The sequence below is a fragment of the Acidocella sp. genome (assembly GCF_050253495.1).
Lineage (GTDB): Bacteria > Pseudomonadota > Alphaproteobacteria > Acetobacterales > Acetobacteraceae > Acidocella.
On sequence record NZ_JBFWIX010000004.1, the window covers coordinates 111010 to 165680 of the forward strand.

General features: G+C 64.6%; 56 protein-coding genes and 2 tRNA genes (2 of these 58 only partly in view). 27 read left to right on the forward strand and 31 right to left on the reverse strand.

Annotation, left to right across the window (positions count from 1 at the left end; all coding sequences use genetic code 11):
- On the forward strand, window positions 1–237 hold the 3' end of the coding sequence (gene ureC, locus AB7D48_RS05115) for an urease subunit alpha (RefSeq protein WP_427976251.1). It extends 1476 nt beyond the left edge of the window; the window shows 237 of its 1713 coding nt (coding positions 1477–1713); the start codon falls outside the window, past its left edge; it ends in the stop codon at window positions 235–237.
- Between the two features lie 16 nt (window positions 238–253).
- Window positions 254–1057, forward strand: coding sequence for an urease accessory protein UreD (locus AB7D48_RS05120; protein WP_427976252.1), 804 nt, complete (start codon window positions 254–256; stop codon window positions 1055–1057).
- A 179-nt stretch (window positions 1058–1236) separates the two neighbouring features.
- Here the strand turns inward: AB7D48_RS05120 and AB7D48_RS05125 are convergent.
- Window positions 1237–1322 (reverse strand) — tRNA-Tyr (locus AB7D48_RS05125).
- 67 nt (window positions 1323–1389) lie between these two features.
- On the opposite strand from AB7D48_RS05125, the gene AB7D48_RS05130 reads away from it, so the two are divergent.
- The 5 genes from AB7D48_RS05130 to AB7D48_RS05150 all read left to right on the forward strand — a co-directional run bounded on the left by AB7D48_RS05130 (window position 1390) and on the right by AB7D48_RS05150 (window position 6373).
- Window positions 1390–2256, forward strand: a complete 867-nt coding sequence (locus AB7D48_RS05130; RefSeq protein WP_427976253.1) for a TrmH family RNA methyltransferase — start codon at window positions 1390–1392, stop codon at window positions 2254–2256.
- A gap of 84 nt (window positions 2257–2340) precedes the next feature.
- Window positions 2341–2727: a response regulator gene (locus tag AB7D48_RS05135; RefSeq protein WP_427976254.1), complete on the forward strand. Its 387-nt coding sequence runs from the start codon at window positions 2341–2343 to the stop codon at window positions 2725–2727.
- A gap of 73 nt (window positions 2728–2800) precedes the next feature.
- Window positions 2801–4204 carry an ethanolamine ammonia-lyase subunit EutB gene (locus AB7D48_RS05140; protein ID WP_427976255.1) on the forward strand — a complete coding sequence of 468 codons (1404 nt, stop codon included), beginning with the start codon at window positions 2801–2803 and terminating at the stop codon, window positions 4202–4204.
- Window positions 4194–4949: an ethanolamine ammonia-lyase subunit EutC gene (eutC, locus tag AB7D48_RS05145; protein WP_427976256.1), complete on the forward strand. Its 756-nt coding sequence runs from the start codon at window positions 4194–4196 to the stop codon at window positions 4947–4949. The genes AB7D48_RS05140 and eutC overlap by 11 nt, the downstream gene beginning before the upstream one ends.
- Before the next feature lie 62 nt (window positions 4950–5011).
- Window positions 5012–6373 carry a tetratricopeptide repeat protein gene (locus tag AB7D48_RS05150; RefSeq protein ID WP_427976257.1) on the forward strand — a complete coding sequence of 454 codons (1362 nt, stop codon included), beginning with the start codon at window positions 5012–5014 and terminating at the stop codon, window positions 6371–6373.
- Here AB7D48_RS05150 and AB7D48_RS05155 read toward each other — a convergent pair.
- On the reverse strand, window positions 6307–7623 hold the full coding sequence (locus tag AB7D48_RS05155; RefSeq protein ID WP_427976258.1) for a chloride channel protein: 1317 nt from the start codon (window positions 7621–7623) through the stop codon (window positions 6307–6309). The genes AB7D48_RS05150 and AB7D48_RS05155 overlap by 67 nt on opposite strands.
- Window positions 7624–7718: 95 nt before the next feature.
- On the opposite strand from AB7D48_RS05155, the gene AB7D48_RS05160 reads away from it, so the two are divergent.
- Window positions 7719–8582, forward strand: coding sequence for a LysR family transcriptional regulator (locus AB7D48_RS05160; RefSeq protein WP_427976259.1), 864 nt, complete (start codon window positions 7719–7721; stop codon window positions 8580–8582).
- A 140-nt stretch (window positions 8583–8722) separates the two neighbouring features.
- A complete protein-coding gene (locus AB7D48_RS05165; protein ID WP_427976260.1) occupies window positions 8723–9436 on the forward strand; it encodes a hypothetical protein in 714 nt (237 codons plus the stop codon).
- Here AB7D48_RS05165 and AB7D48_RS05170 read toward each other — a convergent pair.
- The 8 genes from AB7D48_RS05170 to AB7D48_RS05205 form a co-directional block, all read right to left on the reverse strand.
- Window positions 9414–9578 carry a hypothetical protein gene (locus AB7D48_RS05170; RefSeq protein ID WP_427976261.1) on the reverse strand — a complete coding sequence of 55 codons (165 nt, stop codon included), beginning with the start codon at window positions 9576–9578 and terminating at the stop codon, window positions 9414–9416. The two genes, AB7D48_RS05165 and AB7D48_RS05170, sit on opposite strands and share 23 nt — an antisense overlap.
- 514 nt (window positions 9579–10092) lie before the next feature.
- Window positions 10093–10836, reverse strand: coding sequence for a hypothetical protein (locus AB7D48_RS05175; RefSeq protein ID WP_427976262.1), 744 nt, complete (start codon window positions 10834–10836; stop codon window positions 10093–10095).
- 28 nt (window positions 10837–10864) lie between these two features.
- A complete protein-coding gene (locus AB7D48_RS05180; protein ID WP_427976263.1) occupies window positions 10865–11140 on the reverse strand; it encodes a hypothetical protein in 276 nt (91 codons plus the stop codon).
- A 334-nt stretch (window positions 11141–11474) separates the two neighbouring features.
- On the reverse strand, window positions 11475–12368 hold the full coding sequence (locus tag AB7D48_RS05185) for a hypothetical protein (RefSeq protein WP_427976264.1): 894 nt from the start codon (window positions 12366–12368) through the stop codon (window positions 11475–11477).
- Between the two features lie 52 nt (window positions 12369–12420).
- Window positions 12421–12496, reverse strand: a tRNA-Thr gene (locus tag AB7D48_RS05190).
- 116 nt (window positions 12497–12612) lie between these two features.
- Window positions 12613–14793: an RNA degradosome polyphosphate kinase gene (locus AB7D48_RS05195; protein ID WP_427976265.1), complete on the reverse strand. Its 2181-nt coding sequence runs from the start codon at window positions 14791–14793 to the stop codon at window positions 12613–12615.
- A gap of 54 nt (window positions 14794–14847) precedes the next feature.
- Window positions 14848–15507, reverse strand: a complete 660-nt coding sequence (locus AB7D48_RS05200) for a hypothetical protein (protein WP_427976266.1) — start codon at window positions 15505–15507, stop codon at window positions 14848–14850.
- Entirely contained in the window at window positions 15504–16604 is a 1101-nt protein-coding gene (locus tag AB7D48_RS05205; protein ID WP_427976267.1) for an AI-2E family transporter, read from the reverse strand. The genes AB7D48_RS05200 and AB7D48_RS05205 overlap by 4 nt, the downstream gene beginning before the upstream one ends.
- A 112-nt stretch (window positions 16605–16716) precedes the next feature.
- Between AB7D48_RS05205 and purM the strand changes: the two genes are divergently transcribed.
- The 3 genes from purM to AB7D48_RS05220 all read left to right on the forward strand — a co-directional run bounded on the left by purM (window position 16717) and on the right by AB7D48_RS05220 (window position 18589).
- Window positions 16717–17748 (forward strand): phosphoribosylformylglycinamidine cyclo-ligase, encoded by a 1032-nt coding sequence (purM, locus tag AB7D48_RS05210; protein WP_427976268.1) that lies wholly within the window; start codon window positions 16717–16719, stop codon window positions 17746–17748.
- Complete coding sequence (purN, locus tag AB7D48_RS05215) at window positions 17745–18344, forward strand: phosphoribosylglycinamide formyltransferase (RefSeq protein WP_427976269.1); 600 nt, start codon at window positions 17745–17747, stop codon at window positions 18342–18344. The genes purM and purN overlap by 4 nt, the downstream gene beginning before the upstream one ends.
- A gap of 80 nt (window positions 18345–18424) precedes the next feature.
- A complete protein-coding gene (locus AB7D48_RS05220; RefSeq protein WP_427976270.1) occupies window positions 18425–18589 on the forward strand; it encodes a hypothetical protein in 165 nt (54 codons plus the stop codon).
- A 69-nt stretch (window positions 18590–18658) separates the two neighbouring features.
- On the opposite strand, the gene AB7D48_RS05225 is transcribed toward AB7D48_RS05220, so the two are convergent.
- The 7 genes from AB7D48_RS05225 to AB7D48_RS05255 form a co-directional block, all read right to left on the reverse strand.
- Window positions 18659–19123, reverse strand: coding sequence for a GNAT family N-acetyltransferase (locus tag AB7D48_RS05225; RefSeq protein ID WP_427976271.1), 465 nt, complete (start codon window positions 19121–19123; stop codon window positions 18659–18661).
- A 5-nt stretch (window positions 19124–19128) separates the two neighbouring features.
- Window positions 19129–19920 (reverse strand): S49 family peptidase, encoded by a 792-nt coding sequence (locus AB7D48_RS05230; RefSeq protein WP_427976272.1) that lies wholly within the window; start codon window positions 19918–19920, stop codon window positions 19129–19131.
- A gap of 16 nt (window positions 19921–19936) precedes the next feature.
- Window positions 19937–21181, reverse strand: coding sequence for a class I SAM-dependent methyltransferase (locus AB7D48_RS05235; protein ID WP_427976273.1), 1245 nt, complete (start codon window positions 21179–21181; stop codon window positions 19937–19939).
- 125 nt (window positions 21182–21306) lie between these two features.
- Window positions 21307–21867: a 50S ribosomal protein L9 gene (rplI, locus tag AB7D48_RS05240; RefSeq protein WP_427976274.1), complete on the reverse strand. Its 561-nt coding sequence runs from the start codon at window positions 21865–21867 to the stop codon at window positions 21307–21309.
- A gap of 13 nt (window positions 21868–21880) precedes the next feature.
- Window positions 21881–22156: a 30S ribosomal protein S18 gene (gene rpsR / locus AB7D48_RS05245; RefSeq protein WP_427976275.1), complete on the reverse strand. Its 276-nt coding sequence runs from the start codon at window positions 22154–22156 to the stop codon at window positions 21881–21883.
- Entirely contained in the window at window positions 22156–22629 is a 474-nt protein-coding gene (gene rpsF, locus AB7D48_RS05250; protein WP_427976276.1) for a 30S ribosomal protein S6, read from the reverse strand. Before rpsF ends, rpsR begins: the two co-directional genes overlap by 1 nt.
- Before the next feature lie 182 nt (window positions 22630–22811).
- Entirely contained in the window at window positions 22812–25370 is a 2559-nt protein-coding gene (locus AB7D48_RS05255; protein ID WP_427976277.1) for a GNAT family N-acetyltransferase, read from the reverse strand.
- A gap of 105 nt (window positions 25371–25475) precedes the next feature.
- Here AB7D48_RS05255 and AB7D48_RS05260 point away from each other — a divergent pair, with 105 nt between their 5' ends.
- From AB7D48_RS05260 to AB7D48_RS05275, 4 genes are read left to right on the forward strand one after another with little or no spacing between them, the layout of a single operon-like run.
- Window positions 25476–26960 (forward strand): replicative DNA helicase, encoded by a 1485-nt coding sequence (locus AB7D48_RS05260; protein ID WP_427976338.1) that lies wholly within the window; start codon window positions 25476–25478, stop codon window positions 26958–26960.
- A 9-nt stretch (window positions 26961–26969) separates the two neighbouring features.
- Window positions 26970–28040 carry an alanine racemase gene (gene alr, locus AB7D48_RS05265; RefSeq protein WP_427976278.1) on the forward strand — a complete coding sequence of 357 codons (1071 nt, stop codon included), beginning with the start codon at window positions 26970–26972 and terminating at the stop codon, window positions 28038–28040.
- Window positions 28037–28822 (forward strand): MlaE family ABC transporter permease, encoded by a 786-nt coding sequence (locus tag AB7D48_RS05270; protein ID WP_427976279.1) that lies wholly within the window; start codon window positions 28037–28039, stop codon window positions 28820–28822. Before alr ends, AB7D48_RS05270 begins: the two co-directional genes overlap by 4 nt.
- Window positions 28819–29589, forward strand: coding sequence for an ABC transporter ATP-binding protein (locus AB7D48_RS05275; protein WP_427976280.1), 771 nt, complete (start codon window positions 28819–28821; stop codon window positions 29587–29589). Before AB7D48_RS05270 ends, AB7D48_RS05275 begins: the two co-directional genes overlap by 4 nt.
- Window positions 29590–29603: 14 nt before the next feature.
- On the opposite strand, the gene AB7D48_RS05280 is transcribed toward AB7D48_RS05275, so the two are convergent.
- Genes AB7D48_RS05280 through AB7D48_RS05295 form a run of 4 tightly spaced genes read right to left on the reverse strand, consistent with a single transcriptional unit; the run spans window position 29604 to window position 34846 of the window.
- Entirely contained in the window at window positions 29604–31049 is a 1446-nt protein-coding gene (locus AB7D48_RS05280) for an NAD(P)/FAD-dependent oxidoreductase (RefSeq protein ID WP_427976281.1), read from the reverse strand.
- A gap of 59 nt (window positions 31050–31108) precedes the next feature.
- A complete protein-coding gene (locus AB7D48_RS05285) occupies window positions 31109–31687 on the reverse strand; it encodes an SCO family protein (protein WP_427976282.1) in 579 nt (192 codons plus the stop codon).
- 59 nt (window positions 31688–31746) lie between these two features.
- Window positions 31747–33420, reverse strand: a complete 1674-nt coding sequence (locus AB7D48_RS05290) for a M3 family oligoendopeptidase (protein WP_427976283.1) — start codon at window positions 33418–33420, stop codon at window positions 31747–31749.
- Between the two features lie 31 nt (window positions 33421–33451).
- Window positions 33452–34846 (reverse strand): DNA recombination protein RmuC, encoded by a 1395-nt coding sequence (locus AB7D48_RS05295; protein ID WP_427976284.1) that lies wholly within the window; start codon window positions 34844–34846, stop codon window positions 33452–33454.
- Between the two features lie 77 nt (window positions 34847–34923).
- On the opposite strand from AB7D48_RS05295, the gene AB7D48_RS05300 reads away from it, so the two are divergent.
- Window positions 34924–35814 (forward strand): SPFH domain-containing protein, encoded by an 891-nt coding sequence (locus AB7D48_RS05300; protein ID WP_427976285.1) that lies wholly within the window; start codon window positions 34924–34926, stop codon window positions 35812–35814.
- Window positions 35815–35974: 160 nt separating this feature from the next.
- Here the strand turns inward: AB7D48_RS05300 and ilvN are convergent, their stop codons facing one another.
- From ilvN to miaA, 3 genes are all read right to left on the reverse strand, one after another.
- The gene (ilvN, locus tag AB7D48_RS05305) at window positions 35975–36484 is read right to left on the reverse strand and encodes an acetolactate synthase small subunit (protein ID WP_427976286.1); all 510 of its coding nucleotides are present in this window, start codon (window positions 36482–36484) and stop codon (window positions 35975–35977) included.
- Window positions 36484–38277, reverse strand: coding sequence for an acetolactate synthase 3 large subunit (locus tag AB7D48_RS05310; protein WP_427976287.1), 1794 nt, complete (start codon window positions 38275–38277; stop codon window positions 36484–36486). Before AB7D48_RS05310 ends, ilvN begins: the two co-directional genes overlap by 1 nt.
- 87 nt (window positions 38278–38364) lie before the next feature.
- Window positions 38365–39306, reverse strand: coding sequence for a tRNA (adenosine(37)-N6)-dimethylallyltransferase MiaA (gene miaA / locus AB7D48_RS05315; protein ID WP_427976288.1), 942 nt, complete (start codon window positions 39304–39306; stop codon window positions 38365–38367).
- On the opposite strand from miaA, the gene serB reads away from it, so the two are divergent.
- The 3 genes from serB (at window position 39305) to AB7D48_RS05330 (ending at window position 42100) form a co-directional block, all read left to right on the forward strand.
- The gene (gene serB, locus AB7D48_RS05320) at window positions 39305–40198 is read left to right on the forward strand and encodes a phosphoserine phosphatase SerB (RefSeq protein WP_427976289.1); all 894 of its coding nucleotides are present in this window, start codon (window positions 39305–39307) and stop codon (window positions 40196–40198) included. The two genes, miaA and serB, sit on opposite strands and share 2 nt — an antisense overlap.
- Window positions 40195–41304, forward strand: a complete 1110-nt coding sequence (locus tag AB7D48_RS05325) for an S-(hydroxymethyl)glutathione dehydrogenase/class III alcohol dehydrogenase (RefSeq protein WP_427976290.1) — start codon at window positions 40195–40197, stop codon at window positions 41302–41304. The genes serB and AB7D48_RS05325 overlap by 4 nt, the downstream gene beginning before the upstream one ends.
- 193 nt (window positions 41305–41497) lie before the next feature.
- Window positions 41498–42100 (forward strand): Spy/CpxP family protein refolding chaperone, encoded by a 603-nt coding sequence (locus AB7D48_RS05330; RefSeq protein WP_427976291.1) that lies wholly within the window; start codon window positions 41498–41500, stop codon window positions 42098–42100.
- Window positions 42101–42249: 149 nt separating this feature from the next.
- Here AB7D48_RS05330 and AB7D48_RS05335 read toward each other — a convergent pair whose 3' ends face one another.
- From AB7D48_RS05335 to AB7D48_RS05355, 5 genes are read right to left on the reverse strand one after another with little or no spacing between them, the layout of a single operon-like run.
- Complete coding sequence (locus AB7D48_RS05335; RefSeq protein WP_427976292.1) at window positions 42250–43032, reverse strand: lipid-binding SYLF domain-containing protein; 783 nt, start codon at window positions 43030–43032, stop codon at window positions 42250–42252.
- Entirely contained in the window at window positions 43029–43727 is a 699-nt protein-coding gene (locus AB7D48_RS05340; protein ID WP_427976293.1) for a histidine phosphatase family protein, read from the reverse strand. The genes AB7D48_RS05335 and AB7D48_RS05340 overlap by 4 nt, the downstream gene beginning before the upstream one ends.
- Window positions 43724–44527, reverse strand: coding sequence for an ABC transporter permease (locus tag AB7D48_RS05345; RefSeq protein WP_427976294.1), 804 nt, complete (start codon window positions 44525–44527; stop codon window positions 43724–43726). Before AB7D48_RS05345 ends, AB7D48_RS05340 begins: the two co-directional genes overlap by 4 nt.
- Window positions 44524–45291 carry an ABC transporter ATP-binding protein gene (locus tag AB7D48_RS05350; RefSeq protein WP_427976295.1) on the reverse strand — a complete coding sequence of 256 codons (768 nt, stop codon included), beginning with the start codon at window positions 45289–45291 and terminating at the stop codon, window positions 44524–44526. Before AB7D48_RS05350 ends, AB7D48_RS05345 begins: the two co-directional genes overlap by 4 nt.
- Window positions 45292–45313: 22 nt before the next feature.
- Complete coding sequence (locus AB7D48_RS05355) at window positions 45314–45667, reverse strand: carboxymuconolactone decarboxylase family protein (protein ID WP_427976296.1); 354 nt, start codon at window positions 45665–45667, stop codon at window positions 45314–45316.
- Window positions 45668–45877: 210 nt separating this feature from the next.
- On the opposite strand from AB7D48_RS05355, the gene hemW reads away from it, so the two are divergent.
- From hemW to AB7D48_RS05375, 4 genes are read left to right on the forward strand one after another with little or no spacing between them, the layout of a single operon-like run.
- Window positions 45878–47026, forward strand: coding sequence for a radical SAM family heme chaperone HemW (gene hemW / locus AB7D48_RS05360; RefSeq protein ID WP_427976339.1), 1149 nt, complete (start codon window positions 45878–45880; stop codon window positions 47024–47026).
- Window positions 47027–47055: 29 nt separating this feature from the next.
- The gene (gene thrC / locus AB7D48_RS05365) at window positions 47056–48459 is read left to right on the forward strand and encodes a threonine synthase (RefSeq protein WP_427976297.1); all 1404 of its coding nucleotides are present in this window, start codon (window positions 47056–47058) and stop codon (window positions 48457–48459) included.
- Window positions 48452–49717 (forward strand): M16 family metallopeptidase, encoded by a 1266-nt coding sequence (locus AB7D48_RS05370; RefSeq protein WP_427976298.1) that lies wholly within the window; start codon window positions 48452–48454, stop codon window positions 49715–49717. The genes thrC and AB7D48_RS05370 overlap by 8 nt, the downstream gene beginning before the upstream one ends.
- Window positions 49714–51018 (forward strand): TldD/PmbA family protein, encoded by a 1305-nt coding sequence (locus tag AB7D48_RS05375; RefSeq protein ID WP_427976299.1) that lies wholly within the window; start codon window positions 49714–49716, stop codon window positions 51016–51018. The genes AB7D48_RS05370 and AB7D48_RS05375 overlap by 4 nt, the downstream gene beginning before the upstream one ends.
- A gap of 202 nt (window positions 51019–51220) precedes the next feature.
- On the opposite strand, the gene AB7D48_RS05380 is transcribed toward AB7D48_RS05375, so the two are convergent.
- Window positions 51221–51469: a hypothetical protein gene (locus AB7D48_RS05380; RefSeq protein ID WP_427976300.1), complete on the reverse strand. Its 249-nt coding sequence runs from the start codon at window positions 51467–51469 to the stop codon at window positions 51221–51223.
- Window positions 51470–51826: 357 nt separating this feature from the next.
- On the opposite strand from AB7D48_RS05380, the gene mscL reads away from it, so the two are divergent.
- Both mscL and AB7D48_RS05390 read left to right on the forward strand, forming a co-directional pair.
- Window positions 51827–52279, forward strand: coding sequence for a large conductance mechanosensitive channel protein MscL (mscL, locus tag AB7D48_RS05385; protein ID WP_427976301.1), 453 nt, complete (start codon window positions 51827–51829; stop codon window positions 52277–52279).
- 76 nt (window positions 52280–52355) lie between these two features.
- The gene (locus tag AB7D48_RS05390) at window positions 52356–53312 is read left to right on the forward strand and encodes an acetyl-CoA carboxylase carboxyltransferase subunit alpha (protein WP_427976302.1); all 957 of its coding nucleotides are present in this window, start codon (window positions 52356–52358) and stop codon (window positions 53310–53312) included.
- A gap of 32 nt (window positions 53313–53344) precedes the next feature.
- On the opposite strand, the gene AB7D48_RS05395 is transcribed toward AB7D48_RS05390, so the two are convergent.
- Entirely contained in the window at window positions 53345–53734 is a 390-nt protein-coding gene (locus AB7D48_RS05395) for a hypothetical protein (RefSeq protein ID WP_427976303.1), read from the reverse strand.
- A 73-nt stretch (window positions 53735–53807) separates the two neighbouring features.
- On the opposite strand from AB7D48_RS05395, the gene AB7D48_RS05400 reads away from it, so the two are divergent.
- A protein-coding gene (locus AB7D48_RS05400; protein WP_427976304.1) for a glycine--tRNA ligase subunit alpha crosses the window boundary here: on the forward strand, window positions 53808–54671 show its 5' portion. It continues 9 nt past the right edge of the window; the window shows 864 of its 873 coding nt (coding positions 1–864); its start codon is at window positions 53808–53810; its stop codon lies beyond the right edge, outside the window.

Genomic DNA, 54671 nt, shown 5'->3' on the forward strand with positions numbered 1-54671 from the left:
TGTTTCGTGCATCCTTACGCGCTTCAGGATGGGCTGGCCGGAAAACTCGGGCTGAACAAAATGCAATTGCCCGCGCGCGGCACGCGCAACCTCACCAAGGCGGACATGCTGCACAACACGGCCCTGCCGGATATCCGTGTGGATGCGGAGACATTCGATGTGTTTGTCGATGGAGAGCTGGCCAGCTGCGAACCATTGACGGAAGTTCCCTTGGGGCGAAGATATATGTTGCGATAAGGCGCCGGTCGGCCGCATGAGTCTCGCCCATCTGGAATTTGCCCGGTTGCAGGGCGTCACGCGCCTGCAAAGGCAACATGTCGCTTATCCCTTCCATCTCACCCGTCCCTTCTATCTGGACCGGGAGCGGCCGGATTTTGCCACGCTCTATCTGCAATCTTCCTCAGGCGGCCTGTACCGGGGGGAGGATCTGAGGCTCGATCTGACGTTGGGGCGAAACGCGGCGGTGGAAGTCACCACCCAGGCGGCCACATTGGTGCGCGATGCGCGTGGCGGCGCGGCCAGAACGGAAACCCGCTTGCGCCTCGCGCCGGGCAGCACGGGGCTTTACACGCCAGATCCCTTCATTCTGTTTCCCAACGCCAATATCAGCACCAGGCTGCATGTGACGTTGCCAGAGGATGCGCGCGCCTTGTGCATGGATGGTGCGATTCTCACCACCCAGGCGGGCGCAACATTTTGGAAGGGGCGCTACGGCACCGAATTGCTGGTGGAAACCGCCACCGGCAGGCCCCTGGTCCGGGAACGCGGCGTGGTGAGGCTGGAGGATGAGATGGACGCCATGGCATCGCCGCTGGGGCGTTTCAGGGCCTTCGGCACCGCCTATCTGCTGAACGGCGAACTTGGCGAGAGCGCGCTTCGCCATGCGGTCGAGGCTACGGGCTGTCGCGCGGGGCTGTCTCCCTTGCCCAACCGCGCGGGCATGGTGCTGCGCGTGCTGGCGGAAGATGGCGGCAGGCTGGCGCGGGGGCTGGCCGTGGCGCGCGCCATATTATTCGAGGCCCTGACAGGCTTTGCCTCAGCGCCGCGGCGTAAATAGCCGGTTAAATCGTTGCGGCTTTCCATCGTTGGCCAGGTCAAGCGCATGAAAATGCCGGCAGCGGAAACGCGGGGGCTTTTGGACCCGCCGGAATGCAAGAGACAGGCGGCCTCATTTGCCGGCTGGTTGTGACAAACAGCCGCGCAACAATTTGAAAACATTGGAAGTTTTTGCGGGGATGGTGGAAGGGGTTGGATTCGAACCAACGTAGGCGCACGCCAACGGATTTACAGTCCGTCCCCTTTAGCCACTCGGGCACCCTTCCGCGTGGGGCCTCATGCAACGGGTGGGGGTCGGTTGTCAACGCGCGAGCTCGGAGATAGTTGAGGGGCATGAGTCAAAATCGCCCGCATCACGGTAAAAACGGTTCAAGGCAGCGTCCTCGCGGCGCGGACCGGTCGGCGCCTTCCGGCGGCGGGCGTCCCGTGCGCGCCGGTGAGCGTCAGGACCGCCGCGGCCCCAGCGCCCCGGCGGGCTCGGTATGGCTTTATGGCACCCATGCGGTGGCGGCGGCGCTGAAGAATCCGGCCCGCCTGTTCCGCAGGCTGGTCCTCACCGAGGAGGCGCAGGCCGCGCTGGCGGCGGAATGCCCGTCGCCCTGGCCGATCCATCCGGAAATCGTCCCGCGCGAGACGATCGACCAAATTCTCGGCGCGCGCCCCGGCTCGGGCATCGTGCATCAGGGCATCGCCCTGCTGGCCGACCAGCTTTCCGCCCCGGCCCTGCTGGACGCGCTGCAACGCCCAGGCCCCATCCTGGTGCTGGACCAGATTTTCGATCCCCGCAATGTCGGCGCGCTGATGCGCACGGCCCAGGCCTTCGGCGCCTGCGCCGTCATCGCGCAGGACCGCAACGCGCCGGAGGAAACCGGCGCGCTCGCCAAGGCCGCCTCCGGCGCGCTGGAGACGATCCCGCTGCTGCGCATCACCAACATCTCCCGCGCGATGATCGTGCTGAAATCCGCCGACATCTGGGTGGTGGGGCTGGATGGCCAGGCGCCGTCGCGGCTGCGCGGCGAGGCTTTTTCCGGGCGGCGTGTCGCCCTGGTGCTGGGCAGCGAGGGGGAGGGCATGCGCCGCCTGACGCGCGAAACCTGCGATGAAATCTGTGCCCTCTCCATGCCCGGCGGCATGGAGAGCCTGAATGTCTCCGCCGCCGGCGCGGTGGCGCTCTACGAACTCACCAGGCCCGCTTCATGAGCGCGCGGCCATTTGGCGAGGCGGTGCTTGAAGTGCCGCGTCATGACGGGATAGGTTGCGTTTAGGCAACGATAAGGGGGCGGCATGGGACAGTCATGGGTATCGCAGCCAAGGGGCAAAACCGTTCTGGTGGTCGATGACGAGCCGGTCATCCGCATGCTCGTCGCGGAAACCCTGGAAGAGCAGGGCTATGACATCATCGAGGCGGAGGATGCCGCCGCCGCCGCGCTGATTCTGAACTCTCCGGCCCGGGTCGACCTGCTGGTGACGGACATCACCCTGCCCGGCCAGAGCGGGCGCGAACTGGCCGGGGCCGCGAAACGCCTGCGCCCGGAACTGAAGATATTGTTCATGACCGGTTATGCCCATTATATCGAAGCCAATGGCAAGGATCTCGGCACGGAGATCATCACCAAGCCGTTCTCGCTGGACGGGCTGGCGAAAAAGATCCACGGCATGATGGCGGGCTGATGCCCGCTCTTAAAACATCTTCCGGGTGCTAATTTATATTGCGTGGCAATAAAATCGGGTGTTTCCATGTGGCATGGGGAATTACACGCATGCCTTCCGGGGTGAGACCTACCGTTTCGCCGATCTGAAAACCGTGCTGGCCCGCGCCTCCGCCCGCCGTTCGGGCGATGAACTGGCCGGGCTCGCCGCCGCCTCCGATGCCGAGCGCGTGGCCGCGCGGGCGGTGCTGGCGGATCTGCCCCTGAAACTCTTCCTGGAAGAGCCGTTGATCCCTTATGAGACGGACGAAGTCACGCGGCTGATCCTCGACCGGCACGATCAGGAGGCTTTCCGTCCGGTCGCGCACATGACCGTCGGGCAGTTCCGGGACTGGCTGCTCTCCTACGAGGTGGACAGCGCCACGCTCGCCGCCTTGGCGCAGGGTCTTACGCCGGAGATGGCCGCCGCCGCCTCCAAGCTGATGCGCAACCAGGATCTCATCGCCGTCGCGCGAAAATGCCGGGTCGTCAAGGCATTCCGCAATACCATCGGGCTGCCGGGCCGGCTCTCCTCGCGCTTGCAGCCCAACCACCCGACGGACGATCTGAAGGGCATCGCCGCCTCCACGCTGGATGGGCTGCTGTACGGCACGGGCGATGCGGTGATCGGCATCAACCCGGCCACCGACAGCGTGCAGAACTGCCTGTCCCTGCTTTCCATGCTGGACGATCTGCGCGCCCGCTACGAAATCCCGACCCAGACCTGCGTGCTCACCCATGTCACCAACGCCATCGAAGTGATGAATGCGCGCGGCGCGGTGGATCTGGTGTTTCAGTCCATCGCCGGGTCGCAGGCCGCGAATGAGGGGTTTGGCATCAATCTCGGCATATTGCGCGAGGCATATGAGGCCTCTCAGGCGCTCAAGCGCGGCACCGTCGGGCAGGATACGATGTATTTTGAAACCGGCCAGGGGGCGGCGCTTTCCGCGGGCGCGCATTTTGGCGTGGACCAGCAGACCATCGAGGCGCGGGCCTATGCGGTGGCGCGGGAATTCTCGCCGCTGCTGGTGAACACGGTGGTGGGCTTCATCGGCCCGGAATATCTCTATGACGGCAAGCAGATCATCCGCGCCGGGCTTGAGGATCATTTCTGCGCCAAGCTGCTCGGCGTCTCCATGGGCTGCGATGTCTGCTATACCAACCATGCCGAGGCCGATCAGGACGACATGGACACGCTGATGACGCTGCTCACCGCCGCCGGGGTGTCCTTCATCATCGCCGTGCCGGGGGCGGACGATGTGATGCTGAATTACCAGAGCCTCTCTTATCACGACGTGCTCTATCTGCGCTCCACCTTCAATGCCCGCCCGGCGCCGGAATTCGAGGATTGGCTGGAAAAGATGGAGATGCTCGACGCCAAGGGCCGCATGCGCCTGCCTGGGCCGCAGAACAAGGCGCAAACGCGCCTGCTGGTGGCGGAGACGCGCGATGCCGCCTGAGGATGCCGCCAAGGATCCCTGGGCGCGGCTGCGCCAGGCCACGCGCGCGCGCATCGGGCTGGGCCGCGCCGGCGATGCGATGAGGATTGGCGATGTGCTGGATTTCCAGTTCGCCCATGCCATGGCCCGGGACGCCGTGCATACACGGCTGGACGTGGCCACGCTGCGCGCCGCCCTGCCCGGCGCCCTGGAGGTGCATAGCGAGGCGCGCGACCGTGAAACCTATCTGCGCCGCCCGGATCTGGGCCGCCGCCTGGCGCCGGATTGCCTGCCCGTGCTGCCCAAGGGGGATTACGATGCGGCGCTGGTGATCGCGGATGGGTTGTCCGCCACGGCGGTGATGCAGAATGCCGTGCCGATGCTGGAAACCGTGACGGAGCGGCTGCAAGGCTTCAAGCTGGCCCCGCCCATCATTGCCACCCAGGCGCGGGTGGCGCTGGGCGACGATATTGGCGAGGCGCTGGGGGTGAAGCTGGTGGCGGTGCTGATCGGCGAGCGGCCCGGGCTGACGGTGTCCGACAGCCTGGGCATCTATCTCACCTTCAACCCGAAGCGCGGCACGCTGGATTCCGCGCGCAACTGCATCTCCAACGTGCATGCGCATGGGGGGCTGTCTTACGGCGCCGCCGCCGACATGCTGGCCTGGCTGATGCGCGAGGCGCTGCGCCGGGGGTTGACCGGCGTGGGGCTGAAGGAGGCCAGCGGCCTGACCCACGAGGGCGCCATGCCATTGGCGGCGGGGTAGCGGCCTATCCGGCGTGGCGCGTACGGCCCGGCCGCGGTTGTTTTCATATCCAGGGGGAATCGATGCGGACTGATTGGCTGGGAAATGGCTTGAGCGTCGGCGAGGCCGGGACTGTCGCGGGGATCGATGATTTCATCGAGGGGTTTCTCGGTTACGAGACAAAGGCCGCCAATATCCTCAAGGCCGTCGAGGCGGAGCCCGAGGCCTGCCTGCCCAATGCCTATGCCGCCTTGTTCTATATGTTTCTGGAAAGCCAGGAGGCGCCGAATCTGGCCCGCCCGTTCCTGGAAGCGGCGGAACGCGCCGCGCCGGGAGCCAGCGAGCGTGAGCGCATGACGGTCGCGGCGACGCGCGCCTGGGTCGATAATGATATTCCCAGGGCGGTGAAGATCGCGGACATGATCGCACAGGCCTATCCGCGCGATCTGGCGATGGTGAAGACCGCGCAATATCATCATTTCAACCTGGGCAATGCCGCGGGGATGCTGGCCATCGCCGAAACGGTCGAGGAGAGCAATCTCGACATTCCCTACATGCACGGTTTGGTCGCCTTCGGGTATGAGCAATGCCATTTGCTGCCCGAAGCCGAAAAGGCGGCCTGGCGGGCCATCGAGCTGAAGCGCAAGGAGCCTTGGGCGCAGCACGCCCTGGCGCATGTGTTCCTGACCACGGGGCGCATCGAGGCCGGGGTGGCGTTTCTGGAGGAAGCCTCCACCAACTGGACCGACCTGAATTCCTTCATGTCCACGCATAATTGGTGGCATCTGGCGCTCAATTACATCTCGCTCGGCCGCTATGAGGATACGCTGGCGCTTTACGACCGGCATGTCTGGGGCATCTGGAAGGAATATTCGCAGGATCAGATCGGCGCGGTCTCGTTGCTGCTGCGCTTGGAGCTGGCCGGCGTGGATGTCGGGGAGCGCTGGCGGGATGTCGCCGAGCATATGAAGGGGCGGACCAACGATTTCGTGCAGCCGTTTATCACGATGCAGTATGTCTATGGGCTGGCCCGCGCCGGATATGCCGAGGCGGATGAGCTCATGGACAATCTCCATGCCTTCGCCCGGACGGCGCCGCTTTTTGTGCGAAGCATTTGGGAAGATGTCGCCGTTCCGGCGTGCGAGGGGCTGGTGGCCCATGCCCGCGGGGCGCATGAGCAGGTGGTCGCCCGGATGGGGGCGGCGATTTCACGGATCATGGAAGCGGGCGGCAGCCACGCCCAGCGCGATTTGTTCGAGCAGGTGCTGCTGGATTCGATGATCCGCTCGGGCCGTTATTCGACCGCGCAGCAAATGCTGGAGATCCGGCGTGGCTACCATCCCGACTCAGTGCCCGCCAACACCGCCCTGGCCTTGGTTTATGGGGAGCTGGGCCTGCCCAGGGAAGCAGCGCGCGCCCGCGCGCGGCTGCGCCCGCGCGCATAGGCCGCGCCGAGCACGGGAACCGCCCGCCCCGTGGCGCTGGCGATGGCGGTGGTGAGGATCAACGGCACCAGGAAAGTCTGCCCGACATGGGTGAAGCCGAACATCAGCGCCACGGCGGTGAAGGGCATTTCCATCGAAACCCCCAGAAACGCCGCCGCTCCCGCCAGCACAAAGGCGCCGGGCGGAATGGCGGGCAAGATGGCGTTCCAGCCCAGCACCAGCAGGGTGGATAGCAATGTGCCGACGGTGAGGCCCGGCGTGAGCACGCCGCCCTCCGCTCCGGCCCAGAGCGCGCCGCCGATGGCCGCCACCTTCAACGCCAGCAAGGCCAGCCCCAGATGCAGCGGGATCGCGCTGTCCAAGCCGAGCTGGATGGGCCCCTTGCCGTTGCCGGGCAGTTGAGGAAACGCCATGGCCGCCAGCCCGATGAGCGTGAACACCGCCAGGCAGCGCCAGATGAGCCAGCCATCCGTGCGCATGTTTTTGCGCATGGCGGCGGTGAAGCGGTTGAAGCCATGCCCGGCCAAACCGATGAACGGGGCGCTGAGCACGCACAGCATCATCAGCGGCACGGAGAGGCTGAAGGCGGGAATGTGATATTGCGGCTCATTCCCCAGCACGGACCAGGCGAGGACCGCCGCGATGCAGGAGGTGGAGAGCGCCATCAGGATCGATTTCGCATCCATGCGCAGGATCAGCACTTCCAGCGCGAACACGGCGCCGCCCAGAGGCACGTTATACACAGCCGCCAGCCCCGCCCCCGCGCCGCAGCCGAGCAGGGTTTTGGCGTCTTCCCCGGAAATACCGGCCCAGCCGGTCAGTTTCTGGGTGAGGATGGCGGCGATCTCGCGGGGGGCCACCTCCCGCCCCAAGGGCGACCCCATGGCGACGGTGACGATCTGCAACACCGCATGGGCGGTGGTGCTGCCATAGGGCATGGGCTTGCCGGCGGCGGCGGCGGTTTTGATGCTGACCAGCTTGGCCCCGCGATTATAGACCGCCCACCAGCTCAGCCCCGCCACCAGCCCGGCGGCGGTGAGGGCCAGCAGCCGGTGCAAGGGCGATACGGTGCTGACGCCGCGCAGAAAACTCTCCGGCCCCACCAGATCCTCCAGGCTGTACCCATAGACGATGTGCTGGACCAGATGCAGCAGCAATGCCATGCCGCCCCCGCCAATGCCGCCCGCGACGCCCACCAGCAGCGTGACCGCCGCCAATTTCAGGGCATGCCGTGTTGTTTCGCCATCCATCGCGCAGCACTCCTTACGCCGGGAGCGGTTTTTGCGCTTTCGCAGGTGAAATAACAGCGATATTTGTTATTCGATTTCATGATAGGCACAACAGAATGGATGCTTTGCTCGACCCCTCCTTGCTGCGCAGCTTCGTGGCGGTGGTGGAGGCGGGAGGATTTTCCGCGGCGGCCCGGCAACTGGGGGTGAGCCAGTCCACCGTCAGCCAGCATATGGCCCGGCTGGAGGCGCAAACAGGGCGCAGGCTGCTGGCGCGAGACACGCACAGCGTGACCACCACGCCGGATGGCGATGCGGTGCTGCCTTTCGCCAAACGGGCTTTGGAGGCGAATGCGGGGATCAGGCGGTATCTTCAGGGCGGGGCGCTGCGCGGGCGGGTGAGGTTTGGCGCGTCCGAGGATTTCGTGTTTTCGGCGCTGCCGGAGGTGCTGGCGGACTTCACCGCGCGCCACGCGGAGGTGGATCTGGAATTGACCGTGGGTTTAAGCGAGGTGCTGTACGACCGCTTCGATGCCGGGCAACTGGATCTGATTCTGGCCAAGCGGCGCGAGGGAGATATGCGCGGGCGCAGGGCGTGGGTGGATGATTTGCGTTGGGTGGGGCGGCTAGGGGTTGTGCCGGATGCCGAAGCGCCGCTACCGCTGGTGATCTACCCGCCGCCGAGCATGACGCGCCAGCGCGCCCTGGCGGTGCTGGATGGGGTGGGGCGGCGCTGGCGGGTGGCTTGCACCAGCGGTAGCCTGAGCGGGCTGCGCGCGGCGGCGATGGCCGGGCTGGGGGTGGTGCCGCTGGCGGCGCAACTGATCCCGCCGGGGTTGGCCGAACTGCCGCCTTGCGGGCTGCCGACGCTGGGGCCGGTCGAGTTCATGGTGTTGGGCGGCAGCTATGGCGGGCGGGATGCCGTGACGACGCTTGGGGACGTGTTGCTGGCAAGCGCGGGGCGGTTGCGCGGAGGGTAGGGAGCCGGGTGCCGATATGGTTGCGTGCTCGGCCGGCCAACCCGTTGAGGCATGGTTGCCGAAATTGTTTTCTTGATGATATGATTCGCTCTGTGCATGACGGCAATGGTCATGATGAAAACCGAGGGGGGAGTCGGGTTATGTCTGGTATTATTGGAACCTCTCGTGTTTCCGTAAGAAATCTAGCCTATAAATATTATGCCAGGAATCCGAAATATCAGCTGCTCTCAAGCAAGCAGAAAGACGCGGTTCTGGATGCGTATATAGGCTCTTATTTCTCGCCGCTGGATTTTCTTGTGCTCGGCGATAGCAAGTCGGTTTGGACGCCCTCGATGCTGTATAATTTCCGTCCAGCGGGGAAAAATCTGTTCGCGAAACTTCCGCCGAGTTCGGAGTGGGTCGATCAGAGATGGAAAACGGACCCATCCGAAAGCCAGGCCGCTCACGCGCTTAACGATTATGTTAGAGATATATTGCAAAATAACATGATCTCGGAGGGAAGCGTGCTTTATGAAATGGCATGGAGCTTGTTATGCAATGATGCGTTTGTCAGGGGAGCGATAGATACGGGCAAAGAGGTTCATGTTGCTCAGCAGGGAACATCTGTCAGCGACATACCGATGGAAAAGCTCTTTGATGAGAAGAATCTACGCCCCCGTGTTCTGGGCAGGGAGCTTTTGTCCCTTGGGCATAATGGTTACGACTGTGTCGACCATGATTATCCAAATCTGGGTGTTGTCTTCATTCCGCGGAAAACACGTGTCATGGACGATATGGCATTGGATTCGATCTACGATCAAATTAATACAAAAGGCGATATGTTGGCGGCTCTTAAAGAAAGCTTTCGCGCCTGAAGAGCCGCCTGTGGGTGCAATATGCGCCGGGGCGCCAAGCGCTATGGCGGGTGTGGTCCAGCAGAAAGACGATGCGCTCCATCGCATCGGCGTATTCTTCCTCGATGCCAGGGCCGATGATGTCGGGGGCGATGGGAATCATGAGAAGTCTACAATTTTTCTGTCTCGATAAGATTTTTGGCTATATTGATTGAATCGTTTATCAGTGAATCAACTTCTGGATAGTCTCTCCAATTCATATCGTCATATAAATATTTCGGCATTTGAACTATTGACATTAGATAGCCAAATCTTAGTTCTCTCTTAGCCTCATCTGAGAGTGAGGATACTCTTTTGATTTGAAGGTCTATGAACTCAACCTGGCTGAAAATGTTCTGGTAAGGCTTAGTAAAGTCTACAGAACGGAGCATAGCATCCTTTAGATATTTCAATTTATTTTGCAGATCGGAATATGTAGGCATTTTAAGGTCCAGTATTCCATGGTGTAGCCAAAACAGCTGATGGAGACGCAGAACCGGCAGGAATCCAGATTTGTGTGCCTTGCCCAGGTAACACATTGACGCCATCGCTGGATATTTGAGGTGCCGCCTGACCAATCCAGCCTTTTAGTCCCGCAGTGGAAGAAGTCACATAACCACCATCGCCATTCCAATTATTTAGCACTGCCGCTTCTGCTCGCCACTCTTCTTCTGTCGAAGGCGGCACACCCGGCGCCCAGAATTCTTCATTTGGATTGCTTTCTGCACCGATAACCCGTGAAATAGTCCCCGTATCGTCTCCGCTCCATGGAGTCGCCGAGCTAGAGAACGTCCTAGATACATCCTCGGGAAGGGCATGAATCTCTCAGTGTTAATTAAAGCAAGACGCAGAGGATGAATGCCTTTTGGCACGGTCAACGGAGGAATGATTTGGCCGGATCGAATTCCCTTGGCGACCTCTTCCAGATCGGTGACAAGTTGCGTTTCCTCCGATGTCAGCGGATCTCCAAAGAGATGAATATCCGCCACCAGATCGTCGATCTGCGCCGCGATGACTGGAAAATGCCGGGGCTTGAGCAGGCCGGGCCCTTGTAGGATCACTGTGAGTTCACCCAACGCTTTGGCGATTTCCTTGGTGTCGTCCACCTCGCAGGAACCGACGACATAGCAAAGCGTGCCGATCCAGCTCTTATGCACGGGGACAGGCAAGCGCTGCGCGTCGATCTCCTGCTTGAGCCAGCGAAGTTGATACACCACGCGGCCATGCGCGGTGTCGTTCGAGGCGGGATAGTCCTTGAAGGCGTCCAGCAGAAAGACGATGCGCTCCATCGCATCGGCGTATTCTTCCTCAATGCCAGGGCCGATGACTTCTGGTCCTCTCAAAGCCATCAAAGAGATGTGTTTTTCTTTGGAATGGGCCATAAATTTTCTGCTTTGATAATGCCTTCTGCTATTTTTTTATATCCGTGATCGCGGTATCCACTTTCGGATAGTTATACCAATCAACGGTATCATATAGACCACGCGCCATTTGAACGATGCTCATCAAGGCCCCAAATCTAACCTTTGGTTCAGAAGATTCGTCCAGGTTTTTTAACTTGTTCTCAATGACATCAAGGTATTCCACGCAGTTCGTAACCGGCTTATACGGTTGCTCGAAATCAACTGTGGCAAGCATGAGTTTTTTAAGATTTTCGATTTTTATACAAAGCTCTTGATATTGCATTTTTTAGTTTCCACCGCCATTCCAAGGCGTTGGGATCGGACTTGACGGAGAAGCCGAATCCCTCGGTATCCATATTTGTTGCCCATTGCCAAGCAAGACACTCGATTCGTCACTTGACATTTGTGGCGCTGCCGGTCCTATCCATCCTCTCAAACCTTTAGTCGGCGATGTCACATATCCCCCATCGCCATTCCAGTCGTTCCTGACTGCAAAATCTGAACGCCATTCAGCCTCGGTGTTGGGAACGTCATTACCTTCTGCCCAATAAGACCCATTGGCCGTATCTTCATCACCAATAACTCGATGAATAGTATCATACCCGTTTTCTGGATCATCACCATTCCAAGGAACGGCCTCCGAGAAGGTCTGAGAAACGTTGGCGGGCAAGTCTGGATAGCCGGGCGCGGACATAGCTCCTCTTGCATTCGCGGCATCCATTTGTGTTTGCAATTCGGGCGTCCATGACACGGCTCCCGGCTCGGTCGTGCCTATTTTTTGGCAAAAACGGGTTCGGTTTTGTGGATTCTGGCACCGATGGCTTTGGGGCCGGTTTCTTCAACGGCTCGGTCCTGGCCGGTTTCGCGGGTTCTTTCCCGCTATCGACCTTTATTTTTTCAACCAATTTCGCCAGAAACACCGTGCCGCCCAGCACCACCAACGCATTAGCCGCTTTCTGTGCCGCTTGGTCGATCTCGGCCTGGCTGTCCGCCTGTCCGGCTTGAATCACCGCCTTGGTGAATTCATACCCGGCCACCAGCCCGGCCCAGCCATACATGGCATAGGCCAAGCCGGCGATGATCGCATCGGCCACCGCGTCCGCGCCGGGAAGTGCTTGGACGGCTAACCCGGCCGCCAGAAATCCAACCATAATGGTGAGATTCCGTGGCGTGAGAAAGGCTTCGAACTGTGCCCGCACCGCCGGGCCCAGATGGCCTGGAATGGCCTCGAACATCGCTTCGATCTTGTGCTTGACGGTCCATTGCGCCACGGGCAGCGCCGCCGGTGGCGGGGAGAGCGAAGCCGCCGGGGCCGTGACTGCCCCGCCCAGCATCCATTCATCCTGAAGCCAGAAAGCCGCGAGCGCGGCGCTTTGCACCTCGCTGCGCAGCCAGTCCAGGAGTTGCCGATCGGTCAGGCGGTTGGCGCCGCCGCCAAGCAAGCTCTTGTGGAAATCCCTGATCTGAGCGGTGATCTGCCAATCGAGTTTGCGGAGATTTATCCAGATCATGTCCGGAATTATCCCGAAGGAACAAACAATCTATTGAGATGTCTGATAAAACTGGTGCCGTCCGCCGGAATCGAACCGGCGACCTACTGATTACGAATCAGTTGCTCTACCAACTGAGCTAGGACGGCTTGGCTTTTTCAGGCCGAGGCGGCGTATGGCACAGGGGCAAGTAAAAATCCAGCCTCGCGTGATCTGCCCGGGTGGATTTCGCCGCCAGGGCGCCAAGCGGGGGAGGCGCCGTTCGCTAATCCACCCGGCGCTTATATTTCGGCCTGTTCCGCTCCACCGGCAGGCCGCCATGCAAGGCCGAGCCCCGGCCGGAGAGGGAGGGGTTCGTCATGAAATACTCATGCGCCGAGGCTGGCGGGTCGCCGGGGGTCACGCGCGTCCAGCCGCCATCCTCGTGCAGTTCGGAGCTTTGCGCGTCGTCGCGCAGATTCACCACCATGATCTGGTCCAGGATCTGCGCATGCACGGTGGGGTTATGGATGGGCACGAAGGTTTCCACCCGGTAATCCATGTTCCGCTCCATCCAATCGGCGCTGGAGATGAACACCTTGTTCTGGCGCGCCGGCATCGGGTGCCCGTCGGCGAACACGCAGATGCGCGCATGCTCCAGAAACCGCCCGACGATGGATTTCACCTTGATCGTTTCCGAAAGACCGGGCACCCCGGGCCGCAGGCAGCAAATGCCGCGCACCACGGCCTGGATGGGCACGCCGGCCTGGCTGGCTTCATAGAGATGGTCGATCAGCTTGGCATCCACCAGCGAGTTCATCTTCAGCCAGATCCCCGCCGGCTTGCCCGCCTTGGCGTTGGCGATTTCGGTGTCGATCAGCGTGCCGATGGTCTTGCGCGTGGTCAGGGGCGAGAAGGCGAGCTGTTCCATCGTCTCCGGCCGCGCATAGCCGGTCATGTAGTTGAACAGCCGCGCGGCATCGCGCGTCAGCGCCGGGTCGCAGGTGAAGAAGGAGAGGTCGGTATAAATCCGGGCGGTGATCGGGTGGTAATTGCCGGTGCCGAAATGCGCGTAGGCGCGCAGGGAGCCGCCCTCGCGCCGCACCACGTAGGAGAGCTTGGCGTGGGTCTTCAAGCCGACAAAGCCGAAGACCACCTGCACGCCGGCGGCCTCCAGCGCGCGGGACAGGCGGATATTCGCTTCCTCGTCGAAACGCGCCTTCAGCTCCACCATCGCGGTGACGGATTTTCCGGCTTCGGCCGCCTCGATCAAGGCCTTGACGATGGGGCTGTCCCGGCTGGTGCGGTAGAGTGTCTGCTTGATCGCCACCACCGCCGGGTCGATCGCCGCCTGGCGGAGGAATTGCACCACCACGTCGAAACTCTCGAAGGGGTGATGCACCAGAATATCCTTGGCCCGGATGGCGGCGAAACAATCCCCCGCGAAATCGCGGATGCGTTCGGGAAACCGGGGCGTATAGGGCGAGAAGAGCAGGTCCGGCCGGTCATCGACGATCAACTGCTTGACATCGACCAGCCCGATCAATCCTGATTCGGCGTAAACCTCTTCCGCGGGCACCTCCACCGCGTCGATCACCAGCTCGCGCAGATCCTCGGGCATGTCCGCCTGGATGGTGAGCTGGATGGCCACCCCCCGGCGGCGGCGCTTCAGAGCGCTTTCATAGGAACGGACCAGATCCTCGGCCTCCTCCTCGAATTCCACATCCGTGTCGCGGATCAGCCGGAACAGGCCGGTGCCCTGCACCGAGAAGCCGGGAAAAAGCCGCCCCATGTTCATCGCCACCAGTTCTTCGAGCAGAATGAAGCGGATCGGCCCTTCTGGAGACGGCAGGCGGATGAAGCGCTCGATCTGGCCGGGCAGCGGGATGAGGGCGGACATCTGGCCGCGGTCATCGTCGCGCGCCAGGGAAAGCGCCATCACGAGCCCCATGTTCGGGATGAAGGGGAAGGGATGTGCTGGGTCCACCGCCAGCGGGGTGAGCACGGGAAAGACGCGTTCCATGAAGTAGGAGTCCAGGAAGGTGGCGTCGTCCGAGGTCAGCTCGGCGGCGCCGAGCACCACCAGCCCGGCCGTGGCCAGCAATGCCCGTAGCTCGGTGAAGGCGGATTGCTGGGCGTTGATCAGTTCGCGCGAACGGCTCTTGATGGCGTGCAATTGCTGCGCGGGGGTCAGGCCGTCGGCGGAGCGCTCCAGCACGCCCGCGCGCGCCTGGCCGATCAGCCCGGCCACGCGCACGGAGTAGAATTCGTCGAGATTGGAGGCGCTGATGGAAACGAAGCGCAGCCTTTCCAGCAGCGGATGGCGCGGATTGCGGGCCTCGCCCACCACGCGGAAATTGAAATCCAGCCAGGACAGTTCCCGGTTGATGAAGCGGGCCGGGTCGTGCGGACCGATGGCCGGCGCGGCCGGATGCTCGGTGGGGTGGGGGTGGGTCTGCTGGTCCATGATCTCGGTTATAGCGGGCTCTTGGGCGTTGGCATGTTATCGTTAGATAAAATGTTACTCTTCCGCGTCCATATCCGCCAGAACTTCCATCGCCATGGCGCGGGTGATGCGCGCGCCCCGGTCCATCGCCAGCCGGTCCAGCCGCGCCACGGCCTCGCGGTAATGGCCCGGGGCGCGGGGGAGATGCAGCAGCAGCAGGTTGCGCGCGGGCAGCGGCAGGCTGAGCTGGCGGGCCGCCGCCAGGCGGGTGAGCAGGGCTTCCAGCAGCTCATCCTCCGGGGCGCGGATCTCGATGCTGGCGGAAGCGCGCAACCGGCTGGTCAGGTCCGCCAACTTATAGCCCATGCGGATCGGCGGCTGGCGCGAGGCGAGCAGTGCTGGCGCCCCGGCCTCGGCGGCGGCGTTGAGCAGATGCAGCAGCGCCGTGGGCTCGGGGACCAGATCGGCGTCGTCCACCGCCACGGGGCCTTCCGGGCGGACCAGCCCGCGCAGACCCGTGCCCTCGAGGATGCGCGCCCCATGCGCCCGCGCCCAGACATGCAGCAAATGTGTCTTGCCGCACCCGGCTTCGCCCCAGAGCACCAGCCGGCCATTGCTCCAGGCTTCCGGCCGGGCCAGCCATTCCCGCGCCGCCGCGTTGGACGGGGCGGGACAGAAATCGTCTTCGGTGTAGAGCTGGGTCAGCTCCAGAAAGGGAAGGGTGAGTTGCCTCATTCGGGCGGCGCGTCGAGATAAAGCGGGGATTGCATATAGCGGCGCAGCCAGAAGCGTGAGATCACGCCCAAGGTGGCGGTGACCGGAACGGCCAGCATGATGCCCAGAAACCCGAACGCCGCCCCGCCCGCGAACAGGGCGAAAATGACCCATACGGCGGAAAGCCCCACCCTGTCGCCCAGGAAACGCGGCTGGATGATGTAATCATTGAGCCCTTGGCCGATGGAAAAGACGATCAGCACCGCGATCACGCCATGCCAGCCCTGATCCTGGCTGAGCGAGAGCAGAATGGCCGCCACCCCGCCCAGTACCGTGCCGACATAGGGGATGAAGGACAGGATGCCGGCGGTGAGCCCCACGATCAGCCCGAGATCCAGCCCGATGATGGTGAGGCCGATGGCGTAGATGGCCGCCAGCGCCAGGCAGCAAATGGCCTGGCCGCGAATCCAGGCGGAAAGGATTTTGTTGACCTCCACCGCCTGGGCGCGGATCAGCCCCTCATAAGGCCGGGGCAGCCAATTATCCACATGGCGGATGATCGTCGGCCAGTCCCGCAGGAAATAGAAGGTCACGATCGGCGTCACCACCAGCAGGGTCAGGACGTTCACCACCGCGAAACCGCTGCCGATGATGTTTGACGCCGCCTTGCCGGCATAGGAGACCAGCGTGCCCGCCTGGTTGGAGGCCAGGTCCTGAAGCTTGATGCGCAGGCTATAGGGCAGGCGGTGCTGCACATCCTGCATCATCTTGGCGAAATCCGCCTGGATGGTCTGGATATAGGTGGGCAGATTGGTGATGAAGGCCGCCGCCTGTGCCGCGATCACCGGATAGAGCAGCAGGATGAACAGGATCACCGCCACCCCGAAGGCCAGCAGCACCAGCAGCGTGCCAAAGGTGCGGCGGATGCCCATCCGTTCCATCCGCACCACCATCGGGTCCAGGAAATAGGCCAGCCCCGCCGCGACCACGAAGGGCATCAGGATGGAGGAGAAAAGCCGGAAGCTGAGCCAGAGCAACAGCAGCACGGCGGCCAGCAGGGCCAGGCGTTGCCATTGCACACGCAGATACCGCCGCATATCGGCGTTGTTTTCGCCCATCAGCCCCTCTCGGAAGATTGCGCGGCCCGCCTGCCTGTGTTGAAAGGCGGCGGGATTTCGCGGGAAATTTGAAGCAGCGCCATGGCGCTGGCTTAGCGCATCGGAGGCTGACATGACTAGCGTGACATACCGGGATGCCGGGGTGGATATTGAGGCGGGTGACGCGCTGGTGGACGCCATCAAGCCGCTGGCCAAGGCCACGAACCGCGCCGGGGTCATGGGCGGGCTGGGCGGTTTTGGCGCCTTGTTCGATCTGAAGGCGGCGGGCTTTGCCGATCCGGTGCTGGTTTCCACCACCGATGGCGTGGGCACCAAGCTGAAAATCGCCATCGAAACCGGCATCCACGACTATGTCGGCATCGATCTGGTGGCGATGTGCGTGAACGATCTGGTGGTGCAGGGGGCCGCGCCGCTCTTCTTCCTGGATTATTTCGCCACCGGCGCGCTGGATGTCGAATCCGCCAAGCGGATCATCGCCGGCATCGCCGAAGGCTGCAAACAGGCCGATTGCGCGCTGGTGGGCGGCGAGACGGCGGAAATGCCCGGCATGTACGCGCATGGCGACTACGACCTCGCGGGCTTTTCCGTGGGGGCCGCCGAGCGCGGCGCCCTGTTGCCCGCCAATGTGCGGCCGGGCGATGCGATTCTGGCGCTGCCCTCCTCGGGGGTGCATTCCAACGGTTTCTCGCTGGTCCGGCGGATCTTCAAGGATGCCGGGCTGGACTGGGACTCGCGGATTCTCGGCGGCCGCGCCGCCGATCTCCTCACCACCCCCACCCGCATCTATGTGAAGCCGATGCTGGCCCTGCACAAAGCCGGGCTGCTCAAGGGGGCGGCGCACATCACCGGCGGCGGGTTGCCCGGCAATCTGCCCCGCGCCCTGCCGCCAGGCTGCGGCGCCAGGCTGAACGGTCCCTGGGCGATGCCGGAGATCTTCCCCTTCCTGGCCCGCACCGCGCATGTGGCGGCGGAGGAGATGCTGCGCGTGTTCAATTGTGGTGTTGGCATGACGTTGATCGTCACCGACGCGGACAAGGCCGCCGAGGTGCTGCGCGCGGCGGGCGAGCAGCCCTTCCCGCTGGGCCAGGTCACGGCGCAAGAGGGGCTCGTGGTCGAGGGTCAGGACAAGCTCTTCGCCCAATGAAAACGCGGGTCGCGATTCTCATTTCCGGCCGGGGCTCCAATATGGAGGCGCTGGTGCGGGCCGCCCAGGCGCCGGATTACCCGGCGGAGGTGGTGCTGGTGCTCTCCAACAAGCCGGATGCGGTGGGGCTGGAGATCGCGCGCGGGCTGGGGGTCGAGGCCATCGCCGTGCCGGCCAAGCCGTTCGGCAAGGACCGCGAGGCGCATGAGCGCGCCATCGACGCGGCGCTGCGCGCGCGGAATGTGCAAATCGTTTGTCTCGCCGGCTATTTGCGCCTGCTGACCCCTTGGCTGGTCGGGGGCTGGGCTGGGCGGATGCTCAACATCCATCCCAGCCTGCTGCCGAAATTTCCGGGGCTGGACACGCATGAGCGCGCCCTTCGGGCGGGCGAGGCCGAGCATGGCTGCACCGTGCATCTGGTGACGGAAGGCATGGATGAGGGCCCTGTTCTCGGCCAGGCCCGCGTGCCGGTGCTGCCCAACGACACGGAGGAGATGCTGGCCGCCCGTGTGCTGGAACAGGAGCATAAGCTCTATCCCGCCATGCTGGCCGTGCTCGCGCTCCGGCTGCAAGGCGGCGGCGCGGCCGTGGGCTGAGCCGGCGGGCCGGCAAAATCCACTTGCCCACCCGCCTGGGCTGGTTTTAGCGTCGGGCATAAGAGGACGGGGGAACCACCATGCAAACCCAGCCGGACCGTGCCGCGCCGCAGGCGGATTTCACGATCGATTTCGACGCTCCGGCCAGGAAAGGCTGGGGGGCGTTCACCAAATTCCTGTTCTGGAACGTGGCGGCGGCGATTTTCATCCTGCTGTCGATCGCCTGCCTGACCGTCTGGCGCTGAACCGGCATCCGCTCACGGCTCTGGCGCGCGTTTGCGCGGGGCGGCGAGCCGTTGGTCCGAAGCCGCCGCTTACTCCTCCGCGATCACTTGGCGCAGCAGGCGGCGCTTGGTGTCCTCGAACCCCATTTTCAAATAAAGATGATAGGCCCGTTCATTCGGGGCCTCCACCTCCAGCAGCAGGGCACGGATTCCAACCTCCCGCGCGGCTTCGATGGCGAGCTGCACCGCCTTGTGCCCCAGCCCCTGGCCGCGCAGGGGCGGCAGCAGATAAATATCGTCTATGAACCCGTCCGTGCCGCCATTTTCCACGCTGTAGCCCAGCGTCAGCAGGAAAAACCCGGCCGGCGCGCCGCCATATTCCAGCAGGAAGGCCGGCGCCAGCGGCTCGCCCCGGCAGACATGGGCGATGGTGGCCTCTCCCGCCTCGTCCAGCGGGGAGCCGTCCTCGATATGAAAATCCCGGCACATTTGCAGGAACAAGGGCGCGTCGGCGGGCAGGGCGCGGCGCGCCGTGAGCATTTTGGTTTCAGGCATGCGATTTATCTCAATATTGGAGTCGCGGCGCGTTCCTCGGCCACATCCAGGGCGGCTTCCACGGTATTGCGCAGGATCAGCCGCATCAGCCCGCGCGGCGGGCGGGGGCGCAGCCAGACCGGCTTCGCCTTTTCACCGCCCAACTCCCTCACCACCTGTTCGACATCGGCGAACCCGTCGATCAGCCCCAGCGTTTTGGCGCGTTCGCCCAGCATGAAGCCGCCATCGAATATCTGCGATTCATCCTGGGTCAGCTTCGCGCCGCGCCGCGCGCGCACCCAATCCTTGAACATCTCATGGACCTCATCCAGCAAATCCTGGGTGAAGGCCGTGTCCTCGGGCTGGCGGGGGGCGAACATGTCGTTCCGGCGTTTATGTGCGCCCGCGGTGAGGGTGCGCCGCTCGATACCGTGCCGGGCGATGAACTCGCTGAAGCCGAACCCTTCCGTCACCACCCCGATGGAGCCGACGATGGACAGGCGGCTGGCATAGATGCGATCCGCCGCGCAGGCCAGCCAGTAGCCGCCTGAAGCGCCGAGATCGCCGATCACGGCGGTGACTTCGATCTTTTCGGCTTCCGCCTTGCGGCGAATCCGCTGGCCGATCAGGTCCGATTGCGTGGCCGAACCGCCGGGGCTTTCAATGGCCAGAACCAGCTTGCGGCTCTTTTTGGCCAGGGCGAAGCCGCGCGCCAGGGCCGGGGCGCAGCCTTCCAGATTCAGCATGCCCGGCCGCGCGGCGATGATGCCGCGCAGCTGGACAACCGGGATTTTGGGCCGCGCGAAGGGGAGCTTCATGATCCCCTGTTAGCCGTCATTCCCCGGCGGAGGCAAATTGCGCGGTCCGGCGCTCGGCCTCGAAGATATAATCGCGCGTCAGCGGCAGCGCGTCCTGCTGGCGCACGAGCTGGATCTGAAAGTTCATATGGTCGGAAAGGCGGAAGGCCAGCTCCGAACCGGAGAGATAGAACTCGAACATCCGGCAGAAGCGCTCATCGTAGATGGAGGCGATGGTGTCCCGGTTGGCGTTGAAGCGCCGGCGCCAATGGGCCAGCGTCTTGGCGTAATGCAACCGCAGTACCTCGATGTCGGCGGTGCGCAGCCCGGTCTTCTCCACCGCGGCCAGAACTTCCGACATGGCCGGGGAATAGCCGCCGGGGAAGATATATTTCGTGATCCAGGGATTGGTCGCCCCCGGCCCGTCGAACCGCCCGATGGAGTGAATCAGCGCCACACCGTCCGGCTTCAGGCAGGATTTCACGGTTCTGAAAAAAGTTTCATAATTCGGCGCGCCGACATGCTCGAACATGCCCACCGAAACGATGCGGTCGAACTGCCGGTGCATGGCCCGGTAATCCATCAGCTCGAAATTCACCCGCTCCTCCAGCCCTTCCTCCTTGGCGCGCGCGCGCGCGGCGGCGAGCTGCTCCTCGGACAGGGTGATGCCGGTGACCTTGGCGCCGAACTCCTTGGCCAGGGTCAGTGCCATGCCGCCCCAGCCGCAGCCAATGTCCAGCACCTCCAGGCCGGGCCGGTCCAGCTTCAGCTTGGCCGCGATATGGCGCTTCTTGGCGAGCTGCGCGTCTTCCAGCGTGACATCGTCGGAGGTGAAATAGGCGCAGCTATATTGCCGGTCGCGGTCCAGAAACAGGGAATAAAGCCGCCCGTTCAGGTCGTAATGATGGGCGACATTGCTCTTGGAGCGGATGGCGTTGTTGGCCTGAAGAATCGGGCGAAGCCATTTGCGGCCGGTTTCCGCGATGGTGAGAATGGGGAGGTTAATGTCGTTCTGGTTATCCATCAGCACGCATAACACATCGTGGATGGTCCCGTTCACCGGGGTCAGGGTCTCGTCCATATAGGCTTCGCCGAGGGCGAGGCCGGGGTTGAGCGCCAGTCTTTTAACCGTCGCGTCATCCTTGATGTGGATGCCGCCCTTAAATCCTGGAGGTGTGCCATATTCGCTTTGCGACCCATCGGGCCACAACACCAGGAATGTTCCACGCCGCACTAGCTTGACCAGGCAGCGATCCAGAATCTTTCGATACAGCCAGATCACGTCAGTCTCCTTGTCTTAAGACCGAACATAACTGGTAATTAACCACTGGCAAAAGTAGTCATGCAAGAAAAAAGGCCCCCGCGAATTTCGCGGGAGCCTTGGGTCTTGACGGAGTCGGGTGCCGGTCAGGCCGCCGGCTCTTCCTCTTCCTGGCCGAAAAGCGGCCCGAGTTCGGGCTTTTCGTCCTCTTCCGGGGCGATGGTCTCGCCACGGGCCTGCTTCTCCGCTTCTTCCTGGGAGCGGGCGGCATTCACCTTGATCTCGATATGCACTTCCGGGTGCAGCTCGACGCGCACGGCGGAAATGCCCAGCGTCTTGATCGGGTGAACCAGCAGCACCTGGTTGCGGTCGATGGTCAGGCCACCGGCGGTCGCGGCCTCGGCGATGTCGCGGCTGGAGACGGAACCATAAAGCGCGCCGGCCTCGGAGGCCTGACGGATCAGGGTGACGGTCAGGCCGGCCACGCGCTCGGCCACGCGCTCGGCTTCCTCGCGGCGCTTCAGATTCTGCGCCTCAAGCTGGGAGCGCTCGCGTTCGAAGCGTTCCTTGTTCGCCTTGGTGGCGCGCACGGCCTTGGCCTGCGGCAGCAGGTAGTTGCGGGCATAGCCCGGCTTCACCTTCACCAGCTCGCCCATCTGGCCCAGCTTTTCGACGCGCTGGAGCAGGATCAGTTCAACGTTTGCCATTGTTCCGCTCCTCTCAGTTCAGCACATAGGGGAGCAGCGCCAGGAAGCGGGCGCGCTTGATGGCCTTGGCCAGCTCGCGCTGCTTCTTGCCGGACACGGCGGTGATGCGGGAGGGAACGATCTTGCCGCGCTCGGACAGGAAGCGCGACAGCAGCCGCACGTCCTTGTAGTCGATCGCCGGCGCGCCAGGGCCGGAAAACGGGCAGGATTTCTTCCGGCGGAAGAAAGGACGGCGGGCGCCGACAGCGGGGCGGCGCAGACCGGTGGTGGGTTCGTTGGTCTCGGACATCAGGCATCCTCCTCGGCGCTGTAGTCGTCACGGTCGGCGCGGAACTCATCGCGCGCGCGGAATTCCTCACGCTCATCGAAGCCGCGCTTGCGGCCCGAATCGAAGCGCCCGGCGGGCTTCGGACCACGGAAATTGCGGTCGCGCTCCTCGGACTTGCGGGAGAGGATCGCGGAGGGTTCCTCGTTGATGTCCTCGACGCGCACGGTCATGAAGCGCAGCACGTCCTCATGCAGGGTGAGCTGGCGCTCCATCTCCTGCACGGCGGCGGAGGGCGCATCCAGACCCAGCAGGATATAATGACCCTTGCGGTTCTTCTTGATGCGGTACGCGAGCGGGCGCAGGCCCCAATATTCGCGCTTCTTGACGGCGCCGCCGTCGGTTTCGATGGTGGCGGTGGCGGCGTCGGCGACGGCGTCGGCCTGAGCCTGGGTGATCTCGCTACGCGCGATCATCACGGTTTCATAAAGCGGCATATGTCCCCCCTATGGCTGGATCAGCTCCGGTCCTGGTCTGGACCACCCGGGATTGGGGCGAGCATAGCCGGGCACGATGCCACGCACCCGGCAGGGAAGGCGCGGCTTAAGCACGGTGGGCGGCGGATTTCAAGGGTTCCGTGGGGATTGGCGGTGAATTTCACGCAAGGGAGGGTTGCGGCTCATGGTTCCAGCACCGCCTCCATGATGTCCGGCTCGTCGGCCATGCGGGTCAGGGTGAAGCCCAGCCGCTTGATGAAGGCCAGCATCGGCGCGTTATCGGCCAGAATCTGGCCGGTGATCTCCTTGACCCCTTGCCGCCGGCCCCAATCGATCACGCCATGCATCAACGCCGTGCCGAGACCGAATTTCTTGAAGCCGGGATCCACCGCCACGGCGAACTCGGCGCTGGCGCCATCGGTGTCGTTGCGGACCAGCCGGGCCACGCCCGCTGTCTCGCCCGTGGCTTCATGCACGGCGATGATCGCCATCTCCCGCGTGTAATCCACATCCGCCAGGCGGACGATCTGTTCGCTGGGCAATTGCTTCATCGGCGAGAAGAAGCGGTAGCGCATATCCTCCTGGGTGAAGCGCGACAGCATGGCCGCGTGGGCGTCCGCGTCTTCCGGACGGATGGGGCGCAGCAGAAAATTCTGCCCGCGCGCGGCATAATGGCGGGTCAGCTCGTCCGGATAGGGCGGGATCACCAAGGGGGCGCGCGGGCTGTCTTCCGGGCGCAGCCAGACCCGCGCGCTGGCGGCCGAGACGCCGGTGGCCGAGGCAAAGAGCGGGTCTATGTCCAGGGCCAGGATTTCCGGCGTGTCGATGACGAGCTGGCTCACCCGTACCAGCGTGGCGGCGATGGCGTCCTCGTCCGCCGCCGCCTGGCCGCGATGCGCGGCCAGATACCGGGCGACGCTGGAGCGGTGGATGAGCGCATGGGCCAGGGGCAGGTTCAGCGGCGGCAGCCCGGCGGTGAGCCGGGAGACGTCTTCCGGGTCGCCGCCGCCTTCGCCCAGCCCGATCACCGGCCCCAGCATCGCATCGTCGCTCACCCGGATGCGCAGCATGGTGCCGTGTGGCGCCTGGGCCTGCACCACGAATCCCGCCTTGTCGGGGTCGGCGCCCAATTGCCGGGCCCGGGCCAGGATGTTCCGCGCGGCCCCCAGCACGGAGTCCGGATCCGGCAGGTTCAGCACCACCGAACCGGCGAGCCGATGGGTCGGCACGTCCGGGTGGGAGAGTTTCAGCACGGCCGGAAAGCCGAGCATGGCGGCGGCGGCGGCGGCCTCGGCGGGGGTGGAGACGTGGCGGCTCTCCAGGGTCGGGATATGGTAGGCGCCGATGATGGCCAGCGCCTCGTCCTGCACCAGCCTGTCCCGCCCCTCGGCGCGCGCGGCCTCGATCCGCCCGGCCACGCTGGCGCTGTTGGGTTCCACGCTCAGCACCGCGCTGCTGGGCAGCTCCCGCGCCTGGGCGCGGTTGCGGCGGTTTTCCAGCAGATGGCGAAAGCCGGTGATGGCGGCCTCCGGGCTGTCGAAACAGGCCAGCCTGGCTTGGCTCAGCGTATGGCGGTGGGCGAGGCCGGTCTCTTCGCCCATGGCGGCGATCAGCAGCGGGATCTTCACGGTCTTGGCGCAGGCGGTCAGTGCGGCGATGGCGGCGCCGTCATCGCCGCCGGAGGGGGCGTGGATGACCAGAATTCCGCCGATTTCCGGCGCGGAGGAGAGCAGGGCGGCGATGTCCGCCAGGGCGGTGGAGCTGCGCTTTCCCGCGAAAATCGGTCCGGTTTGCGGCGGGGGCTTGTCGGCGGTCAGGCTGAGCACCTGCGCGGTTTCTGCGGAGAGCGTGGCCAGTTGCAGCCCGGCGCGCAGCACCTCGTCCGCGGCCATGCGCCCCAGTGAGACGGAGTTGGTGACGATGGCCAGACGCTCATTGCGCGCGGGCTTGACGCGGGTGAGGGTCTCCGCGGCGGCCAGGAACTCGCTGACCGAGGCGGTGAGCAGCACGCCCGAGCGGGCGAGGGCCGCCTCCATGGCCGCATAGGCGCCGCCGGACGGATCGCGCAGGCGCAGCCCTGGCGCGATGGCCACCACCGGGCGCAAGCGCGCCGCCATGCGCGCGGCGGAGAAAAAGGCGCGCGGGTCGCGCAGCCGGTCGATCTCCACCATGATCGCCGCCGTGCCCGGGTCGCGCCCCAGATGGTCCAGCACCAGCCCGAAGCCGATGGTGGCGTCGTTGCCGCCAATGCCGATGAGATGGCTGAACCCGACCCCGTTGGGGGCCGCCCAGTCGATGACCGTGCGGGCGATGGAGGAGGACTGCCCCACCAGCGCCACGCGGCCCTTGCCCGGGCTCAGGGGAAAGGGGCTGGCATTGAGCCCGATGCCCGGCAGCACCATGCCGAAACTATGCGGCCCCAGCACGCGGATGCCCGCCGCCTGCGCGGCCTCGCGCAGGCCTGGCCCCTGCATGTAGGAGAGCACCATGGCCCCGCGCGCCCCGCGCGCCGCGTGGGCGGCCAGCGCGGCGGGAATGTCCGGCGCATCGTCCGCCACCAGGGCGAGGTCGGCATTCTCCACCGGGGCGTGTTCGGCCGTGCCGATGGCGCCGCCAAACCCGGCCGCGCGCAGATGGGTCAGCACCTTATGGCCGAGCGGCGTCAGGCTGCCGCTCAGGCAGATCGAGGCCGGGTGGAACATGCGCGCCGGATCGAATCGCCGCTTTGCCGCCGTGGTCATGATGCTGTCTCTCCTGATTTTCCCCGATATACACCGCTCCGCATGCCGGTATCCATGATCCATGCCCTGGCAGCGGGGGCGGAAATTGGGGTAAGAAGCGGCGGCATGGACTCCATAGACCCACCGGGCCAGGGTTTTTCCCAGCGGCTTCCCCCCAGCAACACCCAGGCCGAGCAGGCGCTTCTGGGCGCGCTGCTCGCCAATAACAAGGCCTATGAGCGGGTTTCCGACTTTCTGGAGGCCGAGCATTTCGCCGATCCCATCCATGGCCGCATCTATCAGGCCATCGCCCGGCGGTGCGAGCAGAACCAGGTGGCCGACCCCATCACGCTGCGCGCCGAGCTTGAGCATTCCGGCGTGCTGGAGGAGGTGGGCGGCACCGCCTATCTGGCGCAGCTTCTCTCCGCCATGGTCGGCATCATCAATGCCGGGGATTATGGCCGGCTGATCCACGATGCCTGGCTGCGCCGCCAGCTCATCGACATCGGCGAGGTGATGGTCAACGACGCCTATGGCGGGGAAGCCGGGGTGGATGGCGGCGCGCAGATCGAAAAATCCGAGCAGGCGCTGTTCAATCTCGCCACCAAGGGCGGCAGCGAGGGCAAGGGAATTTCCTTTCACGACGCGCTGATCGTCGCGATCGACATGGCCGAGAAGGCGTTTCGCAACCAGGGCTCGGTTTCCGGCCTGGATACGGGGCTGCGCGACCTCAATAAACGCACCGGCGGCCTGCATAAATCGGACCTCGTGATTCTCGCCGGGCGTCCGGGCATGGGCAAGACGGCCCTGGCCACCAAGGTCGCCTTCGGCGCGGCCAAGGCGATGCTGGCCAATGCGCGGGTGGAAAACCCCAACGCCATGGCCAAGGAATGCGTCGCCATCTTTTCCCTGGAAATGAGCGCGGACCAGCTCGCCACCCGTCTTCTGGCCGAGGAGGCGCGCGTTTCAGGAGACAAGATCCGCCGCGGTGAGATCTCCACCAGGGATTTCGACACCTTCGTGCGGGTGAGCCGTGAGATCGCGGATATTCCGCTGGTGATCGACGATACGCCCGCCATCACCCTCTCCGCCCTGCGCACGCGCTGCCGCCGCTTGCAGCGTACCCAGGGGCTGGGGCTGATCATCGTGGATTATCTCCAGCTCATGCGTCCGGCCCTGGGCACCAGGCCGGAAAGCCGCGTGCTGGAGATCAGCCAGATCACCCAGGGGTTGAAGGCCATCGCCAAGGAGCTGGCGGTGCCGGTCATCGCGCTGTCCCAGCTTTCCCGTTCCGTCGAATCCCGCGACGACAAGCGCCCGCAGCTTTCCGATCTTCGTGAATCGGGTTCGATCGAGCAGGATGCCGACATGGTGATGTTCGTCTATCGCGACGAATATTACCTGGCCCAGCGCGAACCAAAGATCACCAGCTTCGAGCGGGATGACAAATATCAGGAGGCCATGGAAAAATGGAAAGCGGACATGCAATCCGTTTATCAGAAGGCGGAGCTGATCATCGCCAAGCAACGCCATGGCCCGACGGGCAAGATCGATCTGTTTTTCGAGGGCGAGTTCACCCGCTTCGCCGATTTGGACACCATGCATGAGTGATGTGACGTTTTGACAGCGCTTCTTGATATTGATCTCGGCGCCATTGCCGAGAATTGGCGCCTGCTGGGCGCGTTCGCCAAGAGTGAGACCGCCGCCGTGGTCAAGGCCGATGCCTATGGCCTGGGCGCGGCCCGGGTGGGGCCGGTTCTGGCCAGGGCGGGGTGTGGAACCTTCTTCACCGCGCATCTGGCCGAGGCCGTGGCCCTGCGCGAGGTTGTGCCGGATGCGCGGATCCTGGCGCTGAACGGGCTGGCGCCCCATGCCGCGGCGGATTTCCTCGCGCATGACATCACGCCGGTTCTGGGGTCCTTGAAGGAGTTGGCGCTCTGGCGGGCCGCGGCGCGCGGGCTGGAGCGGGTGTTGCCCGCCTTCCTGCATCTGGAAACCGGCATGAACCGGCTGGCCCTGACGGCGCGCGAGCTGGAGACGCTGCGCGAGGACGCGACGCTGCTGGAAGGGATCGCCGTTGATACGGTGATCACCCATCTGCTGGCCGCCGACACGCCGGAGGATGAGCGCAGCCAGCGTCAGCTTCAGGATTTCCTGGCCAAGGCGGCGCAGTTTCCCGGCGCCCGGCGCAGCATCGCGGCATCGCCGGGGATTTTTCTGGGGCCGCAATTCCATCTCGACCTCATCCGCCCCGGCGCGGCGCTTTACGGGCTCAACACCAGCCCGGCGCAACCGCGCAAGATGCAGCCGGTGGTGAAGCTGAGCGCGCCGATCCTGCAGATCCACGACATTCCCGAAGGGGTGAGCGTGGGCTATAGCGGCGTTTGGCGCGCCGGGCGGCCCAGCCGGATCGCCACGGTGGGGGTCGGCTACGCGGATGGGCTGCACCGCACCCTCTCCAACCGCGCCACCGCCTATTTTGACGATACCCCTGTTCCCCTGGTAGGCCGTGTCTCGATGGATCTCGCCACCTTCGATGTCACCGACGTGCCGGCCAATCCCGGCGACATGCTGGTTCTGCTCGATGCCCGCCATGGCGCGGATGAGCTGGGCCAGGAAGCCGAGACGATCGGCTATGAAATCCTGACCTCCCTGGGGCGCCGCTATCAGCGGCGTTATCTCGGCGCATGAAGCTGCTGCTGGATCTGGTGGCCTGGCTCGGCGCGGGTGTGCTGGGGCTGGTGGAATATATCGGAGAGCTGGGGATTTTCGCCGTTTCCGGTCTGCGCCACATCCTCACCCCGCCTTGGTATCCGCGCCAGATCGGCCGGGCTTTCATGGAGATCGGTTATTTCTCCCTGCCGGTGGTGGCGCTCACCGCGCTCTTCACCGGCATGGTGCTGGCCCTGCAATCCTACACGGGGTTTTCCCGCTTCGGGGCGGAAAGCGCCATCGCCTCGGTGGTGGTGCTCTCCGTCACGCGTGAGCTTGGGCCGGTGCTGGCGGGGCTGATGGTTTCCGGCCGCGCCGGGGCCGCCATGGCCGCCGAGCTTGGCACCATGCGGGTGACCGACCAGATCGACGCGCTGTCCACCCTTTCCACCGATCCGATGAAATATCTGGTGGCTCCCCGGCTGCTGGCGGGCACCCTGGCTTTGCCGCTGCTGGTGCTGCTGGCGGATATTCTGGGGGTGATGGGCGGGTATCTGGTGGGGGTGTACAAGCTTGGCTTTTCCTCCGGCGGCTATCTGACCAGCACCTTTTCCAATCTGCAGACCGAGGATGTGGTCTCCGGCCTCATCAAGGCGGCGGTGTTCGGCTTTGTGATCGCGCTGATGGGCTGCTTCAACGGCTATCGCTCGCGCGGGGGCGCGCAGGGCGTGGGGGCGGCCACCACCTCGGCGGTGGTTTCGGCCTCCATTCTCATCCTGGCGCTGGATTATGTTCTCACCCAGGTGCTGTTCGTCAAATGAGTGAGCTGAAAATCCGCATCCGGGGCCTGAAGAAGCATTTTGGCCCGAAAAAAGTGCTGGATGGCATCGATCTCGATGTCGAGACCGGCACCGGCATGGTCGTCATCGGCGGCTCGGGCACGGGTAAATCCGTGCTGCTGAAATCCATTCTGGGACTGGTCACGCCCGATGCGGGCCGTATCGAGATCGACGGGGTGGATGTGCTGACAGCCCCCGCTCGCCAGGCACGGGCCTTGCGTCAGCGGATCGGCATGCTGTTCCAGAACGGCGCCCTGTTCGATTCCCTGCCGGTCTGGGAAAATGTCGCCTTCGGTCTGCTGGCGCAGAAAAAGGTCAGCCGTGGCAAGGCGCGCGACGAGGCGGTGGAGATTCTGGCCCAGGTGGGGCTGGGGGCGGATGTGGCGGGGCTTTCGCCCTCCGAACTGTCGGGCGGGATGCAGAAGCGCGTGGGTCTTGCCCGTGCGATCGCCGCGCGCCCGGAAATCATGTTCTTCGATGAGCCGACCACCGGGCTGGACCCGATCATGGGCGCGGTGATCGACGAGCTGATCGTGGATTGCGTGAAGAAGCTTGGCAGCACCTCCATCGCCATTACCCATGACATGGCCTCGGCCCAGCGCATCGGCGACAAGGCCGCCATGCTTTATGAAGGCAAGATCACCTGGACCGGCCCCGCCAGCGAACTGCTCACCACCAAGGACCCGGTGGTGGAGCAATTCACCCATGGCCGCGCCCACGGGCCGATCAAGATGGCATTGCGCAAATAGCCCGTTGGGGCCTTTCAGCCTTGCATCAGCCCTTCCATGCGTTCGGCCAAGGCCTGCGCCAGCCGCCGCCGCCAAGCGGCGGCGCGTGGGTTGGCCAGCACCTGATCCTCATGCACGAAGCTGGCGATGATGGCGTTATAGCCTAGCCAGCGCAGCGGTTCCGGCTCCCACCGGCGCAGGGCCTGGCGCATGGTCTGGTCCTTGATCACCCAGGGCTGGCTTGTCTCCACGCTCTCGCGCCCCAGGATCAGGTCCGCCAGCGTGCGCCCGCCAAGATTGGAGGCCCCCACACCTTCCCCGCCATATCCGCCGGAGAGCGCGATGCGGTTTTTCGAATCCAGCAGCATATGCGGCTGAAACCGGCGGGACATGCCGAGATTTCCGCCCCAGCGATGGGTGATCCTCACATCCTTCAATTGCGGAAAGATTTCACCCAGCAGATAGCGGCGCAGCCCCTCCTCGGATTCGGTGAGGGTAAAATCCGTCCGCAATTTTCCGCCGAACCGGTAGCCGCCCCGCGCCCCGAAGGCGAGGCGGTTATCCGCCGTGCGCTGGCCATAGGTCACCTGGCGGCTGAATTCGCTGAAGCTCTGCCCGCGTGAGAGCCCGATCCCGGCCCATACATCCTCCGGCAGGGGCTCGGTGGCGATCAGCAGGCTCTGGACCGGCAATTGGTAATCGCCCAGCTCTTGCTCATTGAGGGGCGGCAAGGTGGCGGCATAGCCTTCCACGGCGGGCACCACCCAATCCGCCTTCACGCTTCCCTGGGCGGTGTGGATTTCGCCAGGTCGCCACCCGGTCACCGGGCTTTGCTCATAGATCCTCACCCCCAGCCGCTCCACCGTGGCGGCCAAGCCGCGCGCCAGCCTGGCGGGCTGAACGGTGGCGCAATGCGGGGTATGGATGGCGCCCAGGGCGCCGGGAATGCGCAGCTCCTGCGTCAACGCGGCGGGGGTGAGCCAGCATGCGTCGGCTTCGGTCTGGCCTTCGGCATGCATCTCCTTCAGCCAGCGGCGCAGCCTGTGTTCCTGCTCGCGATAACGCGCCGCGCAATAGAGCGTGCCGCCCTTGCGGAAATCGCAGGAAATGCCTTCCGCGCGGGTCACGCGGCCCACCTCGTCCGGGATGGCGTGCAGCAGCGCCCAGCTTTCGCGCCGCCTGGGCTCAGATAGATGGCCGACAAGCCGGTCTTCTCCCAGCAGGGCCCCCATCACCCAGCCGCCATTGCGCCCGGAAGCGCCAAAACCGGCGGTTTGCGCTTCCAGCACGGCGATGTTCAGCGCCGGTGCCAGTGTTTTCAGGTAATAGGCGGTCCAGAGCCCGGTATAGCCGGCGCCGATGATGGCGATGTCGGCGGTGATAGTCCCCGCCAGGGCGGGCCGTGGGGTGACGGGTTGTTCAACCTGCGACATCCAGAGGCTGATGCCGCGCCAATGTTCTTCCTGATTCGCATGCGCCATGCGCCCTGTTTAGCAGGGGCGGGGCTGTTTGTCCTTGACGCGGGAGCACGCGGCCCGGCTCATTCCTTCGCGACGAAACGCAGATCGCTGGCGATGCCCTCGATGTCGGGCTGTTGCGTGCTGAGCCCGGCGATGATGAATTGCGGCTTGCCCTCGGCATTGAAGACATAAACCGCCGCCGAGTGGGTGACGGTATAAACCGGTTTCTTGACCACGGAGAACACCACCCGGTAACGCCGCGCCAGCGCGTAAAGCTGGTCGGGCGTGCCGCGCAGCCCCACCACATTGGTGCCGAACAAGGCCGCGTATTGCGAGAGAACCTGTGGCGTGTCCCGGTCAGGGTCCACGGTGACGAAGAGGATCTTTACCTTGTCCGCCGCCTTGCCCATGGCTTTCTGCACACGCTGCATATTGTACAAGGTGGTGGGGCAGACATCCGGGCAGTTCGTGTAGCCGAAATAAAGCAGCACGATGGAGCCGCGGAAATCCGCCGCGGTGACGGCCTTGCCGGTTTCCACATCCTGCATGGTGAAGGAAAGCGGCGGGATCAGCCCGCGGACATCCACGTCCTGCTTGGAGAAATCATGATGGCAGGCGGCAAGGGCCAATGGGCTGAGGAGCAGGAGGCGGCGCAGCATGGTTTTGTTCTGCGCCTAACCATGCCGCGTGGCAAGGCTGGGCTTTTACGGGCGGCTGTTTAAAGCCCCAGCACGGTCCGCGCGGCCTTCACCGCCCCTTCCAGAACGCCGGGCTGGAAGGGCGAGGTCAGCCCCGCCGCTTGCACCAGCCCCAGAAACGGCTTGGAGCCGCCCAGCCCGCACAGGGCCACGTAATCGCGCAGTGCCTTGGCGTAATCCTCCCGGGATTTCACCCAGAATTGCAAGGCGCAGCATTCCGCCAGCGTGTAGTCGATATAATAAAAGGGCGCGCTGTAAATATGCCCCTGCGCCTGCCAGCGCCCGCCTCGCGCGGGGTAGGCCAGATCTCCCCAGTTCCGCCAGGGCATGTAAAGCGCTTCCAGCTTTTTCCACATCGCGTGGCGCTCGGCCGGCGTGGCGTCCGGGTTGGCGTAGACCTCATGCTGGAAGTGATCGACACAGACGCCATAAGGGAGAAACGCGATGGATTGAATCAGGTGCATCCGCCGGTAGCGCGCCGCGTTTTCCTCGCCCACCATGCGGGCGATATGCGGATAGGCGAGATGTTCCAGGCTCATCGAATGAATCTCGGCGGATTCATAGGTCGGCCAGAGATAATCGAAGCTGGCCAGGTGACGGGACCGGTAATTCTGGAACGCATGGCCCATCTCATGGGTGAAGACGTCGATATCGTGATGCGTGCCGTTGAAATTGGCGAAGATGAAAGGCATGCCGGCACTGGGGAAAGAGGTACAGAACCCGCCCGGCGCCTTGGCCGGCCGGTTATCGAGGTCCAGAAAGCCGTTCTCGTTCATGTCCTGGTAAAAAGCGGCGAGGTCGCCATTCATCGCCTCGAACATGCCCTGGGCCTGGGCGCGCAGAAAGCTTTCATCGCCAGCCGGTTCCACATTGCCTTGCGCGTCCACCATCGGCTCGTCCCAGGCATGCAGCCTGTCCCAGCCCTCCTGCTCACGCCGGCGTTCATGGAAGCGCTGCACCAGGGGCGTGACATGCAGCCGCACCTGCTCACGATAGGCGGCGACATCGGCGGGGCCGTAATCCATCCGGCGCATGCGCCGGTAGCCAAGGCCGGTAAAGCTCCCAAAGCCCAGCTTGCGCGCCATCCGGGTGCGCAGCTTCACCAGGGAATCGTATATCTCATCGAATGCCGCCGCATTGGCGCTGAAAAAATGCCAGCGCGCCTGTTCCGCCTGATGGCGGATCCGCCGGTCGGGGCTCTGCTGATAGGGGGCGAGGCCGGAGAGGTTGACGGTCTTGCCGCCGATCTCGATGCGCGCCGAGGCCAGCAGCGCCACATAACGCGATTGCAGCTTGGATTCCGCTTGCAGGTCGTTCTCGATCTCGGGGGAGAAGGTGGTGATGTCGGTTTCCCACAGGCGCAGGGCGTGGGCACCGGCGGTGCGCGCCACGGCATCGCGGTTGGAATGGGCGAGCAGGCGGGTCTTGAAGCTGGTTTCGTGGTTGGTGATGGTGGGGGCCAACTCGTCCCGGTAATCCTGCGCCGCCTTGCGGGCCTCGTCTTGCGTGTCCTGCTCGAATCGCAGATGGGTCAGCGCGCTCCATTGCTCCACCGCGCGGCGGGTCTGCTCCCACTCCGCCACCGCCCGGGACATATCGCCCTCATCCAGCCTGGCGTTCAGCGCCGCGTAGCAGGCGGCCAGCTTGTCGGGGGTCGGGGTTTCGGCGGTGATGGCGTGGAATGGGATGCTCATGGCCTGAGCTTGGCGCGGGCGGCGGGCGGGATCAATCCTGCGCTTCGTCCGCCAGGCCCAGCAGCGCCTGGGCGCTGTCGCCCTCCACGATCTCCACGGTCTTCAGCACCCGGCTCATGACCCGGGTGCGGGTGCGGGCCTTCTCGATATTATTGCTCATCGTGCTGGCATTCTGCGCGAGCTTCGCCAGGGCGTCGTCCATCTTCACCATCTCGGTCTTGGTGGCGCCGAGAATCTGGCCGATCTCGCCGGCGCGCTTTTCCAGATCCAGCGTCACATGGCCGAGATGGATGGTTTGCAGCATGGCCGGCAGCAAGGAGGGGCCGAGAACGATCACATGCTCCCTTGCTCGCACATCGTCGATGAGGCCGGGAATGCGCGCCACCTCGGCGAACAGCCCGTCGCTGGGTAGATACAGCACCGCGAAATCCACCGTCTCCGGCGGGCAGATGTATTTTTCGCGGATCTTGCGCGCCTCGCCCCGGACCCGGGCGGCCAGACCGTCGCGCGCCGCGCGTTCGGCCTCGGCGTCGGCCCCCTCGGCGGCCTGCAACAGCCGGTCGTAATCCTCGGTGGGAAATTTCGCGTCGATCGGCAGCCAGACCAGCTCGCGCGAGGGCATGCGCAGCGCGAAATCCACCCGCTCGCGCGATGTATCCTTCAGCGCGAAATTCCGCTGGAAGGCGCCGGGGGGAAGGCTCTGCTCCAGCAAGGCGGCCAACTGCGCCTCGCCCCAGCCGCCGCGGGTCTTCACGTTGGAGAAGAGGCGCTTCAGATCCCCCACCTGCTTGGCGGCGGACTGCACCTCCCCCATCGCCTGCTGCACCTGGGCGAATTGCTCCAGCACCCGAGAGAAGGACGCGTTCATTTGCTGTTCCACCGCCTCATGCAGCTTCTCGTTCACGCTGGTCTGGATGGCGGTGAGGCGGGTTGCCAGCATTTCACTGGTTTTCCGCGCATCTTCCGAGGCTTGCTGGCGCAGCCTGTCCAAGGTGGCGGTGATGCCCTGGGTGGTGGTCTGCATCTGCTCGAAGGCGCGGGTCAGGGCCGCGGTGCTGGCGGCCTGCATTTCCGTCAGGCGGGTTTCCAGCACGCTGGCGCTCTTTTGCGCGTCCTCGGCGGCCTGGCGGCGCAGGCCCTCCACCGTGGCGGCCACGTTCTGGGTGGCGGCGGAAATCTGTTCGAAGGATTTGGAGAGCGCGTCCGTGGTGCCGGTCTGGATCGCGCCACTCAGCCGTCCCTCCATGGCGTTCAGCGCGGCGCGGGTGAATTCCGCCTCGGCCCGGTTGCCCGCCAGAATTTTGTCCAGCTCCAGCTTCAGCCTTTGCGGCCCGCCCGCCGCCGCGCGCCAGGCAAACAAAGCGAATCCCAGCGCGCCGAGTGCGGCGAACAGGGAAAGGGCGGAAAGCAGGTTGGCGTTGTCCATGTGAACAGACTAGCAACATATCCGAGTCGCGGTCAGTTGGGGCATCTGCTATTCTGGCCGCAGAACAGGAGGCTGACATGAATAGTGCCGTGACCCTCATCGCCGTGCTCGTCATCATCGCGGGGGCGGTGGTTGGCTATGCGCTGCCCTTCCATGAAATCGGCGTGGTCATCGTCATTGTGGGCGTGGTGCTGGCGCTGACCTTGCGCACGGCGGCGGAGTGGGAGCGCGCGGTGGTGCTGCGGCTGGGGCGTTTCGCGGGGGTGCGGGGTCCGGGGCTGTATTTCCTGATCCCGGCCATCGAGACGGTATATGCGGTGGTGGATACGCGGCGCCAGAGCACGCGCATCTCCGCCGAGGATACGCTCACCGCCGATGCCGTGTCCGTCACCATGGATTCGATCCTGTTCTGGCGCGTGACGGATGTGAAGCGCGCCGCCACGGAACTGACGGATTACCAGAACATGATCGCCCAGGTGGCGCAGACCTCTCTGCGCGAGGTGATCTCCGCCACCACGCTGACGGATATTCTCTCCAACCGCGAGGCGATGGATGAAAAGCTACAGGCGCTCATTCGCCGCAAATCCGATGGCTGGGGCATTGGCGACATCACCGTGGAAATCCGGGATGTGAAGATCCCGCCGGAGCTGAACGACGCGATGAGCCGCAACGCCCAGGCGGAAAAGGAGAAACAGGCGCGCGTGACCTTGGCGAGCGCTGAGATCGCCATCGCCCAGCAGATCGTCGACGCCGCGCAAATCTACCAGGAAAACCCGGTGGCGTTGCAGATCCGGCAGATGGGGCTGATCTACGATATGAACAAGGATCGCGGCGCCACCATCCTGGTGCCCACGACCATGACCGAGGCGCTGGGCACGGTCATGGCGCTGAGCACGGCGGAAAACCCGCCCCCTCAGCCCTCGCCCAAGCCGCCAATGCCACCTGCGGCATCGGTGCCCCAGGCCTGAGCCTATCGAGGCTTTTGGCCCCATCAAGGTTGTTGGCGAAGTGTTTTCGCAAGGCGCCGCCTTTTGGCGCCTTGCCTGGGGCGGTGCCCGGTCAGGCGGAGCTTATCTGGCCGGGCCATGCCGCTTGGTCACCGGGGCGGGGAGGTTTTGGGTTTATCCCTCAGGAAATCGTCTTCGTTCCGCGTGCGATCGCCGCCACGCCGGTGCGGGACACCTCGGCCAGCCCCAGCGGGCGCATCAGGTCCAGAAACGCGTCCAGCTTGTCGGTGGCACCCGTCAGCTCGAAGGTAAAGCTCTCCGTTGTCGCGTCGATCACGCGGGCCCGGAACGCATCCGCCAGGCGCAGCGCCTCGGCCCGCTTCTCGCCCGCGCCGATCACCTTGATCAATGCCAGCTCCCGCGCCAGGTGCGGCCCTTCGGACAGGTCCAGCACCTTATAGACCGGCACCAGGCGGTCGAGCTGCGCCTTGATCTGCTCGATCACCATCGCCGTGCCGCGCGTGACCACGGTGATGCGGCTCTTGGAGCCGTCCCGCTCCACCGGCGCCACGGTGAGGTTGTCGATATTGTACCCACGGCCGGAAAACAGCCCGATGACGCGCGCCAGCACGCCAGCCTCGTTCTCCACCAACACCGAAATGGTGGCGGAGCGCAAATTCATGTCAGACATTAAACCAGCGCCATCCCTTCATTGGTCACGGCCGGGCCGGTGCCATCCTGGTTGCCGGGCCCCAGCAGCATTTCATTATGCGCGGCCCCGGAGGGGATCATCGGGAACACATTCTCCGCCTGATCCACGCAGATATCGGCGATCACCGGCTTGTCCACGGCGATCATCTCGGCGATCACGCGGTCCAGATCGTCCACCGTTTGCGCGCGCAGCCCCACCGCGTGGAAGCTCTCCGCGAGCTTCACGAAATCAGGCAGCGCCTCGGAATAGGAGCTGGAATAGCGCCCGCCATGCAGAAGCTCCTGCCATTGGCGCACCATGCCCATATATTGGTTGTTCAGGATGAAGATCTTCACCGGCAGGCGGAACTGCGCCAGCGTGCCCATCTCCTGGATGTTCATCAGCGTGCTGGCCTCGCCGGCGATGTCGACCACCAGCGCGTCCGGATGGGCGACTTGCACGCCCATGGCGGCGGGAAGGCCGTAGCCCATGGTGCCCAGCCCGCCAGAGGTCATCCAGTGGTTCGGCTTCTCGAACTTGAAATGCTGGGCCGCCCACATCTGGTGCTGGCCGACCTCGGTGGTGATATAGGTCTCGCGCCCGCGCGTGGCCTTATAAAGCTGCTGGATGGCGTATTGCGGCTTGATGATGCTGCCCGCCTCGCGCGCCTGATGAAAGCGCAGCGAGTTTTTCGCCCGCCACACATCGATCTGCGCCCACCATTGCGCCAGCGCATTGCGGTCGACCGGCGTGGTGTCTTTCTTCCATGCCGCGATCAGCGCCTTCAGCGTCGCCAGCGCATCGCCGACGACCGGCACATCCACCGGCACTGTCTTGTTGATGTTGGACGGGTCGATATCCGCGTGGATTTTCTTGGAGTGGGGCGAAAACGCGTTGAGCCGCCCGGTCACGCGGTCGTCGAAGCGGGCGCCGATATTCAGCATCACGTCGCACCCATGCATGGCGAGATTCGCCTCATAGGTGCCGTGCATGCCCAGCATGCCCAGAAAGAGCGGGTCGGATGCCGGGAACGTGCCCAGCCCCATCAATGTGTTGGTGATGGGAAAACCGGTCAGGCGCGTGAACTCGGTGAGCAGGCGCGAAGCTTCCGGCCCGGCATTGATCACGCCGCCGCCGGCATAGATCACCGGGCGTTCGGCGCGCTTGAGCAGCGCCACGGCTTCCTCGATCCGGCGCGGGTCCGGCTCGGTCCGGGGGCGGTAGGAACGGTGCTGGGTTTGGACGGGCTCACGATACGGCGCTTGAGCGATCAATATGTCCTTCGGCAGGTCGATCAGCACCGGGCCGGGGCGGCCGGTGCGCGCCACCAGGAAGGCCTCATGCACCACGCGCACCAGATCCTCGGATTTCTTGACCAGGTAATTATGCTTGGTCGCCGGACGGGTGATGCCGGTGGTGTCCGCTTCCTGGAAGGCGTCGTTGCCGATGAGATGCGTGGGCACCTGGCCGCACAGACAGACCAGCGGAATGGAATCCATCAGCGCGTCCACCAGGCCGGTCACGGCATTGGTGGCGCCGGGGCCGGAGGTGACGAGCACGCAACCCACCTTGCCGGTGGAGCGGGCATAGCCCTCCGCCGCGTGCACCGCCGCCTGCTCATGGCGGACGAGGATGTGCTTGATCTCGTTCTGCTGGAAAATCGCGTCGTAAATCGGCAATACGGCGCCGCCGGGATAGCCGAAAATCACATCCACGCCCTGCGCCTTGAGAGCCCGGAGCAGGGCTTCCGCTCCGGAATTCATCAGCTCGGGGGATGCAATCGTGCCGTCCATTGTGGTCCTGCCATGATATGTCGGGTTATCCCAGTCCCGGTACAGCGCCAGACCAGGAAGGTCAACCGGGGATTTTTATAATATTTCTTATGTGCCGAAAATATTTTCTGAAAATTTCGTTTCCTGGGTTATTCTTGAATGAATTATTTGCATGTCTGTCTTGCTTGTCAGCGCCTGATGCCGGAACCAGGTCATCTGCCGTTTGGTGTATTGAAAGGTGGCCAGCACGGCGCGGGCCTTGGCCTCTTCCAGGCTAATCTCGCCGCGCAGATGGGCGGCCAGTTCCGGCATGCCATGGGCGCGCAATAACGGCAGGTCCGGCGGCAGCTCCTGGGCCAGCAGGGCCCGTGCCTCGTCCAGCGCGCCCTGCGCCAGCATCGCGTCAAAGCGGGTCTCGATGGCTTCGCGCAGGAGCGGGCGCGGCGGGTCGAGCAAGATCATCTTCAGCCGCCAGCCTTGCAGCCTCTCGGTGGGGCGGGCCTGCCAATGGGCGAGCCCCTTGCCGGTGCCCAACAGCACCTCATAGGCACGGGTGACGCGCTGGCTGTCGGCCGGTTTCAGCTTCGCGGCGGTTTGCGCGTCCAGCTTCGCATGCAGCGCCTCGGGGCCGATCTCCGCCAGCAGGCGCCTCGCCTCGGCGCGGGCGGCCTCGCCAGGGTCGGGAATATCGGCGATGCCCTTGATCAGCGCGGAAAAATAAAGTCCCGTGCCGCCGCACAGGATGGGAAAGCCGGCCGCCTCCATCTCCACCCGCGCGGCCTGGCGCCACCAGGCCGCGTTGGCCGGCTCACCCGCGCGGCGCACGCCATAAAGGCGGTGCGGCGCCTGTGCCTCGTCGGCCGTGCTGGGCCGGGCGGTGAGCACGCGCAGCTCCCGGTAGCATTGCATGGCGTCGGCATTGATGACGCTGCCGCCACGCTCTTTCGCGATGGCCAGGGCCAGGGCGGATTTGCCGCTCGCCGTCGGCCCGGCGATGATCAGCCCGCTCCGTTGCCCAAAACCCGTCTCTGCCCTATCGGTCGCGCTCATGACAGCCGCTCATTCCCACATCGTCACCCTCGTGGCCAGCCGTGAGGCCGGGCCCCTCACGGCGCAGGATGTCGCCCGCGCCATGGCCTATGCACAGGGCCGCAACCTCGTCTGGCTTGAGGATGGACGCGCGGCGGAATTTCAGGCCCCCGCCGCGCCGGACCGTTCGGCCCTTGACGCGGTGATGACCCATAAGGCGGTGGATATTTTCCTCACCCGCCCGCGCGGCCGCCGCAAGGCCGTGCTGGTGGCGGATATGGACAGCACGATCGTCACCGCCGAAACACTGGACGAGCTAGCCGCCTGCGCCGGCATCAAGGACAAGATCGCCGCCATCACCGCCCGGGCGATGAATGGCGAGCTGGATTTTCACGAGGCCATCCGCGAGCGCGTGGGGCTGCTGAAGGGCCTGCCCGTGCGCGCGCTGGAGGAAACCTGGGCCAATATCGCATATTGCCCCGGTGCCCGCGCGCTGGTGGCCACCATGAACGCGTTTGGCGCCACCACGGCGCTGGTGTCCGGCGGGTTCAGCTTTTTCACCGCCCGCGTGGCGGCCGAGCTGGGCTTTGCCATCAACCGCGCCAATACGCTGCTGGATGACGGCACGGCCTTGACGGGCGAGGTTGGCGAGCCAATTCTGGACAAGACCGCCAAGCTGGCCTCGCTGGAGGAATTCGCCGAGGCGCGCGGCGTGAAGCTCACCGCCTGCCTCAGCGTGGGCGATGGCGCCAACGATCTGCCGATGTTGAAAGCCGCGGGGCTTGGCATCGCCTATCACGCGAAGCCCGTTGTGGCGGCGGAAGTCGTCAACAAGGTGGTGCATACGGATCTGACCGCCCTGCTCTTCGCGCAGGGCTATCCGGCATCTGCGTTCAAGGGAGTGGAACCATGAAGACAAGGGCGGCTGTGGCGCGGGCACCGGGCAAGGTGCTGTCGCTGGAAACGGTGGATATTGAAGGGCCGAAATTCGGCGAGGTGCTGGTGGAGGTGAAAGCCACCGGCATCTGCCATACGGATGAATACACCCTCTCCGGCGCGGATCCGGAGGGTATTTTCCCCGCCATTCTGGGGCATGAGGGCGCGGGCGTGGTGGTGGATGTCGGCCCTGGCGTCACCTCGCTCAAAAAGGGCGATCACGTGATTCCGCTCTACACGCCGGAATGCCGCCAGTGCAAAACCTGCCTCTCGCAGAAGAGCAATCTCTGCACCGCCATCCGCGCCACGCAAGGCAAGGGCGTGATGCCGGACGGCACCTCCCGCTTCTCCTGCGACGGCGCGCCGGTGATGCATTACATGGGGTGTTCCACCTTCGCCAATTTCACCGTGCTGCCGGAGATCGCCCTGGCCAAGGTGCGCGAGGACGCGCCCTTCGAGAAGATCTGCTATATTGGCTGCGGCGTGACCACGGGTATCGGCGCTGTGTTCAACACCGCGAAAGTGAAGCCGGGCGACAATGTGGTGGTGTTCGGGCTGGGTGGCATCGGCCTCAACGTGATCCAGGGCGCGCGCATCGCCGGGGCCGATAAGATCGTCGGCGTGGATCTGAATAACGGCCGTAAGGAGATGGCCGAGAAATTCGGCATGACGCATTTCGTCAACCCCTCCGAGATCGGCGGGGATCTGGTGCCTTATCTTGTCAATCTCACCGATGGCGGCGCGGATTATTCCTTCGAGTGCATCGGCAATGTGAATGTCATGCGCCAGGCGCTGGAATGCTGCCATCGCGGCTGGGGCACCTCCATCATCATCGGCGTGGCCGGCGCCGGGCAGGAAATTTCCACCCGCCCCTTCCAGCTGGTGACGGGCCGCACCTGGAAGGGCACGGCCTTCGGCGGCGCGCGCGGGCGCACCGACGTGCCGAGGATCGTGGACTGGTACATGGAGGGCAAGATCGACATCGACAGCCTCATCACCCATGTGATGCCCTTCGAGCGGATCAATGAAGGCTTCGAGCTGATGCGCAAGGGTGAGAGCATCCGCAGCGTCGTCGTGTACTGAGGCGGTTTTTTACTGAGGCGGGTTTTCCGTTTGCCGGTCACGGGCCGTCCGCTTTTTTGGCGGGCGGCTTTTTCATGGAGGGTTGAGCGAGGTCAAGGCGCGTTCCGCCGGCCCGGCTCACGTTCCTGGAGTGGAATGGATGGGAGATCGGCATATGAACCGGACAATGCGCGGATTGGGTTTGGGAACCGTCATGCTCTTGGGTTTGGCGGGGGCCGCGATGGCGCAAATGCCAGGCGGGCAGGAAGCTGGCGGCATGGCGGGCCAGGGATATGGCGCGGGGATGGCGAACGGGTATCCCGGCATGGGGCCGGGGATGATGCGGGGTTGGGATGGCGGCCAGGGTGCCAACCCAGCCAATTTGGCCCAAGACCATCTGAACGCGTTGAAGGATGAGCTGAAGATCACAGCCTCCGAAATGGATGCCTGGGACAGCTACGTGGCGGCGGTTCTGGCGGCGCGCACCCAGCTGTGGAACGGCATGCGCTCCGGCTGGCAATCCGCTCCCGGCGGCACATGGACGCCCGAGCAGCGTTTCGCGGCCATGGACCGGATGGTGTCGCTGATGAAGCAAGGTTATGAGCAGGAAAAGAAGGCGGCCGCGGCGCTGGTGCCACACCTCACCCCTTATCAGCAGGGCCAAGCCCAGGAGATATTGCCCGGCATGGCCGATGGCGCGCGGATGCCCGGATGGGGGCCCGGCATGGGCCCCGGATTTGGCATGGGCCCTGGATTTGGCATGGGGCCCGGGTTTGGCATGAGCTGGGGCATGATGGGCGGCGGCATGGGCTGGTAGGCCTGCCCCGGCTCAAGGGCGCGCGGCCTCGCCGTGGCCTGGGAAACACAACAGAACAACACGCCGAGGCGATGGCGGGTTTCCGGGGTTTGAGAGGTTTTGCAAACAGCCTTACAAACCCCGGTTGTTTTTTAGCGGCGGCCAGCCGCCTATTGCGGCTGTTGCAGGGGCGTGGACTGGATGGGCGCCGACTGCGCGGGGGCGGATTGCTGTGCCGGCGCGGCGTTTGTGTGCGGCGGTTCGGGCAAGGTCGTTGGGGCGGGGGCCGGCGCGCCGTAATGTTGCAGCGTCATGCGCAGCGGGTTCGCGCCAGGATTGTTGCCCTGGCCATCGACCACAATCTGCCGGGCCGAGAGCGCCTGGCCATAATATTTTTGCTCGGCCCCGGAATCGTTGGACAGCACGGTGCCGGAGAGCGAAACGCCGCCATACAGCCCCTGGCTCTTGGAGAAGCTGATAATGTCCGCGTTCCAGGCGGTGGACATGGCGCCTGTCACCCCAGCGCCCAGCGTGGCCACGGAGATGCCCGCATCGGCGCCGATCTTGAATTGGGAGTTCAGCAAGGCATTCAACCCGCCATCGGTCATGATGATCATCATGACCTCGGCGCTTTGCACGCCAATTTGCAGCCCGAAACTGCCGCTGCCCATGGAATAAAGCGCCGGGCTGGACCAGCCGCCATCCGCCGTGCGGGCGGAGAGCACACAGCCGCCGCCCTCGCCGCCGATGAAGAATCCGGCGCGGAATACGTTGGGGCAGATCACCACGGCCTTGGCCTTGCGCAGAAATTCCTGCGCCTGGGTGCCTTGGGCGCCGCCCATCATGTCTTCCAGCGCCAGGGTGGAGCTGTCGACGAGATGCTGGTTGGAATCGGCCAGGGCCGGCGTGGCGATGGCGGTGGCCATGATGGCCGTGAGCATCAGGCGTTTCATGAGGGAACTCCCTGTTTTGACGGTGCTTCCCGCCATGGTTTCGCAGGTGGGGGCGTTGTGTCCGGCGGGCAAGTGGACATGGCGGAATGTTCATTGACCGACAATACGCGCCAGCCGCGCTGACTCCGCTCGATACGGGTGAGGGAGATATTGTCGATCTGCAGGCAGAGCGCCTGATGCGGTGTCAGGCCCATCGCGTAGGCGCAGGCGGCGCGGATGGCCCCGCCATGGCTGACGATGATCGTGTCGTTGCCGGACGCGCCCTCCAGCAATGATTCCAGCCCGGCGCCCACGCGCCGGATAAGCTGGGCGAAACTCTCGCCTCCCGGCGGCGTCTCCGCGGCATGGATCGGCCAGAACGGATGCCGCTCCTCATGGCCGCGTGATTCGAAGCGGGAAATGGGCACGCCCTGCCAGTCCCCGAAATCCTGTTCGATGAAGGCGGGTTCGATCTGCCTCTCCTGCGCGGGGTAGCCGCCGCGCACCAGCGCGTCCGCGGTGAGCTGGGTGCGGGTGAGGGGGGTGCAGACCAGCCGCGCCGGGCGGGGCAGCCGGGCGGCCAGGGCCTCATATTGCGGGGCCTGCGCCGCCATCGTGTCCGCGCAGATGGGCACGTCGTCCGTTCCGTACAGATAGGCCAAGTTGTTGCGGTCAACCAGGGCATGGCGGATGAGCCAGAAGCGGTGCATGCTCATTCTCCGATCGAGGTCAGGGCGCCGCGAATACGGGCGCGGCGGAATTCGGCGCCGAACACGGCAATGGCGGCCAGCGCCCAAAGGGCGTTCAGCACGGCGGCCCAGCCGAACGCCGCCCAGTCGGTGAGGCCGTTCAGCAGCAGGGCGCGCAGCCCCTCGAAGACATGCGCGGCGGGCAGGGCCAGGGCCACGGGCTGTAGCCAGCTGGGCAGCGAGGCGACGGGATAGAACACGCAGGCAAAGGGCGTGATGCCGAAGGCGATGGTCCAGGCCAGCGCCTCGGCCCCGGCCCCGTAGCGGAACAGCAGCGCCACGATGCCAAGCGCCACCCACCAGCCCATGACAAGCAGGTTGAGGAAGAACAGCACCATTACCGGGCCGGGCGCGAACAGGTCATAATGGTAGAGCAGGAACGCGATGATTGTGGCGGGAAGCAGGCCAATGAATGTCCGGATCGCGGAGACGCAGAGCAGGGCCGCCACCAGCTCCGCCGGGCGCAGCGGGCTGACGAAGAGATGGCCGAGATTGCGCGACCAGATCTCCTCCAGGAAGCTGAAGGTCACGCCGATCTGCGCGCGCAGCACGATCTCCCACAGCAGCACGCCCGCGATCAGCGCCGTTCCGGCCAGCACCGCCGCGCCGGCGTGAATGTCCCGGCTGAAGAAATTCGCGGTGAAACCCCAGATCAGCAATTCCAGGGTCGGCCAGTAGGCGATTTCCACCAGGCGCGGCCAGGAGCGCCGGTACATGCAGAGATGCCGGTAAATCAAACCCCAGATGCGTTGCGCCGCGCTGTTCATATCGCCTCGCTGCGGGCGATGTGCAGAAACACTTCCTCCATATCCTCCCGCCCATAACGGGCGATGAGGTCGTCCGGCGCGCCCCGGTCCGCCACGCGGCCCTGCTTCATCATCAGCACATGGTCGCATAACCGCTCCACCTCCGCCATGTTGTGCGAGGCGAGCAGGATGGAGGCGCCGGTCTCCGCCCGGTATTCCTCCAGGGCGGTGCGCACATAATCGCCCGTATCCGGGTCCAGGCTGGCGGTGGGTTCGTCCAGCAGCAGCACATCCGGCCGGTTGAGCAGCGATTTGGCCAGCGCCACGCGGGTTTTCTGCCCGGCGGACAGGTCGCCCGCCGGGCGCGCCAGCAGCTCGGTCAGCCGGAAGCGCGCCGCGAGCTGATCGATCCGCGCGGTCAGCTTCGGCACGTTATAGAGCAGCCCATATACTTGCAGATTCTCCCGCACCGTGAGGCGGGCGGGCAGGGCGATATAAGGTGAGGAAAAATTCATCCGGGCCAGCGCGGCGAAGCGGTTTTTCGCCATGTCGTGCCCCAGCACGGTGATCCGCCCGGAGGTTGGCACCAAAAGCCCCAGCAGCATGGAGATGGTGGTGGTCTTGCCCGCGCCATTGCCGCCCAGCAGCCCCAGAATTTGGCCGCGCGCCAGCGAAAAGGAAAGGTCATCCACCGCCAGCGTGTGCGGGTAGCGCTTGACGAGGTTCTCGACGCGGATGGTTTCCATGGTGCCGGGATAGGCGGGCGGTGCGTCTTTGCCAACCACCGCCCGCGCGCTCCGGCCGCGCTTATTTGGCTTGCGCGGCTTTCATCTGGTCGAAGGCTTCCAGCGCATGGGCGGCATACATCACCGAAGGTCCGGCTCCCATGTAAATCGCCATGCCCATCGTCTCCAGCACTTCCTCGCGCGTGGCGCCGCTCTTGGCCGCGCTTTCCGAATGATAGGCGATGCAAGGCTGGCAACGCACCGCAACCCCGATGGCCAGTGCGATCAGCTCCTTGGTTTTCTTGTCGAGGGCGGTGCCGCCCAGAGCCCCCTTCGCCAAGGCGGAGAAGCCCTGCATCGTCTCCGGCGCGCCCTGGCGGAGATTTTTGACCCCGCCATTCATGTTTTCGATGAGCTGGGTCCAGTCTTGGATCATCCGATCGTCTCCTGTTCTTGAATGAGCGTGGAAAGAAGAAAAATCTACCTCATATCTTGGTTTGTATGCTTTGATTTTTCTCATTTCAACGTGCCGGCGAGGTGGTTTTGTTGTCCGGCGCGGGCGGTATCGCGCCGAAAACATTACAAAAAGGATAATTTCCGTTTGTCCCCACTCGCTTCCGCCGGGCCGCGCGGCTATGCCGGGGGCATGGACCCGCTGGCGCTCTATTTCCACTGGCCCTTCTGCCTGGCCAAATGCCCTTATTGCGACTTCAACTCCCATGTCCGCGCGGCCTTGCCCCAGGCGGCGATGTTGGCCGCGTTGAAGAGGGAGCTGGCGTTCGAGGCCGCGCGGCTGGGCGCGAGGCGGGTGGAGTCCATCTTCTTCGGCGGGGGCACGCCGAGCCTGATGGCCCCGGAGAGCGTGGCGGAGCTGATCGCGGATTCCGGGCGGCTGTTCGATCTGGCGCCGGAGACGGAGATCACGCTGGAAGCCAATCCCACCAGCATCGAGGCGGAGAATTTCGCCGGGTATCGCGCGGCCGGGGTCAACCGAATCTCCATCGGCGTGCAGAGTTTCGATCCGGATTCATTGCGGTTTCTGGGCCGCCAGCACAGCGCGGCGCAGGCCATCGCCGCCATCGAGCTGGGGGCGAGGATTTTTCCGCGCATTTCCTTTGATCTGATCTATGCCCGGCCCGGTCAAACCCAGCCCGCCTGGCGGGCGGAGCTGCGCCGGGCGCTGGATCTGGCGGCGGATCACCTCTCCCTCTACCAGCTTACCATCGAGGATGGCACCAAATTCGCCACGCTGCATGCGCGCGGGGAGTTCGTGCTGCCGGACGAGGATGAGGCCGAGGCGCTCTACGACATCACCGCCGAGGAAGCCGGGCGCTATGGATTGCGCCGCTACGAGGTTTCCAACTACGCCAAGCCGGGCGGGGAGAGCCGGCATAACCTCACTTATTGGCGCTATGGCGATTATGCGGGCATCGGCCCCGGGGCGCATGGGCGGCTCTCCCTGGGCGGCAAGCTGCTGGCCACCACCCGTCACCGCGCCCCGGAAGCCTGGATGGAGCGCGTGAGCGTCCATGGCCATGGCACCACGCTGGAAGAGGAGATCCCCGCGCAAGACCGTGCCCGGGAAGCGCTGATCATGGGGCTCAGGCTGCGGGAGGGGGTTTCCACCCAGCGTTTCGCGGCGCGCACCGGCGTGGCCCTGATGGATGCGCTGGAACCCGGTATTCTGGAGGAATGCCTGGCCGAGGGTTATCTCACCCTCACCCAGGACCGGCTGGCCGCCACCGCGCAAGGGACCAAAAGGCTGGACGCATTGCTGCCCGCCCTTTGCCGATAGTATAGGCACCCGGGAATAAGGGATTTTCGATGCGCTATGTTTCGACGCGGGGCCAGGCCCCGGAGATGGATTTCGCCGGTGTGCTGCTGGCGGGCCTGGCCGCCGATGGCGGGCTCTATATGCCGCAAGGCTGGCCGCGTTTTTCCGCCGCCGAGCTGAAGGCCCTGCGCGGCCTGCCTTATGCCGAGCTGGCGGCGAAAATCATTGCCCCGTTCACGGCGGGCAGCATCGATTATCCCGACCTTCTGGCCATGTGCCGGCGCGCTTATGCGGGGTTCGCCCATAAGGCCGTCGCGCCGCTAGCGCAGGTGGACACCAATCTCTACGCGCTGGAATTGTTCCATGGCCCCACGCTGGCCTTCAAGGACATGGCGCTGCAACTGGTGGGCCATCTGTTCGAACATGTGCTGGCCAAGCGGGGCGAGAGGGTGCGCATCGTCGGCGCCACCTCCGGCGATACCGGCTCGGCCGCCATCGAGGCCGTGGCCAACCGCAAGAATATCGACATCACCATCCTCCACCCCGAAGGCAAGACCTCCGAGGTGCAGCGCCGCCAGATGACCACGGTCAAGGCCGATAACGTGCTGAACATCGCGGTGGCGGGCAATTTCGACGATTGCCAGGACCTGGTGAAGGCGATGTTCGCGGATGCCCCGTTCCGGACGGAGATGAACCTCTCGGCGGTGAATTCCATCAATTTCGCCCGCATCGCCGGGCAGATCCCCTATTATGTCTATGCCGCGTTGAATTTGGGCGCGCCCGAGCGCGAGGTGGCGGTGGCGGTGCCCACCGGCAATTTCGGCAATATCCTGGCCGCCTGGGCGGCCAGGCAGATGGGCCTGCCGATCGCCAAATTCATCGTCGCGTCCAACCGCAACGACATCCTCACCCGTTTCCTCGACGCCAACGACATGAGCGTGAAAACCGTCGAGCCGAGCCTTTCCCCCTCCATGGATATCGGCGTCAGCTCCAATTTCGAACGGCTTTTGTTCGAGTTCCTGGGCCGCGACGCGGCGTTGACAGCCAGGACGATGGCGGATTTCCGCGGTCACGGCAAAATGACGGTGGCGGCCCCGGTCTGGCGGGCCATCCGCCACCAGTTCCAGGGCTACCGGCTGGACGACGAGGCGACCTTGAAGGAAATCGCGCGGTTTTACGCGCAAAGCGCCTATCTGGCGGACCCGCACAGCGTCATCGGCCTGGCGGCGGGGCGCGACTGCGCGCCGGTGGGCCTGCCGGTGATCGCCGCCGCCACCGCGCACCCGGCCAAGTTTCCGGATGCCATTCAAAAAGCTGTGGGCAGCCGCCCGCCCCTACCGCCGCATCTTTCCGACCTATATGACAGGAAAGAGACCTTGACCCGCGCCCCGGCCGATCTGGCCACGATCGAGACATTGGTGCGGAATTTCGCGAACAGGAACCAGAATGCCTGAACAAGTTTCCATCACCACGCTGCCCTCCGGCCTCACCGTTCTGACCGAGCGCATGGAGCGTGTGGAGACCGTGTCCTTCGGCGCTTATGTGGCCGCGGGCACCCGCCATGAGACCGCCGCCGAAAACGGCGTGGCGCATTTTCTCGAACATATGGCCTTCAAGGGCACCGAGCACCGCTCGGCGGCGGACATCGCCGAGGCGATCGAGAATGTCGGCGGGCATATCAACGCCTATACCTCCCGCGAGCAGACGGCCTATTACGTCAAGCTGCTGAAGGAGGATCTGGCGCTGGGGGCCGATATTATCGGCGATATTCTCTGCCACTCGACCTTCGAGCCGGAGGAGCTGGAGCGCGAACGCGGCGTGATCCTCCAGGAGATCGGCCAGTCCAACGACACGCCCGACGACATCGTCTTCGACCATTTCCAGTCAGCCGCCTATCCGGCGCAGCCGATGGGCCGCCCGGTGCTGGGCACCGAGCAGATCATCCGCACCATGAAGCGCGAGGCGCTGCCCGGCTTCATGAGCCAGCATTACACGCCGGACAATATGGTGATCGCCGCCTCCGGCAATCTGCGTCACGAGCAGGTGGTGGAGCTGGTGGAGACGCATTTCGCCGATCTGCCCCGGGCGGATCGCAGCGCGCCGATGCCCGCCGATTACATGGGCGGCGAATATCGGGAGCTGCGCGATCTGGACCAGGCGCATATCGTGCTGGGCTTCAATTCCCCGTCTTATGGCGAGGCGGATTATTATCCGGCCATGCTGCTCTCCACCCTGCTGGGGGGCGGCATGTCCTCGCGGCTGTTCCAGGAAATCCGGGAGAAGCGCGGGCTGGTCTATTCCATCTACAGTTTCACCGCCCCCGCCAAGGATGGCGGGCTGTTCGGGATTTACGCGGGTACCGGCGAATCCGAGGCCGCGGAGCTGATCCCGGTGACGTTGGAAGAGCTGGAGAAGGTGCAAGGCGAGGTGAGCGAGGCCGAGCTGAACCGCGCGCGCGCCCAGTTGAAGGCCGGGCTGCTGATGAGCTTGGAATCCACCGGCAGCCGTTGCGAGCAACTGGCCAGGCAATGGCAGGTGTTCGGACGGATCATTCCGGTGGGGGAAACCGTGGGTAAGATCAATGCCGTGACGATCGAGGATATACGCGCTTGCGCCATGCGCATTTTCCGGCAGAAACCCACTTTGGCCACCATCGGCCCGGTGGCGCAGGTGCCGAAATTCTCCTCCATCATCGACCGGCTGGCCGCGTGAGCCGGCTGGGCGATGCCGCCGCGGCCTTGCTGGAGGCGGCGCGGCGCGCCGGGGCCGAGGTGGCCGAGGTGGGGCTGTATGAAGGCACTTCCGTCGGCATTCAGCGCCGCCTGCGCAAGATCGAGGAGAGTGAGCGCGCCGAGACCACGGAGCTTGGCCTGCGCGTGTTCCTGGGCCGTTGCTCGGCCAGTGTTTCCGCCAGCTCCATCGATCGTGACGCTTTTCAGCGTCTGGCCGGGCAGGCGGTGGCGATGGCGAAAGTGGTGCCTGAAGACCCCTATGCCGAAATCCCCATCGCCCCGCCCGCGCCGGATGCCGCTTTTCTGGAGCTGGACGACCCGGCGGAGCCGAGTGCGGACCTGCTGATCGAACGCGCCGCATTGGCGGAGGAAGCGGCCTTGGCGGTGCCCGGCATCACCAATTCGGAAGGGGCCTCCGCCTCCTGGTCCCGCTCCGTCTCGGTGCTGGCCACCAGCCACGGGTTCCTGGGCGAATATGCGCGCTCCTTTCATGGGGTTTCCGTCACCGCCATCGCGGGCGCGGGTACGGGCATGCAGCGCGATTACGATTTCGACTCCGTGATCCATGGCGAGGATCTGGGCGATCCGGCCCAGCTTGGCCGCAACGCCGCCGCCCGCGCGCTGGCCCGGCTCAACCCCAGGCGCCCGGCCACGGCCAAGCTGCCGGTGCTGTTCGACCCGCGCGTGGCGGGCTCGCTCCTGGGGCATCTCTCCAGCGCCATTTCGGGTGCGTCCATCGCGCGAGGCACCTCTTTCCTGAAGGATGCGCTGGGCCAGCGGATCTTCGCGCCTGGCATCAACATCGTGGACGACCCGCTGCGCGTGCGCGGCCGCCGCTCCCGCCCCTTCGACCGTGAAGGGCAGGCGGTGCGGCGGATGAATTTCATCGCGGATGGCGTTTTGACGGATTGGGTGCTGGACACCCGCGCCGCCAACCAGCTTGGGTTGAAAACCAACGGCCATGCCGGGGGCTTGAGCAATTTCTACATGGAGCCGGGCAAAATGACCCCCGCGCAACTCATGGCCGACATTGCCGAGGGGCTGTATGTGACCGAAATGATGGGCTCCAGCATCAACGGCCTCACCGGCGATTATTCGCGCGGGGCGTCGGGCTTCATGATCCGCAACGGCCAGATCGCCGAGCCGGTGGCGGAATTCACCATCGCCGGGAACCTGAAGGACATGTTCCTGAACCTCACCCCCGCCAGCGACCTCGAATTCAAGCGCGGTACCGACGCGCCGACCCTGCGGATCGAGGGCATGACGCTGGCTGGCGCCTGATCGGCCCCGATCCGTCATCCGTCAATCCGTCATCCGTTAATCCGTCATTCGCGGATGACGGGCCACCACGGCCCGCCATCCGGCAGCCGGACCTGGAGGTGGTGGCCAGGGTCCAGGCTGCCGGGTCTTGCTAGCGCCATCGGCGTGAAAGCAAGTTTAAGGTTTTCTGACTTTTGGCCCAGATGAGCGGGAATGCCCGCTTTTACTGGGTTTTTTTCTCCCAGGGCGCGTTGCCGAGATCCACCTGCTTGGGGGTGGTGTTGGAGCCCGCGATGGCCCCCGCCCCCGCGCCGATACCGGCCCCCACCACAACGCCGATGGGCCCGCCGACGATACCGATGAGCGCGCCCGTGGCGGCGCCGCCGGCGGCGGTGCCGGTGGTGCGGCCCGTTCCCTTGCCGCACCCGGCAAGCGTCAGCGCCAGGGCGAGCATGAGGCATTTCCTGAACATTCGATTCTCCTGCTGCTTGGGCCGGTTCTTTCAGACCCGCGCCGCGCCGCGCAAGTTTCGTTATGTCTCAATCGCGCGCGCCGTCGCGCCCGGTTGGGAGGCAACCAGGGGGCAGGCCCTGGCAATCTGATCGTTTGCACCAGTTATTTCAGGCTTTTAACCCACCATGTCCGCGCCGCCCCGGCCATGGATTGTTCCTTATGAGGAATTTTTGCGAGGGAAGCTTCGCCGCGCCGCCGCGCCGATATGTTTCAAAGAGGAGACATTGAGGAAAGAGATCAACAGGAGTCTAAAAAGGGTTGCGGATTAAGACTCTGTTTGTACATGTTACGAACAGATCGACTCGGAGGGGCTGTGATGTCTGACTTGCTGAAGAACCCGGTGCACATGAAGAAGCCGGGTTGGGTGGATGATTTCAAGGCCTTCATCATGCGCGGCAATGTCGTCGATCTGGCGGTCGGCGTGGTCATCGGCGCGGCCTTCACGGGAATCGTCAACTCGCTGGTGAAGGACATCATCAACCCGGTCATCGGCCTGATCACGGGCGGGGTCGATTTCTCGAATCACTTCATCACCCTCAAGGGCACGCCCGCGGCCACCCTCGCGGCGGCGCAGAAAGCCGGGGACGTGACCCTCAATTACGGGGTTTTCCTCAATTCCCTGATCAATTTCCTGATCATCGCGGCGGCCATCTTCTGGCTCGTGCGCCTGATCCAGAAGCTATATAAAGCGCCGCCGGCGGCCGCGCCCGGCCCCACTCAGACGGAAACGCTGCTGACCGAGATCCGGGATCTGCTGAAGGCGAAATAGCGATCCGCCCGCGGCTGTGCCCCGCCGGATGTCTTGAGGCTTTCCTCGCCGCTGATATGTGCTAAGCCCCCGGTCCATGCGCCAGTATCTGGAATTTGAAAAACCTGTCGCCGAGCTTGAAGGCAAGATCGAGGAGCTGCGGCGGATGAGCGCGGCTCCCGGCGAGATCAATATCGTCGACGAGGTCGCCAAGCTCTCCACCAAGGCGGATGCGCAGCTCAAGGCCATCTATGCCAAGCTGACCCCCTGGCAGAAAACCCAGGTGGCCCGCCATGCGGAGCGGCCGAAGGCGTTGAACGTGATTTCCGCGTTGATCGAGGATTTCACCCCGCTGGCGGGCGACCGGGCCTACGCGGACGACGCCGCCATCGTTGGCGGCATGGGCCGCTTCCGGGGCAAGGCGGTGATGGTGATCGGCACCGAGAAGGGCACGGACACCGAAACCCGCCTCAATCATAATTTTGGCATGGCCAAGCCGGAGGGCTACCGCAAGGCCCGGCGCCTGATGGAGCTGGCCGGGCGCTTTCATCTGCCGATTCTCACCTTCGTGGACACCTCCGGCGCTTTTCCGGGCATCGAGGCCGAGGCGCGCGGCCAGGCCGAAGCCATCGCGCGCGGGATCGAGGCATGCCTGGACGCGCCGGTGCCCTTCATCGCCACCATCATCGGCGAGGGTGGCTCCGGCGGCGCCATCGCGCTGGCGGCGGGCAATGCGGTGCTGATGTATGAGCACGCGATTTATTCGGTGATCTCACCGGAGGGTTGCGCCTCCATCCTCTGGCGCGATGCCGCCCAGGCCCCCACGGCGGCCGAGGCCATGCGCATCACCGCCCAGGATCTCAAGAAGCTGGGGTTGATCGACGAGATCGTGTCCGAGCCGGTGGGCGGCGCTCACCGCGACCCGGAAGCGGCCCTCGTCAGCCTGGGCGATGCGGTGGAGGCGGCGTTGGCGCCGCTGCTGGGCCAGACGCCGGAGGCCTTGAAGACCAAGCGCCGGGAGAAGTTTCTGGCCATGGGCAAGGTTGGGTTGTAAGCCGGCGCATTTCGGCGGGTTGGGCGCGTGGCCTATGGGCGGGTCCAGCCGGACCGGCCCGTCAGCAGGCTGAGCCAGGCGATCAGCCCCAGGGCGGCGCCGGAAATGCCCGATGTGCCGTTATAATTCACCACGGCGGCGATGCCGAGGCCGATGGCCAGCCCCGCCACCGCCCGGCTGCCCCAAAAAAAGGCCGCCAGCCCCGCCGCCAGCGCCGCCCAGCCGAACGCGCCGTAATATTGCCCGCTCAGCACCCAGCCGCGCGGCACGCACCAGCCCGGCGCGCCGGCGGCGGCGCAGATCCCCACGGTTGCGCGCGGAACGATCGCCAGTTCCCTGAACGCGAAGGCCCCGCCCCCGGCCAGCACCGCCAGCGCCGCGCCAGCCAAATCCTGGGTCTCAAACTGCACGATTCTGCCCATTTTCTGTCCTTCGCGGTTGCTCTTCCGGGTCCGGGGCCGTATTGCTGCGGCGCGTCAGTTTAACCAAAGGTCCATGACAGTCCACAGCACACCGGGGAAGCCGAAGAGCTTCCAGGACATCATTCTGACATTGCACGCCTTCTGGGCCAAGCAGGGTTGCGTGATTCTCCAGCCTTACGACGTGGAGATGGGGGCAGGCACCTTTCACCCGGCCACCACCTTGCGCGCCTTGGGGCCAAAACCCTGGAAAGCCGCCTATGTGCAGCCCTCCCGCCGGCCCTCGGACGGGCGTTATGGCGAGAATCCGAACCGCTTGCAGCATTATTATCAATATCAGGCGCTGTTGAAGCCCAGCCCGGACAATATCCAGGATTTGCTGCTCGCCAGCTATGACGCCATCGGCATCGACCGGCGCAAGCATGACATACGTTTCGTCGAGGATGACTGGGAAAGCCCGACGCTGGGCGCCTGGGGCCTGGGCTGGGAAGTCTGGTGCGACGGCATGGAGGTGACGCAGTTCACCTATTTCCAGCAGGTGGGCGGCATTGCCTGCGTCGCGCCGTCCTCCGAGATCACTTACGGGCTGGAGCGCCTGGCCATGTATGTGCAGGGCGTGGAGAATGTCTACGACCTGGATTTCAACGGCCAGGGCGTGAGCTATGGCGATGTGTTCCTGCGCGCCGAGCGCGATTATTCCAGGCATAATTTCGAGCTGGCCAATACCGGGATGCTGGCGCGGCATTTCGAGGACGCCGAGGCCGAGTGCCAGGCCCTGGTGAAGGCGGGCGTGGCCCAGCCGGCTTACGATCAATGCATCAAGGCCAGCCATCTGTTCAATCTTCTGGATGCGCGGGGCGTGATTTCGGTGGCGGAGCGCGCCGCTTATATCGCCCGGGTGCGGACCCTGGCGAAGGCCTGCGCCGAAGCCTGGGTGGCG

What these genes read in the sequence shown, in the direction of transcription:
- purM (WP_427976268.1), top strand. Translation starts at nt 16,717, where the DNA reads ATGACTAGCGTGACATACCGGGATGCCGGGGTGGATATTGAGGCGGGT.
- AB7D48_RS05140 (WP_427976255.1), top strand. Translation starts at nt 2,801, where the DNA reads ATGGGGAATTACACGCATGCCTTCCGGGGTGAGACCTACCGTTTCGCC.
- AB7D48_RS05370 (WP_427976298.1), top strand. Translation starts at nt 48,452, where the DNA reads ATGCCTGAACAAGTTTCCATCACCACGCTGCCCTCCGGCCTCACCGTT.
- AB7D48_RS05180 (WP_427976263.1), bottom strand. Translation starts at nt 11,140, where the DNA reads ATGCAATATCAAGAGCTTTGTATAAAAATCGAAAATCTTAAAAAACTC.
- AB7D48_RS05220 (WP_427976270.1), top strand. Translation starts at nt 18,425, where the DNA reads ATGCAAACCCAGCCGGACCGTGCCGCGCCGCAGGCGGATTTCACGATC.
- rpsF (WP_427976276.1), bottom strand. Translation starts at nt 22,629, where the DNA reads ATGCCGCTTTATGAAACCGTGATGATCGCGCGTAGCGAGATCACCCAG.
- AB7D48_RS05270 (WP_427976279.1), top strand. Translation starts at nt 28,037, where the DNA reads ATGAAGCTGCTGCTGGATCTGGTGGCCTGGCTCGGCGCGGGTGTGCTG.
- serB (WP_427976289.1), top strand. Translation starts at nt 39,305, where the DNA reads ATGACAGCCGCTCATTCCCACATCGTCACCCTCGTGGCCAGCCGTGAG.
- AB7D48_RS05325 (WP_427976290.1), top strand. Translation starts at nt 40,195, where the DNA reads ATGAAGACAAGGGCGGCTGTGGCGCGGGCACCGGGCAAGGTGCTGTCG.
- AB7D48_RS05300 (WP_427976285.1), top strand. Translation starts at nt 34,924, where the DNA reads ATGAATAGTGCCGTGACCCTCATCGCCGTGCTCGTCATCATCGCGGGG.
- mscL (WP_427976301.1), top strand. Translation starts at nt 51,827, where the DNA reads ATGTCTGACTTGCTGAAGAACCCGGTGCACATGAAGAAGCCGGGTTGG.
- AB7D48_RS05155 (WP_427976258.1), bottom strand. Translation starts at nt 7,623, where the DNA reads ATGGATGGCGAAACAACACGGCATGCCCTGAAATTGGCGGCGGTCACG.
- AB7D48_RS05290 (WP_427976283.1), bottom strand. Translation starts at nt 33,420, where the DNA reads ATGAGCATCCCATTCCACGCCATCACCGCCGAAACCCCGACCCCCGAC.
- AB7D48_RS05380 (WP_427976300.1), bottom strand. Translation starts at nt 51,469, where the DNA reads ATGTTCAGGAAATGCCTCATGCTCGCCCTGGCGCTGACGCTTGCCGGG.
- AB7D48_RS05130 (WP_427976253.1), top strand. Translation starts at nt 1,390, where the DNA reads ATGAGTCAAAATCGCCCGCATCACGGTAAAAACGGTTCAAGGCAGCGT.
- AB7D48_RS05200 (WP_427976266.1), bottom strand. Translation starts at nt 15,507, where the DNA reads ATGAGGCAACTCACCCTTCCCTTTCTGGAGCTGACCCAGCTCTACACC.
- AB7D48_RS05150 (WP_427976257.1), top strand. Translation starts at nt 5,012, where the DNA reads ATGCGGACTGATTGGCTGGGAAATGGCTTGAGCGTCGGCGAGGCCGGG.
- AB7D48_RS05120 (WP_427976252.1), top strand. Translation starts at nt 254, where the DNA reads ATGAGTCTCGCCCATCTGGAATTTGCCCGGTTGCAGGGCGTCACGCGC.
- thrC (WP_427976297.1), top strand. Translation starts at nt 47,056, where the DNA reads ATGCGCTATGTTTCGACGCGGGGCCAGGCCCCGGAGATGGATTTCGCC.
- AB7D48_RS05340 (WP_427976293.1), bottom strand. Translation starts at nt 43,727, where the DNA reads ATGAGCATGCACCGCTTCTGGCTCATCCGCCATGCCCTGGTTGACCGC.
- AB7D48_RS05390 (WP_427976302.1), top strand. Translation starts at nt 52,356, where the DNA reads ATGCGCCAGTATCTGGAATTTGAAAAACCTGTCGCCGAGCTTGAAGGC.
- AB7D48_RS05135 (WP_427976254.1), top strand. Translation starts at nt 2,341, where the DNA reads ATGGGACAGTCATGGGTATCGCAGCCAAGGGGCAAAACCGTTCTGGTG.
- AB7D48_RS05205 (WP_427976267.1), bottom strand. Translation starts at nt 16,604, where the DNA reads ATGGGCGAAAACAACGCCGATATGCGGCGGTATCTGCGTGTGCAATGG.
- AB7D48_RS05395 (WP_427976303.1), bottom strand. Translation starts at nt 53,734, where the DNA reads ATGGGCAGAATCGTGCAGTTTGAGACCCAGGATTTGGCTGGCGCGGCG.
- AB7D48_RS05170 (WP_427976261.1), bottom strand. Translation starts at nt 9,578, where the DNA reads ATGATTCCCATCGCCCCCGACATCATCGGCCCTGGCATCGAGGAAGAA.
- AB7D48_RS05175 (WP_427976262.1), bottom strand. Translation starts at nt 10,836, where the DNA reads ATGGCCCATTCCAAAGAAAAACACATCTCTTTGATGGCTTTGAGAGGA.
- AB7D48_RS05165 (WP_427976260.1), top strand. Translation starts at nt 8,723, where the DNA reads ATGTCTGGTATTATTGGAACCTCTCGTGTTTCCGTAAGAAATCTAGCC.
- eutC (WP_427976256.1), top strand. Translation starts at nt 4,194, where the DNA reads ATGCCGCCTGAGGATGCCGCCAAGGATCCCTGGGCGCGGCTGCGCCAG.
- miaA (WP_427976288.1), bottom strand. Translation starts at nt 39,306, where the DNA reads ATGAGCGCGACCGATAGGGCAGAGACGGGTTTTGGGCAACGGAGCGGG.
- AB7D48_RS05275 (WP_427976280.1), top strand. Translation starts at nt 28,819, where the DNA reads ATGAGTGAGCTGAAAATCCGCATCCGGGGCCTGAAGAAGCATTTTGGC.
- rpsR (WP_427976275.1), bottom strand. Translation starts at nt 22,156, where the DNA reads ATGTCCGAGACCAACGAACCCACCACCGGTCTGCGCCGCCCCGCTGTC.
- AB7D48_RS05230 (WP_427976272.1), bottom strand. Translation starts at nt 19,920, where the DNA reads ATGAAGCTCCCCTTCGCGCGGCCCAAAATCCCGGTTGTCCAGCTGCGC.
- AB7D48_RS05345 (WP_427976294.1), bottom strand. Translation starts at nt 44,527, where the DNA reads ATGAACAGCGCGGCGCAACGCATCTGGGGTTTGATTTACCGGCATCTC.
- AB7D48_RS05335 (WP_427976292.1), bottom strand. Translation starts at nt 43,032, where the DNA reads ATGAAACGCCTGATGCTCACGGCCATCATGGCCACCGCCATCGCCACG.
- AB7D48_RS05285 (WP_427976282.1), bottom strand. Translation starts at nt 31,687, where the DNA reads ATGCTGCGCCGCCTCCTGCTCCTCAGCCCATTGGCCCTTGCCGCCTGC.
- hemW (WP_427976339.1), top strand. Translation starts at nt 45,878, where the DNA reads ATGGACCCGCTGGCGCTCTATTTCCACTGGCCCTTCTGCCTGGCCAAA.
- AB7D48_RS05295 (WP_427976284.1), bottom strand. Translation starts at nt 34,846, where the DNA reads ATGGACAACGCCAACCTGCTTTCCGCCCTTTCCCTGTTCGCCGCACTC.
- AB7D48_RS05260 (WP_427976338.1), top strand. Translation starts at nt 25,476, where the DNA reads ATGGACTCCATAGACCCACCGGGCCAGGGTTTTTCCCAGCGGCTTCCC.
- AB7D48_RS05185 (WP_427976264.1), bottom strand. Translation starts at nt 12,368, where the DNA reads ATGATCTGGATAAATCTCCGCAAACTCGATTGGCAGATCACCGCTCAG.
- AB7D48_RS05255 (WP_427976277.1), bottom strand. Translation starts at nt 25,370, where the DNA reads ATGACCACGGCGGCAAAGCGGCGATTCGATCCGGCGCGCATGTTCCAC.
- AB7D48_RS05225 (WP_427976271.1), bottom strand. Translation starts at nt 19,123, where the DNA reads ATGCCTGAAACCAAAATGCTCACGGCGCGCCGCGCCCTGCCCGCCGAC.
- AB7D48_RS05160 (WP_427976259.1), top strand. Translation starts at nt 7,719, where the DNA reads ATGGATGCTTTGCTCGACCCCTCCTTGCTGCGCAGCTTCGTGGCGGTG.
- AB7D48_RS05330 (WP_427976291.1), top strand. Translation starts at nt 41,498, where the DNA reads ATGCTCTTGGGTTTGGCGGGGGCCGCGATGGCGCAAATGCCAGGCGGG.
- purN (WP_427976269.1), top strand. Translation starts at nt 17,745, where the DNA reads ATGAAAACGCGGGTCGCGATTCTCATTTCCGGCCGGGGCTCCAATATG.
- rplI (WP_427976274.1), bottom strand. Translation starts at nt 21,867, where the DNA reads ATGGCAAACGTTGAACTGATCCTGCTCCAGCGCGTCGAAAAGCTGGGC.
- AB7D48_RS05280 (WP_427976281.1), bottom strand. Translation starts at nt 31,049, where the DNA reads ATGGCGCATGCGAATCAGGAAGAACATTGGCGCGGCATCAGCCTCTGG.
- AB7D48_RS05310 (WP_427976287.1), bottom strand. Translation starts at nt 38,277, where the DNA reads ATGGACGGCACGATTGCATCCCCCGAGCTGATGAATTCCGGAGCGGAA.
- AB7D48_RS05195 (WP_427976265.1), bottom strand. Translation starts at nt 14,793, where the DNA reads ATGGACCAGCAGACCCACCCCCACCCCACCGAGCATCCGGCCGCGCCG.
- AB7D48_RS05355 (WP_427976296.1), bottom strand. Translation starts at nt 45,667, where the DNA reads ATGATCCAAGACTGGACCCAGCTCATCGAAAACATGAATGGCGGGGTC.
- ilvN (WP_427976286.1), bottom strand. Translation starts at nt 36,484, where the DNA reads ATGTCTGACATGAATTTGCGCTCCGCCACCATTTCGGTGTTGGTGGAG.